This is a genomic window from Ferrovibrio sp. (assembly GCF_017994015.1).
In the GTDB taxonomy this organism is placed as follows: domain Bacteria; phylum Pseudomonadota; class Alphaproteobacteria; order Ferrovibrionales; family Ferrovibrionaceae; genus Ferrovibrio.
Map to the genome: position 1 here is coordinate 56,944 of NZ_JAGOLP010000006.1, position 53,636 is coordinate 110,579.

54 protein-coding genes (1 of these 54 running past the window's edge) are annotated in these 53,636 nt (G+C 62.2%); 34 read left to right on the plus strand and 20 right to left on the minus strand.

Translation table 11 applies throughout. The annotated features are described in order from the left end of the window. The 5 genes in view from KBB36_RS05770 to KBB36_RS05790 are tightly spaced (at most 58 nt apart) and all read left to right on the plus strand, a layout consistent with a single transcriptional unit that may run on beyond the window. A protein-coding gene (locus tag KBB36_RS05770) for a branched-chain amino acid ABC transporter permease (RefSeq protein WP_290977905.1) crosses the window boundary here: on the plus strand, window positions 1-734 show its 3' portion. It extends 259 nt beyond the left edge of the window; the window shows 734 of its 993 coding nt (coding positions 260-993); its start codon lies off the left edge, out of view; it ends in the stop codon at window positions 732-734. Continuing rightward, window positions 721-1,575 (plus strand): phosphoenolpyruvate hydrolase family protein, encoded by an 855-nt coding sequence (locus KBB36_RS05775; protein ID WP_290977907.1) that lies wholly within the window; start codon window positions 721-723, stop codon window positions 1,573-1,575. Before KBB36_RS05770 ends, KBB36_RS05775 begins: the two co-directional genes overlap by 14 nt. A 2-nt stretch (window positions 1,576-1,577) precedes the next feature. Further along, window positions 1,578-2,018 carry an SRPBCC family protein gene (locus KBB36_RS05780; protein ID WP_290977909.1) on the plus strand — a complete coding sequence of 147 codons (441 nt, stop codon included), beginning with the start codon at window positions 1,578-1,580 and terminating at the stop codon, window positions 2,016-2,018. Between the two features lie 13 nt (window positions 2,019-2,031). Beyond that, window positions 2,032-3,234: a Tm-1-like ATP-binding domain-containing protein gene (locus KBB36_RS05785; RefSeq protein ID WP_290977911.1), complete on the plus strand. Its 1,203-nt coding sequence runs from the start codon at window positions 2,032-2,034 to the stop codon at window positions 3,232-3,234. A gap of 58 nt (window positions 3,235-3,292) precedes the next feature. Further along, window positions 3,293-4,507: a TIGR03862 family flavoprotein gene (locus KBB36_RS05790; RefSeq protein WP_290977913.1), complete on the plus strand. Its 1,215-nt coding sequence runs from the start codon at window positions 3,293-3,295 to the stop codon at window positions 4,505-4,507. A gap of 11 nt (window positions 4,508-4,518) precedes the next feature. Here the strand turns inward: KBB36_RS05790 and cysW are convergent, their stop codons facing one another. Genes cysW through KBB36_RS05810 form a run of 4 tightly spaced genes read right to left on the minus strand, consistent with a single transcriptional unit; the run spans window position 4,519 to window position 8,339 of the window. Next, a complete protein-coding gene (gene cysW, locus KBB36_RS05795; RefSeq protein WP_290977915.1) occupies window positions 4,519-5,337 on the minus strand; it encodes a sulfate ABC transporter permease subunit CysW in 819 nt (272 codons plus the stop codon). Window positions 5,338-5,340: 3 nt separating this feature from the next. Beyond that, entirely contained in the window at window positions 5,341-6,189 is an 849-nt protein-coding gene (gene cysT / locus KBB36_RS05800) for a sulfate ABC transporter permease subunit CysT (RefSeq protein ID WP_290977917.1), read from the minus strand. Window positions 6,190-6,192: 3 nt separating this feature from the next. Further along, on the minus strand, window positions 6,193-7,209 hold the full coding sequence (locus KBB36_RS05805; RefSeq protein ID WP_290977919.1) for a sulfate ABC transporter substrate-binding protein: 1,017 nt from the start codon (window positions 7,207-7,209) through the stop codon (window positions 6,193-6,195). Window positions 7,210-7,232: 23 nt separating this feature from the next. Continuing rightward, window positions 7,233-8,339, minus strand: a complete 1,107-nt coding sequence (locus KBB36_RS05810) for a TOBE-like domain-containing protein (protein WP_290977921.1) — start codon at window positions 8,337-8,339, stop codon at window positions 7,233-7,235. A gap of 240 nt (window positions 8,340-8,579) precedes the next feature. Here KBB36_RS05810 and KBB36_RS05815 point away from each other — a divergent pair, with 240 nt between their 5' ends. The 3 genes from KBB36_RS05815 to KBB36_RS05825 are packed head-to-tail and all read left to right on the plus strand — an operon-like array spanning window position 8,580 to window position 12,578. Next, window positions 8,580-10,739 (plus strand): type I secretion system permease/ATPase, encoded by a 2,160-nt coding sequence (locus KBB36_RS05815; protein WP_290977923.1) that lies wholly within the window; start codon window positions 8,580-8,582, stop codon window positions 10,737-10,739. Next, on the plus strand, window positions 10,729-12,129 hold the full coding sequence (locus KBB36_RS05820; RefSeq protein ID WP_290977925.1) for an HlyD family type I secretion periplasmic adaptor subunit: 1,401 nt from the start codon (window positions 10,729-10,731) through the stop codon (window positions 12,127-12,129). Before KBB36_RS05815 ends, KBB36_RS05820 begins: the two co-directional genes overlap by 11 nt. Before the next feature lie 11 nt (window positions 12,130-12,140). Continuing rightward, window positions 12,141-12,578, plus strand: coding sequence for a lasso peptide biosynthesis B2 protein (locus KBB36_RS05825; RefSeq protein ID WP_290977927.1), 438 nt, complete (start codon window positions 12,141-12,143; stop codon window positions 12,576-12,578). Here the strand turns inward: KBB36_RS05825 and KBB36_RS05830 are convergent. Continuing rightward, complete coding sequence (locus KBB36_RS05830; protein WP_290977929.1) at window positions 12,570-14,276, minus strand: ABC transporter ATP-binding protein; 1,707 nt, start codon at window positions 14,274-14,276, stop codon at window positions 12,570-12,572. The genes KBB36_RS05825 and KBB36_RS05830 overlap by 9 nt on opposite strands. 9 nt (window positions 14,277-14,285) lie before the next feature. Then, window positions 14,286-15,149 carry a LysR family transcriptional regulator gene (locus KBB36_RS05835; RefSeq protein WP_290977931.1) on the minus strand — a complete coding sequence of 288 codons (864 nt, stop codon included), beginning with the start codon at window positions 15,147-15,149 and terminating at the stop codon, window positions 14,286-14,288. Window positions 15,150-15,259: 110 nt separating this feature from the next. On the opposite strand from KBB36_RS05835, the gene KBB36_RS05840 reads away from it, so the two are divergent. Both KBB36_RS05840 and KBB36_RS05845 read left to right on the plus strand, forming a co-directional pair. Then, window positions 15,260-16,426: a mandelate racemase/muconate lactonizing enzyme family protein gene (locus KBB36_RS05840; protein WP_290977933.1), complete on the plus strand. Its 1,167-nt coding sequence runs from the start codon at window positions 15,260-15,262 to the stop codon at window positions 16,424-16,426. Between the two features lie 89 nt (window positions 16,427-16,515). After that, on the plus strand, window positions 16,516-17,469 hold the full coding sequence (locus KBB36_RS05845) for a nitronate monooxygenase family protein (protein ID WP_290977935.1): 954 nt from the start codon (window positions 16,516-16,518) through the stop codon (window positions 17,467-17,469). A gap of 43 nt (window positions 17,470-17,512) precedes the next feature. On the opposite strand, the gene KBB36_RS05850 is transcribed toward KBB36_RS05845, so the two are convergent. The 9 genes from KBB36_RS05850 to ccoN are packed head-to-tail and all read right to left on the minus strand — an operon-like array spanning window position 17,513 to window position 25,606. Beyond that, window positions 17,513-17,713 carry a hypothetical protein gene (locus tag KBB36_RS05850; protein ID WP_290977937.1) on the minus strand — a complete coding sequence of 67 codons (201 nt, stop codon included), beginning with the start codon at window positions 17,711-17,713 and terminating at the stop codon, window positions 17,513-17,515. Next, on the minus strand, window positions 17,710-17,880 hold the full coding sequence (gene ccoS / locus KBB36_RS05855) for a cbb3-type cytochrome oxidase assembly protein CcoS (protein WP_290977939.1): 171 nt from the start codon (window positions 17,878-17,880) through the stop codon (window positions 17,710-17,712). Before ccoS ends, KBB36_RS05850 begins: the two co-directional genes overlap by 4 nt. Beyond that, the gene (locus KBB36_RS05860) at window positions 17,877-20,282 is read right to left on the minus strand and encodes a heavy metal translocating P-type ATPase metal-binding domain-containing protein (RefSeq protein ID WP_290977940.1); all 2,406 of its coding nucleotides are present in this window, start codon (window positions 20,280-20,282) and stop codon (window positions 17,877-17,879) included. Before KBB36_RS05860 ends, ccoS begins: the two co-directional genes overlap by 4 nt. After that, window positions 20,282-20,776, minus strand: coding sequence for a FixH family protein (locus KBB36_RS05865; protein WP_290977942.1), 495 nt, complete (start codon window positions 20,774-20,776; stop codon window positions 20,282-20,284). Before KBB36_RS05865 ends, KBB36_RS05860 begins: the two co-directional genes overlap by 1 nt. A 19-nt stretch (window positions 20,777-20,795) precedes the next feature. Continuing rightward, the gene (ccoG, locus tag KBB36_RS05870) at window positions 20,796-22,289 is read right to left on the minus strand and encodes a cytochrome c oxidase accessory protein CcoG (RefSeq protein ID WP_290977943.1); all 1,494 of its coding nucleotides are present in this window, start codon (window positions 22,287-22,289) and stop codon (window positions 20,796-20,798) included. A gap of 12 nt (window positions 22,290-22,301) precedes the next feature. Continuing rightward, on the minus strand, window positions 22,302-23,183 hold the full coding sequence (gene ccoP, locus KBB36_RS05875; RefSeq protein WP_290977946.1) for a cytochrome-c oxidase, cbb3-type subunit III: 882 nt from the start codon (window positions 23,181-23,183) through the stop codon (window positions 22,302-22,304). After that, entirely contained in the window at window positions 23,176-23,355 is a 180-nt protein-coding gene (locus tag KBB36_RS05880; protein ID WP_290977948.1) for a cbb3-type cytochrome c oxidase subunit 3, read from the minus strand. Before KBB36_RS05880 ends, ccoP begins: the two co-directional genes overlap by 8 nt. Window positions 23,356-23,370: 15 nt before the next feature. Further along, window positions 23,371-24,096: a cytochrome-c oxidase, cbb3-type subunit II gene (gene ccoO, locus KBB36_RS05885; RefSeq protein WP_290977950.1), complete on the minus strand. Its 726-nt coding sequence runs from the start codon at window positions 24,094-24,096 to the stop codon at window positions 23,371-23,373. Between the two features lie 16 nt (window positions 24,097-24,112). Further along, entirely contained in the window at window positions 24,113-25,606 is a 1,494-nt protein-coding gene (gene ccoN / locus KBB36_RS05890) for a cytochrome-c oxidase, cbb3-type subunit I (protein WP_290977952.1), read from the minus strand. A gap of 158 nt (window positions 25,607-25,764) precedes the next feature. Here ccoN and KBB36_RS05895 point away from each other — a divergent pair, with 158 nt between their 5' ends. Further along, window positions 25,765-26,529: a DUF2189 domain-containing protein gene (locus KBB36_RS05895; protein WP_290977954.1), complete on the plus strand. Its 765-nt coding sequence runs from the start codon at window positions 25,765-25,767 to the stop codon at window positions 26,527-26,529. A gap of 13 nt (window positions 26,530-26,542) precedes the next feature. On the opposite strand, the gene KBB36_RS05900 is transcribed toward KBB36_RS05895, so the two are convergent. Further along, entirely contained in the window at window positions 26,543-27,304 is a 762-nt protein-coding gene (locus tag KBB36_RS05900; RefSeq protein ID WP_290977956.1) for a sulfite exporter TauE/SafE family protein, read from the minus strand. An 81-nt stretch (window positions 27,305-27,385) separates the two neighbouring features. Between KBB36_RS05900 and KBB36_RS05905 the strand changes: the two genes are divergently transcribed. Together KBB36_RS05905 and KBB36_RS05910 are read left to right on the plus strand one after the other, a co-directional pair. Next, window positions 27,386-27,973, plus strand: coding sequence for a hemerythrin domain-containing protein (locus KBB36_RS05905; RefSeq protein ID WP_290977958.1), 588 nt, complete (start codon window positions 27,386-27,388; stop codon window positions 27,971-27,973). A 47-nt stretch (window positions 27,974-28,020) separates the two neighbouring features. Next, window positions 28,021-28,776 (plus strand): cyclic nucleotide-binding domain-containing protein, encoded by a 756-nt coding sequence (locus KBB36_RS05910; RefSeq protein WP_290977960.1) that lies wholly within the window; start codon window positions 28,021-28,023, stop codon window positions 28,774-28,776. Between the two features lie 60 nt (window positions 28,777-28,836). On the opposite strand, the gene KBB36_RS05915 is transcribed toward KBB36_RS05910, so the two are convergent. Further along, window positions 28,837-29,673, minus strand: coding sequence for a universal stress protein (locus KBB36_RS05915; RefSeq protein ID WP_290977962.1), 837 nt, complete (start codon window positions 29,671-29,673; stop codon window positions 28,837-28,839). 119 nt (window positions 29,674-29,792) lie between these two features. Between KBB36_RS05915 and KBB36_RS05920 the strand changes: the two genes are divergently transcribed. Then, complete coding sequence (locus KBB36_RS05920) at window positions 29,793-30,164, plus strand: hypothetical protein (RefSeq protein WP_290977964.1); 372 nt, start codon at window positions 29,793-29,795, stop codon at window positions 30,162-30,164. Window positions 30,165-30,200: 36 nt separating this feature from the next. After that, window positions 30,201-31,034, plus strand: a complete 834-nt coding sequence (locus tag KBB36_RS05925) for a universal stress protein (protein WP_290977966.1) — start codon at window positions 30,201-30,203, stop codon at window positions 31,032-31,034. Window positions 31,035-31,305: 271 nt separating this feature from the next. On the opposite strand, the gene KBB36_RS05930 is transcribed toward KBB36_RS05925, so the two are convergent. Together KBB36_RS05930 and KBB36_RS05935 are read right to left on the minus strand one after the other, a co-directional pair. Further along, window positions 31,306-32,388, minus strand: a complete 1,083-nt coding sequence (locus tag KBB36_RS05930; protein WP_290977968.1) for a GAF domain-containing protein — start codon at window positions 32,386-32,388, stop codon at window positions 31,306-31,308. A 128-nt stretch (window positions 32,389-32,516) separates the two neighbouring features. Beyond that, window positions 32,517-33,767, minus strand: coding sequence for a D-amino acid dehydrogenase (locus KBB36_RS05935; protein WP_290977970.1), 1,251 nt, complete (start codon window positions 33,765-33,767; stop codon window positions 32,517-32,519). A 144-nt stretch (window positions 33,768-33,911) separates the two neighbouring features. Between KBB36_RS05935 and KBB36_RS05940 the strand changes: the two genes are divergently transcribed. From KBB36_RS05940 to cofC, 8 genes are all read left to right on the plus strand, one after another. After that, complete coding sequence (locus KBB36_RS05940) at window positions 33,912-34,682, plus strand: IclR family transcriptional regulator C-terminal domain-containing protein (protein ID WP_290977972.1); 771 nt, start codon at window positions 33,912-33,914, stop codon at window positions 34,680-34,682. A gap of 62 nt (window positions 34,683-34,744) precedes the next feature. Further along, window positions 34,745-35,800 (plus strand): maleylacetate reductase, encoded by a 1,056-nt coding sequence (locus KBB36_RS05945; RefSeq protein WP_366933172.1) that lies wholly within the window; start codon window positions 34,745-34,747, stop codon window positions 35,798-35,800. A 22-nt stretch (window positions 35,801-35,822) separates the two neighbouring features. Next, on the plus strand, window positions 35,823-36,686 hold the full coding sequence (locus KBB36_RS05950) for an intradiol ring-cleavage dioxygenase (protein WP_290977977.1): 864 nt from the start codon (window positions 35,823-35,825) through the stop codon (window positions 36,684-36,686). Window positions 36,687-36,689: 3 nt separating this feature from the next. Beyond that, entirely contained in the window at window positions 36,690-36,992 is a 303-nt protein-coding gene (locus KBB36_RS05955; RefSeq protein ID WP_290977979.1) for a YciI family protein, read from the plus strand. Window positions 36,993-37,049: 57 nt separating this feature from the next. Further along, on the plus strand, window positions 37,050-37,949 hold the full coding sequence (locus KBB36_RS05960) for an IclR family transcriptional regulator (protein ID WP_290977981.1): 900 nt from the start codon (window positions 37,050-37,052) through the stop codon (window positions 37,947-37,949). A 33-nt stretch (window positions 37,950-37,982) separates the two neighbouring features. Beyond that, window positions 37,983-38,654 carry an NADPH-dependent F420 reductase gene (gene npdG / locus KBB36_RS05965; protein WP_290977983.1) on the plus strand — a complete coding sequence of 224 codons (672 nt, stop codon included), beginning with the start codon at window positions 37,983-37,985 and terminating at the stop codon, window positions 38,652-38,654. Between the two features lie 7 nt (window positions 38,655-38,661). Continuing rightward, a complete protein-coding gene (gene cofD / locus KBB36_RS05970) occupies window positions 38,662-39,621 on the plus strand; it encodes a 2-phospho-L-lactate transferase (RefSeq protein WP_290977985.1) in 960 nt (319 codons plus the stop codon). Continuing rightward, a complete protein-coding gene (cofC, locus tag KBB36_RS05975; protein ID WP_290977987.1) occupies window positions 39,621-40,250 on the plus strand; it encodes a 2-phospho-L-lactate guanylyltransferase in 630 nt (209 codons plus the stop codon). Before cofD ends, cofC begins: the two co-directional genes overlap by 1 nt. Before the next feature lie 51 nt (window positions 40,251-40,301). On the opposite strand, the gene KBB36_RS05980 is transcribed toward cofC, so the two are convergent. Then, window positions 40,302-41,480, minus strand: coding sequence for an ABC transporter substrate-binding protein (locus KBB36_RS05980; protein ID WP_290977989.1), 1,179 nt, complete (start codon window positions 41,478-41,480; stop codon window positions 40,302-40,304). A 175-nt stretch (window positions 41,481-41,655) separates the two neighbouring features. Here KBB36_RS05980 and KBB36_RS05985 point away from each other — a divergent pair, with 175 nt between their 5' ends. From KBB36_RS05985 to KBB36_RS06035, 11 genes are all read left to right on the plus strand, one after another. Then, a complete protein-coding gene (locus KBB36_RS05985) occupies window positions 41,656-42,540 on the plus strand; it encodes a branched-chain amino acid ABC transporter permease (protein WP_290977991.1) in 885 nt (294 codons plus the stop codon). After that, window positions 42,540-43,499, plus strand: coding sequence for a branched-chain amino acid ABC transporter permease (locus KBB36_RS05990; protein WP_290977993.1), 960 nt, complete (start codon window positions 42,540-42,542; stop codon window positions 43,497-43,499). The genes KBB36_RS05985 and KBB36_RS05990 overlap by 1 nt, the downstream gene beginning before the upstream one ends. Then, complete coding sequence (locus KBB36_RS05995; protein WP_290977995.1) at window positions 43,496-44,278, plus strand: ABC transporter ATP-binding protein; 783 nt, start codon at window positions 43,496-43,498, stop codon at window positions 44,276-44,278. Before KBB36_RS05990 ends, KBB36_RS05995 begins: the two co-directional genes overlap by 4 nt. Continuing rightward, complete coding sequence (locus KBB36_RS06000; RefSeq protein ID WP_290978009.1) at window positions 44,271-44,993, plus strand: ABC transporter ATP-binding protein; 723 nt, start codon at window positions 44,271-44,273, stop codon at window positions 44,991-44,993. The genes KBB36_RS05995 and KBB36_RS06000 overlap by 8 nt, the downstream gene beginning before the upstream one ends. After that, window positions 44,990-47,074, plus strand: a complete 2,085-nt coding sequence (locus KBB36_RS06005) for a hydantoinase/oxoprolinase family protein (RefSeq protein ID WP_290977997.1) — start codon at window positions 44,990-44,992, stop codon at window positions 47,072-47,074. The genes KBB36_RS06000 and KBB36_RS06005 overlap by 4 nt, the downstream gene beginning before the upstream one ends. After that, complete coding sequence (locus tag KBB36_RS06010; RefSeq protein ID WP_290977999.1) at window positions 47,071-48,801, plus strand: hydantoinase B/oxoprolinase family protein; 1,731 nt, start codon at window positions 47,071-47,073, stop codon at window positions 48,799-48,801. The genes KBB36_RS06005 and KBB36_RS06010 overlap by 4 nt, the downstream gene beginning before the upstream one ends. A gap of 29 nt (window positions 48,802-48,830) precedes the next feature. After that, window positions 48,831-49,844, plus strand: coding sequence for an LLM class flavin-dependent oxidoreductase (locus KBB36_RS06015; protein ID WP_290978001.1), 1,014 nt, complete (start codon window positions 48,831-48,833; stop codon window positions 49,842-49,844). Between the two features lie 27 nt (window positions 49,845-49,871). Then, complete coding sequence (locus KBB36_RS06020) at window positions 49,872-51,131, plus strand: pyridoxal-phosphate dependent enzyme (RefSeq protein WP_290978003.1); 1,260 nt, start codon at window positions 49,872-49,874, stop codon at window positions 51,129-51,131. 4 nt (window positions 51,132-51,135) lie between these two features. After that, complete coding sequence (locus KBB36_RS06025) at window positions 51,136-52,110, plus strand: LLM class flavin-dependent oxidoreductase (protein WP_290978005.1); 975 nt, start codon at window positions 51,136-51,138, stop codon at window positions 52,108-52,110. 201 nt (window positions 52,111-52,311) lie between these two features. Continuing rightward, the gene (locus tag KBB36_RS06030; protein ID WP_290978007.1) at window positions 52,312-53,148 is read left to right on the plus strand and encodes an IclR family transcriptional regulator; all 837 of its coding nucleotides are present in this window, start codon (window positions 52,312-52,314) and stop codon (window positions 53,146-53,148) included. A 48-nt stretch (window positions 53,149-53,196) separates the two neighbouring features. Beyond that, window positions 53,197-53,636, plus strand: a 440-nt coding sequence (locus tag KBB36_RS06035) for a radical SAM protein (RefSeq protein WP_366933171.1), incomplete at its 3' end; no start/stop codon positions are given.

Genomic DNA, 53,636 nt, shown 5'->3' on the forward strand with positions numbered 1-53,636 from the left:
AATTGGCGATTTTTGCCGGTGTGGCTTTTTCGGCGGCGCTGGGTGCGGTTTTTGGTGCCTTGGCGATCCGCCGCCAGGGCATCTACCTGGCGATGATCACTCTGGCGCTGGCGCAGATGGTGTATTTCACTTTCCTGCAAGCGCCGTTCACCGGCGCCGAGGATGGCATGCAGCCGATCCCGCGTGGCCGGCTGTTTGGTCTGCTTGATCTCAACAATGATACCAATCTGTATTTTGTGGTGCTGGCCTGCACGCTTGGCGGCTTCTGGCTGGTGCACCGCATTGTGCATTCGCCCTTTGGCCAGGTGCTGCGCGCCATCCGCGAGCATGAGCCGCGCACCATATCGCTGGGTTATGCGGTGGAGCGTTACAAGATCATGGCTTTTGCACTCTCAGCCGGGATATCCGGGCTGGCGGGTTCGCTGAAATGTATCGTGTTCCGGCTGGCCTCGCTGACCGATGCACATTGGCATATGTCGGGCGACGTGATCCTGATGACATTGCTGGGCGGCATGAATTCGGTATTCGGCCCGGCCATTGGCGCGGTGATGATCTCCGCGCTGCGGCATTATTTTGATGCGCTTGGCGCCTGGGTCACGGTTGCCGTTGGCCTGATCTTCATTGCCTGTGTGCTGATGTTCCGGCGCGGCGTACTCGGCGAAATCAATCATCTGTTGTCGTTGCGGCCGGTCGATGGCCGCTCTACCAAGGAAAAAAACAATGCCCAGATTTGAACGCGCCGCCATCGTCGAAAAATTTCACGGCATGATCCGCCGTGGCGAGCCGATCATCGGCGGCGGTGCCGGCACCGGCATATCGGCAAAATGCGAAGAAGCCGGCGGCATTGATCTGATTATCGTTTACAATTCCGGCCGCTATCGCATGGCCGGGCGGGCTTCCTCCGCCGGCCTGCTCGCTTACGGCAATGCCAACGAGATTGTGGTGGAGATGGCGGGCGAGATTCTGCCGGTCTGCAAAAAAACCCCGGTGATTGCCGGCGTTAATGGCACCGACCCCTTCATCATCATGCCGGTCTTCCTCAAGCAGCTTAAGGAACTTGGCTTCTCGGGGGTGCAGAATTTCCCCACCGTGGGCATCATCGACGGCACTTTCCGCGTCAGCCTGGAGGAAACCGGCATCAACTTTGCCAGCGAGATCGACATGATCCGCCAGGCGCATGAACTCGACCTGCTGACCACGCCTTATGTGTTTTCCGCCGATGAAGCGGTGGAGATGGCCAAGGCCGGGGCCGATATCATTGTGCCGCATATGGGCGTCACCACCGGCGGCAGCATCGGCGCCACCACGTCAAAAAGCCTGGAGCAATCGGTGAAGCTGATTGATGAATGGGCCGAGGCGGCGCGCCGCGTGCGCCAGGACATCATCATCATCGCTCATGGCGGCCCGATTTCCTCGCCCGAGGATGTCGACTTCGTGCTCAGAAACAGCCAGCATTGCAACGGCTTCTACGGCGCCAGCAGCGTTGAGCGCTTGCCGGTGGAAACCGCGATCACCAATCATATCAAGGGCTTCAAAAGCCTCACGGCGTTGCAGCAGAAAAACGGGGGGAAGTGACCATGGCGCGGGTTTATATCAGTGCGGTGATGGATATTCCGCTGGAGCAGGCCTGGGGCGTGCTGCGCGATTTCAATGCGCTGCCGGTCTATCATCCCTTTTTCTCCAAGAGCGATATCGAGGATGGCAAACCTTCCGATCAGATCGGTTGTGTGCGCAATTTCTTCACCCATGAAGGCGGCCATATCCGCGAGGAATTGCTCACCCTGTCAGACCGCGAACATGTCTGCTGCTACCGGATCCTGGAAGCCACCCTGCCGGTGCAGAATTATGTTGCCGAGATGCGGCTGAAGCCAATCACCGAAGGCAACAAGACCTTTGGCGAATGGTGGGCTGAATATGATGTGGCGCCGGCCGATGCCGAGCAGGTGCATCAGACCGTGAGCGACACATTCCGCTTCGCTTTCGAAGGCGCGGTGAAGGTGGCGCGGCAGCAGAAATAGCCCGGTATCGACCATGACCGCCAGCGCCTATATCGTCGGCACCTTCGATACCAAAGCCGAAGAGCTGCGTTATGTTGCCGGCCTGCTGCGCCAGGCCGGCCTGCATGCCATCACCGTGGATGTTGGCACCAGGCTATCGGCTGAGGATGCCGATGTGCCGGCTGAAATGGTGGCGGACCAGCATCCGGCGGGCCGCGCTGCCGTGTTCAAGGCCGGCGATCGCGGCGCAGCGGTTACTGCCATGACCGAGGCGCTCAAGCGCTTCATCGCGGCGCAGTCGGATATTGGCGGCATCATCGGCTTGGGCGGCTCGGGCGGCACCTCGATCATTGCGCCGGCGATGCGCGCGCTGCCGATTGGCCTGCCGAAACTGATGGTCTCAACGCTGGCTGCCGGCGATGTTGCGCCTTTTGTTGGCGTGCATGACATCACCATGATGTATCCGGTCACCGATATTGCCGGGCTGAACCGGCTGTCGCGGGTGATCCTGGCCAATGCCGCGCATGCGCTGGCCGGCATGATGCGCCATGCGGTGCCGCAAGCCACGGATCATCGCCCGGCGCTTGGCTTCAGCATGTTCGGCGTCACCACGCCCTGCATCCAGCAGCTTACCGCGCGGCTGGGCCAGGATTATGAATGCCAGGTATTCCATGCCAATGGCCCGGGCGGGCGGGCGCTGGAAGCCATTGCCCAGGCCGGTTTGTTGCAGGGCATGGTGGATATCACCACCACGGAAGCCGCCGATCATCTGCTCGGCGGGGTTTGCACCGCCGGGCCGGAGCGGTTTGATGTGGTGGCAAAAACCGGCATCCCCTGGATCGGCTCCTGCGGCGCGCTCGATATGGTGAATTTCTGGGCGCCGGACACGATTCCAGCGCGCTATCATGGCCGTCTGTTCCATGCCCATAATGCCAATGTCACGCTGATGCGCACCACGGGCGATGAACTGGAGCAGATTGCAGCCTGGATCGCCGCCAAGCTGAATGCTTCGCCCGGCCCGGTGCGCCTGCTGCTGCCGGAAGGCGGCACCTCCGCACTGGATGCGCCAGGGCAGAAATTCCATGACCCGGCGGCGAATGCCGCCTTGTTTGCGGCTTTTGAGCGGTTTTTCCTCCAGACTGATAGCCATCGGCTGCTGCGGCTGCCGCATCATGTCAATGATCCGGACTTTGTGCGGATTGCCGAAACCCAGGTGCGCGAATTGGTCCCGCTATAGCTGACCCAGCCATTTCAGGCTAAACCTGCCGCTCTGGTTTTCCTGAATACCGAGCGTTATGACTGATCCTGTTGCAGAAGCACCGCGCCGTGTCGCCGTTATCGGCGGCGGGCCCGCCGGCCTGATCGCTGCCGAAATCATGGCTGGCGCCGGCCTGAGCGTTACCGTGTTTGATCGCATGCCCAGCTTTGGCCGCAAGCTGCTGATGGCCGGGCGCGGCGGCCTCAATATCACCCATTCCGAGCCGCTGGCGCCGTTCTGCGCCCGCTATGGTGCGGCGGCCGATTGGATGCAGCGCTATCTCGTGGCCTTTCCGCCCAGTGCCTTGATCAACTGGTGCAGCGGTTTGCAGATACCCACCTTTGTTGGCAGCAGCGGCCGGGTATTTCCGCAAAGCATGAAGGCCAGCCCGTTATTGCGCGCCTGGCTGGCACGACTTGGCGCCTTGAATGTGCGGCTGGTGCCGCGCGCGCAGTGGACCGGCTGGAATGCGGCCGGCGCGTTGAGTTTTGCCGATGGCAGCAGCTATGCGGCCGACGCGGTGGTGTTGGCGCTGGGCGGCGCTTCCTGGCCGCGCCTGGGTGCCGATGGCAGTTGGGCCAGTTTGCTGCCGAATATTGCCATCACACCACTACAGGCGGCCAATTGCGGTTTTGCGGTGCATTGGTCGGCGCCTTTTATTGCACGCCATGCCGGGGCGCCCTTGAAACGTGTGGCGCTCAGTTGCGATGGGCAGATGGTGCGCGGCGAAGCCATGATCACACAGAACGGGATTGAAGGCGGCGCGGTCTACGCCCTGTCAGCCCGGCTGCGTGCAGCCATCGCCCGCGATGGCTTTGCCGATCTGCATATCGATCTGCGCCCCGATCTCAGTATGGCTGAACTGACCAAGCAGTTGAACCAGCCGCGGCGCGGCGCCTCGCTGGCCAATTTCCTGCGCAAGCGTATCGCCTTGCCGCCGGTAGCCATCGGTCTGGTGCAGGAAGCATTGCATGGCGCCCATGCCGCAACGCCGCTGGCGCAATTGGTGCGCGCCTTGCCGCTGCGGCTATTGGCACCATTTGGTCTGGAGCGGGCGATCTCCACCGCCGGCGGCATTGCGTTGGAAGAGCTGACCCCCAGCCTGATGCTGCACCGCCGCCCGGGCGTGTTCGTGGCCGGCGAAATGCTGGATTGGGAAGCGCCTACCGGCGGCTACCTGCTGCAAGGCTGCTTCGCCACCGGCTTTGCCGCCGGCCATGGCGTAGTGGATTGGCTGCGCGGTCAGCAATGATCCGGGCGGCTTCAGCGCCGCTCGATCTTGCTTTCCAGCACCGCCTTGACCAGCAGGGTGACCAGCGCCAGCACGGTCAGCGTGGTGGCGGCGGCAAAGGCGCCCACGGCGTTATAATCGTGATACAGCAATTCAACATGCAGCGGCAGCGTGTTGGTTTCGCCGCGTACATTGCCGGATACCACTGACACGGCGCCGAATTCGCCGATGGCGCGCGCGGTGCACAGCACGGCGCCATAAAGCAGCGCCCAGCGGATGCTGGGCAGGGTGACACGGCGGAAAATCTGCCAGCCGCTGGCGCCCAATGTGGCAGCGGCTTCCTCCGGCTCGGTGCCTTGCGCCTGCATCAGCGGGATCAGCTCGCGGGCCACAAATGGGCTGGTGACAAACAGGGTCACCAGGAAAATCGCCGGCAGGGCAAACATCAGCCGGATGCCGTGATCCTCCAGAAAGCCGCCGAACAGGCCCTGGGCACCATACAGCAGGATATAGGTGACACCGGCCACGATCGGCGAAATCGAGAACGGAATCTCCAGCAGGGTGAGCAGCAGTTTCTTGCCCACGAAGTCAAATTTGGCGATGGCCCAGGCGGCGGCGATGCCGAACAGGATATTCACCGGCACCACCACGATGGCGGTGAGGATGGTGAGGCCCATGGCATGCAGCGTGTCAGGCTCCAGTACATTGGTGAGATAAAAATCCACGCCCTTGGAAAAGGCCTGGCTGAAGATCACCAGGATCGGCGCCAGCACAAAGCCGGCGCTGAGCAGCAGGCCAAGCGCGATCAGCGCCAGAGGCAGCGGGCCGAGATTACGGCGTGTTGTGCTCATGGCTCAGGTCTTTCGCTTGATCTGCCAGGCTTGCAGCAGGTTGGTCAGCAGCAGCATGACAAAGGCGGTGAGCAGCAAAGTGGCAGCAATGGCAGCGGCGCCGGGATAGTCAAATTCCTCCAGCCGGATAAACACTAACAGCGCAGCGATTTCGGTTTTCATCGGCAGGTTGCCGGCAATGAAGATGATGGCGCCAAATTCGCCCAAAGAGCGGGCGAAGGCCAACATGCAGCCGGTGAGATAGGCCGGGAAGATGGCGGGGAAGATCACCTTGCGGAAAATGGTGAAGGGATAGGCACCCAGGGTGCGCGCCGCTTCCTCCACTTCGGGCTGGATTTCCTCCAGCACCGGCTGCACGGTGCGGATCACAAAGGGTGCGCTGGTGAAGGCCATGGCGATGGCGACACCCAGCATGGTGTACACCACGTTGATGCCGGCCGGTTCCAGCACGGCGCCAAACCAGCCATTTTTGGCATAAAGCGCGGTCAGCGCCAGGCCGGCCACGGCGGTGGGCAGCGCGAAGGGCAGGTCCATCAGCGCATCCAGCAGGCGGCGGCCGGGAAAATCGTAGCGCACCAATATCCAGGCCATCAGCAGGCCGTAAAGCGCATTGAAAGCGGTGGCAATGGCGGCGGCGCCAAGTGTCAGTTGAAACGAGGCGATGGCGCGCGGGCTGGTGATGATCTGCCAGAAACGCGCCGGGCCGATCTCAGCCGATTTCAGCAGCAACGCCACCAATGGCAGCAGCACGATGACGGCGAGATACAGCAATGTGGCGCCGAGCGTCAGCCCGAAGCCTGGAAGCACATGCCGGGCCACTTTGGGCCCGGCATGCTTGAAGGATATGGACATGATTTACCGGTTGACAAAAACCTGATCGAGAATGCCGCCTTCGGCGAAATGCACCTTGGTGGCCTGCTCCCAGCCGCCGAACACCTTTTCCACCGTAACCAGGCGCAAGGCGGGGAATTGCGCCTTGTAGGCTTCCAGCACTTTGGGGTGATGCACGCGGTTGTAATTCTTGGCCAGGATTTGCTGGCCGGCCTCGCTGTAAAGGAAATCCAGATAGGCCTTGGCCACCACCTGGCTCTTTTTACGCTCGGCTACCTTGTCCACCACCGCCACCGGGAATTCGGCCAGCAGGCTCAGTGATGGTGTCACCAGTTCAAAACCCTTGTCGCCATATTCGCGTTTGATGCCGTTGGTCTCGGCCTCGAAGGTGATCAGCACATCGCCGATTTCGCGCTCCACAAAAGTGGTGGTTGAGCCGCGCCCGCCAGTATCGAATACCGGCACATTGGCCAGCAGCGCCTTCACAAAGGCATTGGCCTTGGCGGCATCGTTGTTGTTCTGCTCCAGCGCATAGGCATAGGCGGCCAGATAGGTGTAGCGCGCATTGCCGGAGGTTTTCGGATTGGGGAAGACCGATTTCACATCCGGCCGCACCAGGTCGGACCAGTCCTTCACATTTTTCGGGTTGCCCTTGCGCACCAGGAAAGCCGGCAGCGAATAATACGGCGAGGCATTGTTGGGCAGGCGCTGCTGCCAGTCGGCCGCCACCAGCTTGCCGCGATCATGCAGGATCTGCACATCGATCACCTGGTTGAAGGTGACCACATCGGCCTGCAAGCCTTCCAGGATGGCGCGAGCCTGGCGCGAGGTGCCGGCATGGCTCTGCTTGATCTCGACGCTTTGGCCGGTCTTGGCCTTCCACTCGGCGGCGAAAACCGGATTGATCTGGGCAAACAGCTCGCGCGCGATGTCGTAGGACACATTGAGCAGTTCCACCGGCTTGTCCTGCGCCTGGGCTGGCAGATGCGCCGTGCCGAGCAACAGGCCGAGCGCGGCCGCGAGGGTGACGATACGCTTCATGATGACAACTCCTTGCAGAAAAATCAGATGCCGGCGCGGGCCTGTGTCGGTTGCGGGCCGGCAGACTGGTTGGCCGGATGCAAAGCCGGGGCGAAAACGCGGCCCTGGCGGATGCGCACATGCACTGCATCGCCCTGGCGCAGGTTGCTGCGCCGTGCCACTTCGCGCGTCAATTCAACTTCAATCGCCTTGTCGCTGTCAGGCAGGGTCACGTCATAGCGCAGCACCGGGCCGCTGGAGGTGATGCTGCGGATCCGCGCCAGAGCCTGCGGCGCGGCTTCCAGGTCGATCTCCTGCGGCCGCACAAACAGTTCCACGGCACCATCGCCCACCGCTATCCGCGCCAGCGTCTCGGTTTCGGCGCCGGCAACCCGGATATGGCCGTTCGCCACTTCGGCGGCAATCTCGTTCACGCCGCCCAGGAAACGGGCCACAAACGGGCTGGCCGGATGCTCGTAAATCTCGTCCGGCGTGCCGACCTGCTCGATGCGGCCTTCACCCATCAGCACGATACGGTCAGCCAGTTCAAAGGCCTCTTCCTGATCGTGGGTGACAAAGATCGTGGTCATGCCAAGCTGCTCGTGCAATTCGCGCAGCCAGCGGCGCAAATCCTTGCGCACCTTGGCATCCAGCGCGCCAAAGGGTTCATCAAGCAGCAGCAGCTTGGGATGGATTGCCAGGGCACGGGCCAGGGCAACGCGCTGGCGCTGGCCGCCGGAAAGCTGTGCCGGGAAGCGGTCGCCCAATGCCTTGATCTGCACCAGGTTGAGCAATTCCTCAACCCGGGCCGTGATCTCGGCCTGAGCCGGCCTGGTGGCACGCGGCCGCACATTCAGGCCGAAAGCGATGTTGTCACGCACCCGCATATGCTGGAACAGGGCGTAATGCTGGAACACGAAGCCGACATGGCGCGCCTGGGTTTCCAGCGCCAGCCAGTCCTGGCCATCCAGCGTCACACTACCGGCATCGGGCCAGTCCAGGCCGGCCAGAATGCGCAAAAGTGTGGTCTTGCCCGAGCCTGAAGCGCCCAGCAAGGCGATCAATTCGCCATCGGCGACCTCAAGATTGATGCCGCGCAGCACCTGGGTGGCGCCGAAGCTCTTGGTGATGCCTTGAATGCTGATGGCCATGGCGGCCTCTCGTTACCTGGAAGCGGGAAGGGAAGGTGAGCGTTATTCCACATCACAGCTATGGCAACAATTGAATTTTACAATTCAATTAACAAAAAAATATTTATATATCATTTTTTATATGTGAATTTATCTATGTCCACCTTCGCCTAACTACTTGAAATTATAATAACTGCTGCAACTACATGCCTCGATATATATACTTACCGCATTGTCCACGCATTGAACCGGACGAAGGTCTTGAGCGAAAAACTGGATGCCCTGCCTGGGGTGGATAGCGGCTTGTTTGCTCTTGCAGCGATCCTCCGCCTGCTGGAGCAGCCGGCCGATCTGGGGCAGCTCCAGCATCGCTTTGGCCGCCCTGATGCCGCGCTCAGCGCTGCCGAGCTAGTGCGCAGTGGTCGCCAACTCGGCCTCAAGATGCGGCTGCTTCAGAGCGATGCCGGCCGTCTGGGTGAAACTGCGCTGCCTGCTATAGCTGAAATGAAGGATGGCCGTTTTGTGTTGCTGGCCGGCTATCGCGCCGAGCCGGAGCGCCGTGCCGTCTTGCTGCTGGATCAGGCCAGCGGCCGGCCGCGTTCAGTGCCTTGGGCGGAGTTTGAAGTGCAATGGAGCGGACGGCTGATCCTGGTGACCAGCCGTGCTGCCTTGGCCGGTGTGGCGCGGCGTTTCGACATCACCTGGTTCATTCCCGCCATTGTGCGCTATCGCCGGCTGTTCGGCGAAGTGCTGTTCGGCTCGTTTCTGCTGCAAACCCTGGCGCTGGTCTCGCCGTTGGTATTCCAGATCGTGATCGACAAGGTGATGGTGCATCGCTCGCTCACCACGCTGGACGTGCTGATCTTCGCCTTGGTGGCGATTTCGGCATTCGAGGCGGTGTTCGGCGGCCTGCGCAGCTATCTGTTCTCGCACACCACCAACCGCGTTGACATGGAACTGGGCGCCCGCCTGTTTGGGCATCTGGTGGCGCTGCCGCTGTCGTATTTCGAGGCGCGTCGGGTCGGCGATAGTGTGGCGCGTGTGCGCGAGTTGGAGAATATCCGCAATTTCCTCACCAGTTCGGCGCTCACCGTTGCTGTGGATGCGGTTTTCACCGTGGTGTTCATTGCGGTTATGTTCCTCTACAGCCCGCTGCTCACCGGCATCGTGCTGATCGCGGTGCCGTTTTATGTCGGGCTATCGCTGCTGGTGACGCCGGTGCTACGCCAGCGGCTGGATGAGAAATTTGCCCGTGGTGCCGAAAACCAGGCCTTCCTGGTGGAGCGCGTCGGCGGGATCGAGACGGTCAAGGCGATGGCGGTGGAGCCGCAGATGCAGCGGCGCTGGGAGGAATTGCTGGCCGCCTATGTCGGTGCCGCTTTCCGTGTCACCCATCTCGGCAATATCGCCGGCCAGGCAGCGCAGCTTATCAACAAGCTGGTGATTGCCGCCACATTGTGGTTTGGCGCCAAGTTGGTGATTGAGGGTGGCCTCAGCGTGGGCGAACTGGTGGCGTTCAATATGCTGTCCAGCCGCGTCTCCGGGCCGATCCTGCGGCTGGGCCAACTCTGGCAGGATTTCCAGCAGGCGCGGCTTTCGATTGACCGTCTGGGCGACATCCTCAATACCGCGCCGGAAAACGGCCTCAGGCCGGGTAAGGCATCGCTGCCGCCACTAAAGGGCGAGCTGGTTTTTGACCATGTCGGCTTTCGCTACAGGCCGGAATTGCCCGAAGTGCTGCGTCAGGTTTCGCTGCGGGTGCCAGCCGGCCAGGTTCTCGGCATCGTTGGCCCCTCCGGTTCGGGCAAGAGCACGCTGGCCAAGCTGGTGCAGCGACTCTATGTGCCTGAATCCGGCAAGATACAGATCGATGGCCTCGACCTTGCCGGCATTGATGCCATGGCACTGCGGCGCCAGATCGGCGTAGTCCTGCAAGAGAATGTGCTGTTCAGTGGCAGTGTGCGCGACAATATCGCACTGGCGGCACCGGGGATGGAATTGCAGCGTGTGATGCGCGCCGCCAAACTGGCCGGCGCACATGATTTCATCATGGCTTTGCCGCAGGGGTATGACACCATGATCGGTGAACGTGGCGCCACGCTGTCGGGCGGCCAGCGCCAACGCATCGCCATCGCCCGCGCGCTGGTGAACGATCCGCGTATCCTGATTTTCGACGAGGCAACCAGCGCGCTGGATGTGGAATCGGAAACTGCGATCCAGAACAACATGCGGCAGATTTGCCAGGGCCGCACTGTCATCATTATTGCGCACCGGCTTTCTGCGGTGCGCGGCGCCGACCGCGTGATAACCATCGAGCAGGGTGCTGTGGTGGAGGATGGCAAGCCGGAAGACCTGCTGCGCGCCGGCGGTCGTTTCGCCGCCATGTATCGCCAGCAGGCGGGAGGCAAGCATGCGGTTTGATGGGCTGCGCCGCAGCTTCGCAGTGGCCAATGCTGCACTGGCACTGGAAAAGTCTGTACCAAAGCCGCGTCAGCGCCGCCGTGCCGAAACCGAATTCCTGCCTGCAGCGCTGGAAGTGCTGGAAACCCCGCCTTCGCCTACGGTGCGACTGCTATTCTGGGGCATTGCCGCCTTGTGCGCTCTTGCGCTGGCCTGGTCGTTTGTCGGCAGGCTGGATGTGGTGGCACTGGCCGATGGCAAACTGGTGCCAGCCGGCAAGGTGAAGACCGTGCAGCCGCTGGAAGCCGGCATCGTGCGCGCTATCCATGTGCAGGATGGCCAGACAGTGAGGGCCGGCGATCTGCTGGTGGAACTGGATGCTACCGCCACTGGCGCCGATACACGCCGGCTGATGAACGATCTGGTCGCCGCCGAGGCCGAGGCGGCACGGCTGCGCGCCGCGCAGGCGCCGCAAACCGCCCTGGCACAGTATCGCCCGCCGGCTTTGGTGCCAGCGGAACTGCGCGCCATGCACTTGGCTTTGCTGCAAAGCCAGCTCGATGAACTGCGCGCCCGGCTGGCCGGGCTGGACGAAGAGACGGCGCGGCGTCGCGCCGAGCGCCGCACGCTGGAAACCGGCATCGAACGGATCAATGCCGCCCTGCCGCTGCTGCGCCAGCGCCGCGATGCACGCCAGGAACTGGCCGAGAAGGGCTTTGGTTCCAAACTGGTGGCGCTGGAATTGCAACAGCAACTGGTGGAGCAGGAGCATGAATTGCTGGCTCTGCGTTCGCGCCGCGAGGAAAGTAATGCCGCCTTGGCCGGTATCGAAAAGCAGCGCCGCCAGGTCGAGTCGGAATATCTCAAGGGCGTGCTGACCCAACTGGCTGAGACCGAACGCAAGATCGCGGCGCTGACCGAGGAATTGCTCAAGGCCGAACAGCGCCAGGAACAGCAGCGGCTGCTGGCGCCGGTTGATGGCGTGGTGCAGCAATTGATGGTGCATACCATTGGCGGCGTGGTGACGCCAGCGCAGCCGCTCATGGTGCTGGTGCCGGCCGACATGCCGCTGGAAGTGGAGGCGATGCTGCCCAACCGGGATATCGGTTTTGTGCAGCCGGGCCAGGCCGCCGAGGTGAAGCTGGAGGCTTTTCTGTTCACCAAATACGGCACGGTGCCGGCGCAGGTGGTGTCGGTATCGCGCGATGCGGTGCAGGATGAGCGGCGCGGCCTGATTTATCCGGTGCGCCTGGCGCTGGAACGGTCCTGGGTCGAGGTTGAAGGGCGCCGCGTACCACTTGCCGCCGGCATGGCAATGGTAGCAGAAATCAAGACTGATCAGCGCCGGGTTATTGACTACCTGCTGTCGCCGATCATGCGCTATCGGCAGGAAAGCCTGCGTGAGCGGTAAGGTTTGTAGTCATGCGTAATATTTTACTGAAACTTGAAACCGCTCTGGCGCTCGGCCTGGCCTGGCTGCTGGTATTTGCGCTGCCATTGCGCCACACCCATCGGCTGTTTGGCCAAGCCCTCGCACCGGCTGAGGCGGCCGGGGCAGTGGCGCCTGAGCCGCACCAGATGGGGCGCGCCATGGCGATGGCGCGCCGATTGCGCTTTGTGGCTGGGCGGCTGCCCTGGGACAGCACCTGTCTGGTGCGGGCGGTGGCCGGGGCGCTGTTGCTGGCGCGGCGCCGCATCCATGGCGCGCGCATCCGCTTCGGCGTGCGCAAGCAGGATGGTGCCCTGGCCGCTCATGCCTGGCTGATGCTAGGTGAAACCACACTGATCGGCGGCGAGGAGGCGGCCGGTTATGTGCCGATAGCCGATCTTGGGCAGTTGGCGCGGCAGGATTTACACTGAGGCTTTGAGCCGGCCATCGGCCAGTTCGATATGCTGGTCGGCCAGCGGCAGCAGGGCAGGTCGATGGCTGACGATCAGCATGGTGCAGCGGCCATGCAGGGCGTGGAGGGTGTGTACCAGTTGCTGCTCGCTGGCGGCATCCAGCGCGCTGGAAGGCTCGTCCAGCACCAGCAGGGTGGCATTGCGCAGCAGGGCCCGGGCCAGGGTCAGGCGCTGGCGCTCGCCGCCGGAAAGATTGGCGCCATTCTCGCCCACCGGGCTGTCCAACCCGCCCGGCAGCCGCCGCACAAAATCGGCAATCCCGGCATCGCCCAGGGCGGCCCATAGCTTGGCGTCATCCGCATCCGGTGCTGCCAATAGCAGGTTGGCGCGGATGCTCTCGTTGAACAGGAAAGTGTCCTGCGGCATGTAGGCGACATGGCGCCGCCAGGCGCGCCGGCTGGCGGCATCCAGTGCCTTGTCATCCAGCAGAACGGCACCGCTATCGGGCACTGCCAGTCCGGTCAGCATGTCGACCAGGGTGGATTTTCCAGCCCCGGATGCACCGCTGAGCAGGGTTGTGCTGCCCACCGGCAGGCTCACGCTCACGTCATGAAGGGCAGCGGCGCCGGCTTCGACATAGCGCAAGGAGACATCGGCGCAGCGTATCGTGCGGCGCGGAGGCGCAAAATCCGTCGCCGCCGCAGGCTCACGCGCGGCATCAGCTTCCTGCAGGGCGCGGCTGATCGTTTGCTGCGCCGGCACAGCCTGCAATACCATCTGCAAGGCGCTGCGGATACCCAGCACCGATTGCCCCAGCCGCCCCAGCGCCAGTACCAGCACCAGCGCATCGGCCAGGCCAAGGCCAAAATGCTGCGTGGCAAGCCACAAGCCAACAGCCGCCGAAATCCCTAGAATAATCTGGATCATGGCGCTATGCGTGCTGCTTTGGCGCACATGCTGCATCTGCAAGCTGGTGATGGCTTCGGCTTGCGCGGCAAAGCGGCTGGCAGCCTGGTTTTCCAGCGCCATGCTTTTGATCAGCCGGCGGCCGCGCAAAGCATCCGCCACCAGGGCATTCAGCAGCCGGTGGGCAAAGATCTGTGCCGTGCCGGCGGCATGCAGCTGTCGTTCGGCCAGCAGCACGGCCAGCATGGCCAGGGCGGCCAGCAGGATGGTGATGCCGGCCAGCAATGGCGACAGGTTGAGCGCCACGGCCCCCACCATGACAATCTGCAAAGACAGGCCAATGATGCTCAGGGCGAATTCGGTGCCGATGCCAACGCGGCCGGTTTCCTGCATCAGCAACTGGTTGATATCGGGGCCATGCAGGCGGTTCAGCGGCTGCCAGGCCATCGCAATCAATGCTTCGTAGATGCGCTGGCGCAGGCGCTTGATGTAGTCCTGGCGGTGCTGCTGCACGACAAGGTTGCGCTGCCGCACTACCAGGGCAGCAAAGATCACAATGACGCCGTAGATCAGCAACAGGCTGCCGAGATCGGGCGTCCAGCCCGCCGCCGCATTGCCGCCCTGGATATTCAGCCGGTTGACCAGCAGGCCAAGCAGCAGCAGGCCGCCACCTTCCGCCAGCGCCGCCAGCAGGCCAAGGCCGAGCAGCAACGGCAGGCGTGGGCCACGCGGCAGGCTGGCGAGGATCAGCCTGCCGGCATTGTGCAATTGCTCGGTCAGGCTGGCATTGGATGAAGCGGAATCGGTCATGGTGATAATCTATGGAGTATCCGTTGCTGCCGCCAGCGCAGCCCAGAAGGCTTCGGCAAGATGGCTTTGCCGGGCGCGTGGCCGGTATAGCCGGATATCCAATGATAAAGCCGCATCGGGCAAGGCCCGCAACGCGCCGGTTTGCAAATCCTCATAGATCAGGCTGTGCGGCAGCCAGGCCAGGCCGCGCCCATCGCGCGCCATCATGCGCAGCACGGCCGCCGAATGCGAAGTGAAAACCGGCTTTGCTTGCTTCTGGCCCTGCGGCGCGGCAGCCAGAATACGGGCAAAAGCCGATTCCGCACCGTAACCCAGCAGTGGCGCATGCTGCGCATCCAAATTGGGCGCCATAACCGGCAGCAGCCGGTCATGATCAATTACTTTTGAGATGAAATGTGTTTCGACCAGTCGTGGCGGCGCGGCGGCATGGCAATGGCACAGCATGAATTGCGCATCGCCTTCCAGCATCGCCCGCTCGCAGGCGAGCATACTTTCCGACAGCAGATGGATCGGCCCCAGTTCAAGCCGGGTGCCGACAGCCTGAATCCAGGCCGGAAAGAAAGTCAGGGATAGCGAATGCGTGGCGGCGAAATGCAGGGCGGTGGCCCCGGCGCCGGCGGCCTGGCGCATTTCCTCACGGGCCTGGGCCAGTTGGCGCAACATGGCTTCGGCGGTTGGTTGCAGCCGCTGGCCGGCCTCGGTCAGGGCGATGGGCTGGCCGCTGCGGTCAAACAATACTGCGCCAGCCCAGTCCTCCAGCAGCCGGATGCGGCGGCTGAAGGCCGGCTGGGTCATGTGGCGGCGTTCGGCGGCCCGCGAAAAATTGCGGCTTTCCGCCAAAGCCAGAAAGTCCTCAAGCCAGGAAAGCTCCATGCCGCCCTAATCCTAGAAAGAAGCCGCATAGCTATATCGGAAATCGGCATTGGTCAAAGCCGCACGGCCCGACCTATGGTGCCGGCGTCATTATTCAGCCGGAGCCTGTCATGCGGATCGTCGAAGTTCGTGAAAAAACCGTCTCGATCGCCTCGCCGATCGCCAATGCCTATATCGATTTCTCCAAGATGACCTGCTCGGTGGTGGCGGTGATCACCGATGTGATGCGCAATGGCAAGCCGGTGGTTGGCTTCGGCTTCAATTCCAATGGGCGTTATGGCCAGGGCGCGCTGATGCGCGAGCGGTTCCTGCCGCGCCTGCTGGCCGCCGATCCAGCCAGCCTGGTGGATGCCGAACATGACAATCTCGACCCGTTCAAAATCTGGTCGGTGCTGATGAGCAATGAGAAGCCGGGCGGCCATGGCGAACGCTCGGTGGCGGTTGGCACGCTCGACATGGCGGTGTGGGATGCGGTGGCCAAGATCGAAGGCAAGCCGCTGTGGCGCCTGTTGGCAGATCGTTATCGCGGCGGCGTGGCGGATGAGCGGGTCTGGGTTTATGCCGCCGGTGGCTACTATTATCCCGGCAAGGGCCTGGCTGCGCTGCAAGACGAGATGAAGGGCTATCTGGACCGTGGCTACAGCACGGTGAAGATGAAAATCGGCGGCGCTGACCTGGCCGAGGATATCAAGCGCATCGAGGCGGTGATCAAGGTGGTTGGTTCGGGCCGCAATCTCTGCGTTGACGTGAATGGCCGCTTCGATATCGCCACCGCCATCGAATACGGCAAGGCGCTGCTGCCCTATGACCTGTTCTGGTATGAAGAAGTGGGCGATCCGCTGGATTACGCCCTACAGGCCGAACTGGCGCAGCATTACGGCAAGCCGATGGCCACCGGCGAAAACCTGTTTTCGATGCAGGATGCCCGCAACCTGATCCGCTTCGGTGGTATGCGGCCGGATATCGACTGGCTGCAATTTGATTGTGCGCTGTCCTATGGCCTGGTGGAGTATCTGCGCATTCTCGACATGATGGCGGCGCATGGCTGGTCGTCGCGCCGCGTGGTGCCGCATGGCGGCCACCAGATGTCGCTGAATATCGCCGCCGGCCTGCATCTCGGCGGCAATGAAAGCTATCCGGATGTATTCCAGCCCTTTGGCGGCTTCGCCGATGGCATCGCGGTGGAAAACAGTTATGTCGGCCTGCCGCAGATACCCGGCGTCGGCTTTGAGGCCAAGGCGGCGCTTTATCAGGTGATGCGCGGCCTGCTCGACTGAGACGGGTGGGCTTTCCCTGGCGGAAGCTTGCGCAGGCGGGCGCCCGGCGGCACCATGGGCTGACCAAAAAATCATGCTAGAGGGGAATCGTGTCCAATCTGCCCGCCGCGCTCCGCCAAACCCGCCTGCCGGTCATCGGCTCGCCGCTATTTATCATCAGCAATCCCAAGCTGGTCATTGCCCAATGCAAGGCCGGCATCATCGGCTCGATGCCGGCGCTGAATGCGCGTCCGGCAGCGCAGCTTGATGAATGGCTGGCCGAGATCACAGAGGAACTGGCGGCTTATAATCGCGCCAATCCCGATCAGCCGGCAGCGCCGTTTGCCATCAACCAGATCGTGCACAAGAGCAACGACCGGCTCGATTACGACATGGAAATGGTAGTGAAATACAAGGTGCCGGTGATCATCACCTCGCTCGGCGCCCGGCCGGAAGTGAATGAAGCGATCCACAGCTATGGCGGCGTGGTGCTGCATGATGTGATCGACAACCGTTTTGCCCGCAAAGCCATTGAGAAAGGCGCCGATGGCCTGATCGCGGTGGCGGCTGGTGCCGGCGGCCATGCCGGCGTGAAAAGCCCGTTTGCGCTGATCCAGGAAATCCGCGAATGGTTCAACGGCCCGCTGGCGCTCAGCGGCTCGATTGCCACCGGCGGCGCCATTGCCGCGGCCCGCGCCATGGGGGCTGATTTTGCCTATATCGGCTCGGCCTTCATCGCCACGCATGAGGCGCGCGCCGCCGATGGCTACAAGCAGATGATCGTCGATTCCACGTCAGACGATATCGTCTATTCCAACCTGTTCACCGGCGTGCATGGCAATTACCTCAAGCCGTCGATCAGTGCTGCCGGGCTTGATCCGGACAAGCTGCCTGAATCCGATCCGAGCAAGATGAATTTCGGCGGTGCCGCCACCAAGGCGTGGAAGGATATCTGGGGCTGCGGCCAGGGTATCGGCGCGGTGAAGGAAATTGTCGGGGCGGCTGAACTGGTGGCCCGGCTGGAACGCGAATACGCTGCGGCCCGCCAGCGCCTGGCGGCCTGATCCAGGACCACCCCTGCCCGGTCCCCGGGCAGGGGTGAAGCCGTCAGTGGCCGTCCTTGCCCAGGCTATGGGTACGGTCGATGGAAAAATAGCAGAACAGCACGGCAAAGCCGGCCAGTACCAGGCCAAAGACCTGCATCGCGGTATCCACCGCATTGGCCGCCACCACAATGCCGAGCATGCCCAGCACCACCAGCAAGGCCGATATCACCCAATAGCCGAGCGATTCATCAAGGTCATTCATGGCTGTTTCCTTTCGCGCAGGGCGGCATCGGCATCATCGAACAGGATGCGCGAGGCCGCAGTTTCGGGATCATCGAACTGGCCGCTATTCAGCGCCCAGATAAAGCAGGCCATGCCCAGCAGGCCAAGCAGCAGGGCGGCGGGGATCAGCAGCAGCAGGATGCTCATGGTGTTTCTCCCTTGCGCCTGGCGGCACGGCCAAAATCCAGCCGCAGCGCATTCGCCACCACCAGCAGCGATGAGCTGGACATCGCGATGGCAGCCACCAGCGGTGTAACCAGGCCGGCAATCGCCAGCGGCACGGCAAACAGATTATACACCAGCGCCAGGCCCAGATTCTGCACCGACAGGCGCTGGTTATGCCGCGCCACGGCCAGGAATTCCAGCACCGCGCCCAGCTTCTCGCCCTGGAATACTGCATCGGCTGCATTCTGCGCGATATCCAGCCCGGAAGCCGGCGATAGCGAGGCATTGGCCAAAGCCAGCGCCACGGCGTCATTCAGCCCGTCACCCACCATCAGCACAGAATGGCCGGCGGTTTTCAGCGCTGCAATTTTTTCCGCCTTGCCGCGCGGATCGATGCCGGCAAACCATTCAGCGATGCCAAGCTGCTCTGCCACGCGGCGCACCGCGCCGGCATGATCGCCAGAGAGGATCACCAGCCGTTTGCCCTGGCGCTGCAAATTCGCCACCACGGCGGCAGCATCGGGGCGCAGGTCGTCGTCGAAGTGGAAACGGCAAGGCGCGCCATCAGGCCGCGCCAGCCACAATTCGCTGCGGCCATCCTGCTCGGCTGAAGCGATGCCGGCGAAGCGGGCATGGCCCAGGCGGTATTCACCTTCGGGGCGGCGCAGCTTCAGCCCCTGGCCAGGGATTTCCTCCACACCCTCGAAACTTGCCGAGCTGGCGCAAGCGGCCAGCAGGGCGCGGCAAAGCGGATGCCGGCTGCGCGCCGCCAGGCCGGCGGCCACAGCCAGCAAAGCGGCACCGTCAGCATCGGGCGGCACCAGCCGCGGCCGGCCCAGGGTCAGGGTGCCGGTCTTGTCAAACACGATTGTGTCGATGGCGGCGGCGCGTTCCAGCGCGGTGGCGGATTTCATCAGGATGCCGCTGCGCATCAGCCGGCCGCTGGCCACCACCTGCACCACCGGCACTGCCAGGGCCAGGGCGCAGGGGCAGGTGATGATCAGCACGGTGGCGGCAATCAGCAAGGCATCGCGCCACACCATGTCGCCCAGCAGCATCCAGCCGATGAAGCTGAGCAACGCCGTGAGATGCACCACCGGGGCATACCAGCGCGCCACGGTTTCGGCCAGACGCACAAAACGGCCACGGCCCTGCTCGGCGGCTTCCAGCAGCCGGGTCATTTCGCCCACCAGCGTGGCGCTGCCGGTGGCGGTGACACGCAGGCTAAGCGGCGCATCGATATTCACCGCGCCGGCATGCAGTTGCGCACCGGGCGCCACCGGCTGCGGCAGGCTCTCGCCGGTCAGCAGGCTGGCATCAATGGCGGAATGGCCTTCCAGCACAATGCCATCCACACCGATACGTTCGCCGGCCGCCACCAGCACGGTTTCACCCAGCGCCACGCGCTGGGCCGGGCGCTGCACCAGGCCGGAAGCGGTTTGCACCATCACCGGGCGGTTGGTCCAGGCCAGCAATTGCTGCGCCGTGCGGCGGGCAAAGCCGCGCGCGCGCAAATCCAGATAACGGCCCACCAGCAGGAAAAACAGCAAGGTGATGGCAGCATCAAAATAGGCATGCGGGCCGGAGCGCATGAATTCCGCCAGGCTGACCAGCACCGCCAGCACCACGCCGATGGAAATCGGCACATCCATATTGCTGCGGCCATGGCGCAGGGCGGTGGCCGCCGAGCGGAAGAAGGGCAGCCCGGCATAGGCGATGGCCGGGATGGCGATCAGCGCCGAAACGCCATGGAACAGGTCGCGGGTCGCCGGCTCCATCTCGCCGACATGGCCGGACCACACCGACACCGACAGCAGCATGATATTGGCGGCAGCAAAACCGGCCACGCCCATGGCGCGCAGCAGGCCGCGTTCCTCGGCATTATCGGCCAGATCGGTATTGGCCTCATCCACCGGCAGGCAGCGATAGCCCAGCCGGGCCACGATGCCGGCCAGATGATCGGCTTCTGCCGCCTCACCCTGCCACTCGATGGTCAGGCGGCGGGTGGCGCTGGAAAGCTGTGCCCGGGTCACCTGGGCTTGGGCGCGCAGGGCGCGTTCGATCAGCCACAGGCAGGCGGCGCAATGCAGGTCGCCCACCATCAGGCTCAGCCGGTATTTGCCTGGGCCGAGGGTTTCAACAAAGTCACGCCAGTTGGTGGCGGCAGCATCCTCGGTGTTTGCCGGCGCCGCCTTGTCGCGCAGGCGATAATACTGTTCCAGCCCCAGCCCCTGGATCAGAGCGAAAGCCCCGGCGCAGCCGGTGCAGCAGAAACGCTCGCCCTTGGCTGTTGGCGCACCACAATGGGCGCAGAGCATCGCCGCCTGCGGCTCAGGCTTTGCCGCTGCTGCGATTGCCGCTTGCAGGATGGCCTGGCTGGTCATCAGCGCGCCTGCACCGTGAACCGCTCGGCGATGCTGAAACTATGCCCGTCGCGGCTGGCTTGGGCGCGCAGATCCCACTGGCCGGGGCGGGTCTGTGCTAGCCTTGCCTCGTAGCGACCGCCGCCAAGGGCGTGAAATTGCAGCGCCAGCGGCGCCAGATTCTCCACCGGGCGGCTCAGTTCAGCCTGCAATGTCAGGCCGCTCAGCGCGCGGCCTTCGGCATCGCGCCAATCCAGCACCAGGCGCAAGCCGCCGTCAGGCAGGGTTTCACTGCCCAGGCTATACTGCCAATGCAGGGTCTTCTGCTCGGTCAGGTCCTGTTGCAGGCGGTTGAATTCGGCGCTTTTCTTGTAGGGATGCGCCACCACCAGGCCACTGAACGTGCCGGTGGCGGTCACAATCAGCACCGCGTTCACCGCCACCACCACCAGGAAACCCAGCACAAATATCCCGGGTATCCAGCGCTGCTTCAGGGTTGCTTTGATCCGGTCCATGGCCACCCGCCTATCCGTTTCAGTTCGGTTGCGCAAACTGGCTTTGCAGCCGGCCCGCTTCGCGGCCCGCGCGGTCGCGCAACACGAAATCAAAATTTATCAGGCCGCCGGCCTTGCTGCGTGCGGCCTTCACGAAGACATGATATTCGCCCACGCTATCGGCTGCGATGGAAACATCCAGCATGTTGCTGCGCTCGGTGCTGCCGGCCAGAAACAGTTCGGCGCCGTCAAGCCGGGCAGTGCCAAGCCGCAAATCCATCGGCGCGCGCGTCTTGTTGGATATCTTCACCACATAGCCGTTGCGCAGGCTGCCATCGGAAAGTGCCACATAGAGCGGGTTGCGCACCTGCTGCACGGTGAATTCCATTTCGCTGCGCAGCAGCAAAGCCACCGTCATCACAATGGCCACGATCAGCAGCATCGAGGCATAAAGCATGGTGCGGGTGCGCAGCAGCTTCAGCTTGGTGGGTTGCTGCTTGGCGCGGCGTTCCAGATTATCCAGTGAGATGAAATCGATCAGGCGCGGCGGGCGTTCCACCTTGGCCATCACCTCGTCGCAGGCATCGATGCACAAGGCGCAGCCGATACATTCAAGCTGAGGTCCGTTGCGGATGTCGATCCCGGTGGGGCAGACATGCACACAGGCCTTGCAGTCGATGCAATCGCCGCGGCCGTCCCAGCTTTCGCCGGCCTTGTGCTTGCCGCGCTGCTCGCCGCGCCAGCCCTGGTAGGTCACAATCAGCGAATGCTCGTCCTGCATCGCGGCCTGGAAACGCGGCCAGGGGCACATATAGGTGCAAACCTGCTCGCGCGCCCAGCCGGCCAGGCCATAGGTGGTGAGGGTGAACAGGCCGAAGAAGAAATAGGTGGCGCCGCTGGATTGGCCGGTGAGGATTTCCCGCGTCACCGTGGGCGCATCCTGGAAATACATGATCCAGGCGCCGCCAGTGGCCGCCGCGATCAGCAGCCAGACCATATGCTTGGCGGTCTTGCGCAGGAATTTCTCGGTGGTCAGCTTCTGGCTGTCCAGCTTGATGCGGGCATTGCGGTCGCCCTCAATCCAGCGTTCCACCAGCAGGAACAGGTCGGTCCACACCGTCTGCGGGCAGGTATAGCCACACCAGACGCGGCCGAACAGGGCGGTGGCGAGAAACAGCGCCACGGCGCCCAGGATCAGCAGGCCGGTGATGTAATAGACTTCCTGCGGCCAGATTTCGATATTGAAGAAATAGCCGCGCGGGCCGGACATATCGAGCAGCAAGGCCTGGCTTGGCGCATCCGGGCCACGATCCCAGCGCAGCCAGGGCAGCATGTAATAGATCCCCAGGCAGAGGATCAGCACCAGCCATTTGATATTGCGGAAGGCGCCACGCACGGCGCGTGGATATACCTTGATGTGATCCGCATACAGCGAGGGCGCAAAAACCCCCAGCAGCGCTTCGTCTGCTGCTGGTGGTGCGCTGTTGCTTGGCTGTGGCCTGGAGGCCGCGCCTAGGCCCGGTTCGGCTGGCATGGCATCACCCGCCTATTCGCCGCCGCCGAGCGAGTGGACATACACCGCCAGCATCTTGATGGTGGCGTCGTCGAGCCGCCCGGTCCAGGCCGGCATCACGCCGTTGCGTGATTGTGCGATGCTCTGGATCACGCTGGCGCGGTCGCCGCCATAAAGCCATACCTGATCGGTCAGGTTGGGTGCGCCAACCTCGCGGTTGCCCTTGCCGGTTTCGCCATGGCAGGCGGCGCAGTTATCGGCAAAAAGCTGCTTGCCCTGGGCATCGCTCGGCTTCGGCGCCTGCTTGCCGGCCAGGGCCAGCACATGATCGGCCACGGCTTCCACTTCCTTGGCGGCCAGAATGCCATCGGCCTGGAAACGCGGCATCTGCGACAGGCGTGCCTCATCACGGCCGGAGCGGATGCCATGGCGCAAGGTGGTCTCGATCTCGGCCAGCTTGCCGCCCCAGAGCCATTCGTCATCGGCCAGATTGGGATAACCCTTGGTGCCAACACCGCCGGATTGGTGGCAGCCGGCACAATTCTCGGCAAACAGCACGCGGCCGCCGGCAATGGCAAAGCGGTAAAGCTCGTCATCCGCCTTCACGGCGGCAACATCAAGCTGCGTGATGCGGTCGCGATAGCCGGCCTGGGCGCCGGCTGCCTGCCTGATATCGGCGGCTACTTCATCGCGCTGCGAATAGCCCAGCGTGCCGCCGAAATAGCTGCGCAGGCCCGGCACGCTCGGATACAGCACCGACCATACCACGGCAAAAAGCACCGAGGCATAGAAGGTGTAGAGCCACCATTTCGGCAGCGGGTTGTTCAGTTCCTGGATGCCGTCCCATTCATGCCCGGTGGTGTTGTCGGCTGGGGGATTGGCCGGCGCCGGCTTGCTGTTGCTGGTCTTAGTCATGGTCTTTCCTCGCCGGGTTGGCGGTGTCGCGCAGCGGAATCTGGCCCAGTTCTGCCCAGCGGGTGCGCCGTGAGGGCCACAGGGTCCAGATGATCAGGCCGACGAACAGCAGGAAGAACCAGACTGTCCACAATGCCTTGAGCCAGGGGTAATGCTCGATCAGAGAAGTCATGCCACGATCCTCGCCTTACTGCCTGAGGCCGCCGGGCTGGGTGCGGTCGAATTCGACCAGCCGGCCCAGCATTTGCAGATAGGCGATCACGGCATCCATTTCGGTGATGCGCTTCTGGTCGCCGTCAAAATCACCCACGGCTGCCTTGGGATAGCGCGTCAGCAGCGCTTCGGTATCGGCATCCGGCGTTGCCTGGGCTTCCAGGTCGCTGCGCGCCTGGGCAATCATCTCATCGCTGTAGGGCACGCCCACCACACGCAACGCTTTCAGATGCTCGGCGATATCCTTGCCATCCAGCGGCTTCTCGGCCAGGAAGGCATAGGCCGGCATGATTGATTGCGGCACCACCGCGCGCGGGTCGATCATATGCGCGGCGTGCCATTCGTTGGAATATTTGCCGCCGATGCGGGCCAGGTCCGGCCCGGTGCGCTTCGAGCCCCACTGGAACGGATGATCATACATGCTCTCGGCCGCCAGGCTGTAATGGCCGTAGCGCTCCACCTCGTCGCGCAGCGGGCGGATCTGCTGACTGTGGCAGACATAGCAGCCCTCGCGGATATAGATGTTGCGTCCGGCCAGTTCCAGCGGTGAATAGGGCCGCATGCCCTGCACCCGCTCGATGGTGGTTTCGATGGTGAAGAGCGGCACAATTTCGACCAGGCCGCCGATGGCCACGGTGAGCAGGGTGAGCACCGACAGCAGGATGGTGTTGCGCTCGATGGTGGCGTGTTTGATGAACATGATTCTGCTCTCCCGCTCAGGCAGCAACGGCCGGCTGCGGATAGCCGGATTGTACGGTTTCTTCGCGCAGGTCGCCGCGTGCGGTGCGCCACAGGTTGTAGGCCATCAGCAGGCCGCCAGCGAGGAACAGGATGCCGCCCAGCGCACGGATGACATAGAAGGGATGCATCGCCTGCACGGTTTCCACGAAGGAATATTGCAGGAAGCCGAGATGGTCATAGGCGCGCCACATCAGGCCCTGCATGATGCCGGATACCCACATCGCGGTGATGTAAAGCAGGATGCCGATGGTGGCGATCCAGAAATGCAGCGACACCAGGCGCAGCGAATAGAGCCGCTCGCGCTTCCACAGCACTGGCACGATGTAATACAGCATGCCGAAGGTGATGAAGGCATTCCAGCCCAGCGCACCGGAATGCACATGGCCGATGGTCCAGTCGGTGTAATGGCTCAGGGCATTGACCTGGCGGATCGACATTACCGGGCCTTCAAACGTGGCCATGCCGTAGAAGGCCACGGCGGTGACCGAGAAGCGCAAGGCCGGATCGGTGCGCAGCTTGTCCCAGGCGCCGGACAGCGTCATCAGACCGTTGATCATGCCACCCCAGCTCGGCATCCACAGCATGATCGAGAACACCATGCCCAACGTGGCGGCCCAATCAGGCAGCGAGGTGTAATGCAGATGGTGCGGGCCGGCCCAGATGTAGAGGAAGATCAGCGACCAGAAATGCACGATCGACAGGCGGTAGGAATAGATCGGGCGGTTGGCCTGCTTGGGGATGAAATAATACATCATCGCCAGGAAGCCGGCGGTGAGGAAAAAGCCGACCGCGTTATGGCCATACCACCATTGCGTCAGCGCATCCTGCACGCCGGAGAACAGCGAATAGCTCTTGGCGCCGAAGAAAGACACCGGCACCGCCAGGTTATTGACGATATGCAGCATCGCCACGGTGATGATGAAGGCGAGGTAGAACCAGTTCGCCACGTAGATATGCGGCTCCTCGCGCTTCAGCAGCGTGCCGGCAAAGGCGATCAGGTAGATCACCCAGACCAGGGTGAGCCAGAGATCCACATACCATTCCGGCTCGGCATATTCTTTGCTCTGGGTGATGCCGAAAACATAGCCCAAAGCCGCCAGCACGATGAAAAGCTGATAACCGAAGAACAGGAACCAGCCCGTGGCCGAGCCGCCGAACAACCGGGCGCGGCAGGTGCGCTGCACCACATAGATTGACGAGCCGAGCAGGGCATTGCCGCCGAAGGCGAAAATCGCTGCCGAGGTATGCAGCGGTCGCAGCCGGCCGAAGGTGGTCCATTCCAGGCCCAGATTGAGCACCGGGAAGGCCAGTTGCAGCGCGATGAACACACCGGCGGCAAAAGCGGCGATGCCCCAGAATACGGTGGCGATCATAAAGGCGCGCACCACATCCTCGACATAAGGCGGCGGCGGATTGGTCGTTGCCGCATGAAGCGGGGTGGGGGTCGGGCTGGCTGCAACGGCCGTCATGGTCTTCCCTCAATGCTGGTCGCGGCTTGAGCGGCCGCGTATGGCAGACTATGTGCGGGCGAAGGCGACAAAACATTGACCCAGGTCAATTCCGGATGCTGCGAAGCATGCAATATCCGGTTTAAACTGTGGCGGATTGCCGCAGAGGAGACGCCCCAATGAACGATAATGCGCTTTCGTCCGCGAGTGTACCCGGAATCCGTATCATAGCTGATGACCGCCCGTGGTCCTGGTTGCAGGCTGGCTGGCAGGATCTGACCCGGATTCCCGGGGTCAGCCTGGCTTATGGCGCCGGCTTTGTGGCTGCCGGCTATCTGCTGTCATTTCTGCTCTGGCGCGCTGATGGTTTCTATCTGGTACTGCCGCTGGCCGGTGGTTTCCTGCTTGTGGCGCCATTCGCCGCCGTGGGGCTTTACGATGCCAGTCGCAGGTTGCAGAGCGGCGAGCCGGTGAGCCTCACCGGTGCCTTGCTGGCCTGGCGGCGGCCGTTGCAGGTGGCCAGTTTTGGCCTGATCCTGCTGCTGCTGCATTTTGCCTGGATGCGCGTCGCCTTGCTCTGGTTCGTGCTGTATTTCCATGGCGGCACGCCGGCGCTGGACAAACTGCCGCTCTTCCTGATCGAGGCGCAGAATCTGCCCTTCCTGGTGATCGGCACCCTGATCGGCGGGGTTTTTGCCGCCATTACCTTTGCCATTTCGGTGATTTCGCTGCCACTGCTGCTGGATCGCGACATTGATGTGATCTCCGCCATCCTGCTCAGCCTGCGGGCGGTGTTCAACAATCCCAAGGCGATGCTGCTCTGGGCCGGGCTGATCACGCTGTTCACGGCGGTGGGGCTGGCCACGTTCTTCTTTGGCCTTGGCCTGCTGTTTCCGCTGGTGGCGCATGCCAGCTGGCATGCCTATCGCGATGTGGTGGAATAAGCTCTGGGGGGCGTCAGCGCGCCAGCCAGCGTAAGGCCAGCAAGGCCAGTAGCCCGGCATTGAGCAGCAGAACCGGCACCATCAGCCGGTTGAGCAGGTTGCGCCAGCGCGCCCCGGCGGCAGCGCCCAGGAAGCCCACCACCAGCAGCCCGGGCATGGTGCCAAGGGCAAAGGCCGCCATCATCAGCATGCCGTCGCGCCAGTTGCCCGCAGCGCCCGCCAGCAGCAAGGCGCCATAGATCAGCCCGCAGGGCAGGAAGCCAAGCGCCAGACCAAGCAGATAGCCGCGCCAGCCGCTGGGTTGGCGGAATAACCGGCCAAGATGGTTTTGCCACCCGGCGCTGCCGGACAGGCCGAAGCTGCCGGCCGGCAGCAGGCGATTGGCCGCCACCAGGGCAAAGCCGGATGCTGCCAACAGCAAAGCCAGGGCGGGCAAATAGCCATGAGCCAGCAGCGGCTCGATGCCGCCCGCCAAGCCTCCGGCCACACCGCCCAGCAAGCTGTAAGTGGTTATTCTGCCTGCATGATACGGCAGCAGCGCGATGCCGCGCAGGCGTTCCAGGCGGCCGGCCTGTTGCAGCGGTATTGTCGCCAGCCGGCTACCCACCTGGCTCAGCACAAAGGGTCCGCACATGCCGGCGCAATGCGTGGCGCCGCCGACCAGGCCAAACAGCAGCATGCCTACTGGCCGGCCATAATCGATCCAGTCCGCCAGCGGCTGGCCATGCGCCAGCGCTGCACAAGCGGCCAGGAATGCCTGCCAATCCAGTGTCATGCCGAAGATAATACGGCAAAAAGCCGGTGGCGGCTTGACGTGGATCAATGTGTTGCAGGCAAGGCGGCCTAGACTGCTGCCATGACCCACACGCCCATCCCGCAAAACACGATTTTTCCGGTTTCGGCCATGCTGCAAATCGAAATGGCGCTGGCCGGTGCCGGTAGTGACCTGTCGGCGCTAGACCGGCTGGTTGGGCATCGGCTGAACCTGTTGGCCTTTTGTGCCATCCTGAAAGCCCAGCCCAGCGCCGGCCCGGCCTTGACCCGGGCGCTGGCGCCCAGTTTTGCCACCTTTCTTAAACGGGATTTCCTCAGCCTGATCACCGAGGAGGAAGAGGGCCTGCTGCACCATCTGGAGCGCCGCCTGCTGCTCGGCGACGATCTGGACGATGTGATCCGCCAGTTGAGCGACGAACATCGCCAGGATTGCCAGGAAGCGCGCCAGCTGGCCGCTGCCTGCCTGGAATTTGCCAATGGCATCGATGCCGATTGGAGCGACCTGTGTGACGCCATGGCGCATTTTGCCGAACGTCAGCGACGCCATCTGGTCTGGGAGGATGCGACGATTTTACCAGTGGCGCGCGAACGCCTAACCGCCGATGATCTGACGGCCTGGGGCGAGGCCATGGAACGGCGTTATCGTTTCATAACTTGCCAGGCGCGTTGATTGGGGTTGTACTGTGCGTACCCGGACGAACCGGAGGGAGAATAAGCATGGCTCAGATTCACGCGTTGCCGCTACGCAAGCCTTCGCCTGCATCGGCGGCGGTTTTGCATCGCGCCAGTGATCCCTGTGCCAATTGCACGGCGCGCAGCCTCACCATCTGCGCATCGCTGAACAGTGAAGAGCAGGCGCGGCTTGCCGATCACGCCACCACGGTATGCCTGCAACCGCATCAGATGCTGTTTCAGGAAGGCGACAATGCCGAGCACGTCTATAATGTCACCTGTGGCAGCCTGTCGGTGTCGAAATCGCTGGCCGATGGCCGGCGCCAGATCACCGGCTTTCTAGGCCCGGGCGATTTCCTTGGCCTGAATACGCGCAGCACCTACACGCTCAGTGCCGAAGCGCTGACCGATACAAGGGTGTGCCGCTTCCCGCGCCAGCAATTCCAGCGCCTGATTGCCGAAACGCCGCCGCTGGAACATCGCCTGCTGGCTCTGGCGGAAGGCGAATTGGCCACCGCACAGGAACAGATTCTGCTGCTTGGCCGCAAGACCGCGATGGAACGCATCGCCTCTTTCCTGCTGCTGCAATCCGAGCGTTGCCAGGCGCGCGGCATGCCGGCCAATCCGATTTCGCTGCCGATGACCCGCGCCGAAGTGGCGGATTATCTCGGCCTCACCATCGAGACGGTAAGCCGCTGCTTCACCAAGCTGCGCAAGCTGGATGTGATCGGCCTGCTGGCGGCCGACCGGGTGCAGATCAAGCAGCCAGAAAAGCTCAAGGCGCTGTCCGAGGCGGCCTGATTTTTCTTGCAAAGTAAAAGCGGGGGCAGCCAGCCAGGCCGCCCCCGCTTTTTTTGTGGCTCAGTTGGCCAGCAGCACCGGCACGGTCATGCTGTCCAGCACGGTTTCGGTCACACCGCCCAGCACCATCTCGCGTAGCCGGCTATGGCCATAGGCGCCCATCACCAGCAGGTCGGCGCCATTGTCGGCCAGCGCTGAAAGCAGCGCATCGCCGGCCGGCAGATCGCCGGTCACGGTATGGCGGCTTTCCACCGCAACGCCATGGCGTTGCAGATGCGCCACCAGGGCGTTGGCCGAAACAGTGGCGGCTGCATCAGGATTGATGCCGAACACAATCACCTTATGGGCGCGGGTCAGCAGCGGCAGCGCATCATGCACGGCGCGGGCGGCTTCGCGGCTGGCGTTCCAGGCCACCATCACGATTTTACCCGGTGCCGGATACGCACCGGCATAGGGCACCACCAACACCGGTCGGCCAAGTGTCAGCGCCAGATCGGCCGGCAGCCCGGCAATGCCGAGGATGCCGGGCGCGGCGCCGGGGCTTTCCAGATCAGGCTGGCCGATCACCGCCAGATCGGCATGGCGGCCCTCTTCCAGCATGGCTTCCAGCGGCGGCAATTCGGTTTCGATCCAGGTATAGGCAACTTCCGCTTGCTGGGCAGCAGCCTCGAAAGTCTGGCGCACAACGGCAGCGGCTTTTTTCGCTTCATCGGCCTGCTGCTGGTAATATTCCACCGGCACATATTCGCCCATATAATAAAGCTGCTGCGGTCGCGGCAGGGTGTAGAGTGCTGTCAGCCTTGCGCCGAATTGTTTCGCCAGGGCCAGGGCGGTGCGCGCCTTCTCGGCGCTGCGCTGGTCATCGGTCAGGTGAAGCAGGATGTCTTGATAGCGCATGATTCCCTCCTATTGGGTTCCGGCATCCTCTTCTGCTTGCCGACGCGCTGCATTGCGCTGGATCAATGCGCGCTTTACTACCCCCAGCGATAGTAACGCCACAGCAACGGAGTACGATCATGACACTTCATGTCATTCGCCTTGAACTTGCGCGCGAAAAGGACTTTCCCCAGGGCAGCAGCGAACATGGCTATGAGTTTGTTGCGCCGCTGGATGCGACCGGGCAGTTCGATGCCGATGAATGGAAAAGCCAGCGCAAATTCTGCACCGTGCGGCGTTTCTGGCCTGGTCAGGAAGATGAAACCGGGCATCTGATTCATGGGCGCGGCGGGCGCTGGGCGTTTTCCTATGATCCCACCACCGATGCCGATGACGAACCGATTTTCCGCTTTGACCGCCATGTCATGCGCCTGGGCGAATATGTCTCGGTCACCGAGCATGATGGCCGCCAGCATACTTTCCGCATTGTCGGCCTGCGCCTCGCCGCCTGATTCAGCGCAATCAAGATTCAACAGGAGAAACGTATCATGGGTTTCAAGGATATCCTGGTTCATGTTGATGCCACGCCGGCAAGTCAGGCGCGGCTGGATTTTGCCGCACATTTTGCCAAAGAACATGAGGCGCATCTGGTCGCGCTGCATGTCGAGGCGGCGCCCTATGTGCCAGCCGATATCATGGCCACCGGCATGGCAGCTTCGGTGCTGCAATGGCAGCGTGAGTTGCGGCGCCATCGCGAGGCTGAGGTCGGCGGTAAGGTTGAAGCGGCGCGGCAGCGCCACGGTATCGAGATTGAGTGGCGTGCCATTGAAGGCGATGTTGATGACACGCTGGCGCTGCATGGCCGTTATGTTGATCTGGTGATTATCGGCCCCGGCAGCGACTCGCTCGACCTGGAGCAGCCGGAGCTACCGTCGCCGGGTCATGTGGTGATCGCCACCGGCCGTCCGGTGCTGGTGCTGCCCAAGGATTACAAGGCGAAAAGTTTTGGCCAGCGTATCCTGCTGGGCTGGAAATCCACGCCGGAAGCGGCCCGCGCGGTGCATGATGCTCTGCCGCTGCTGGCAAAGGCACGCAATGTCACCGTCACCGAGGTTAATCCCGATCTGGCCGGCGCTCGCCGTATTGCCGGTGGCGACATTGCCAAATATCTGGCGCGCCATGGTGTGGCCGTCACCGTCTCGCCGGTGGTGGCGCCCGATATGGATGCCGGCAGTCTGCTATTGGCACGGGCGGCGGATATCGAGGCCGATCTGATCGTGATGGGGGCCTATGGCCATTCGCGGCTGCGTGAGGCCGTCCTGGGCGGCGCCACGCGCTATATCCTGGATCATCTCGACATACCGGTGCTGATGGCGAGCTGAGCTAGAGCACGCTGCGATTAGATTGACGCGCTGCGTTGCGTCTGGAGGCGGTAGCCGATAGGAGAAGCGCGCAGCAGGTACCTTGCGGTACCTGCAAGCGTTTCGACGACGCGGATGCCGCCTCCAGGCGCAACCCCAAAGGGGCCGGGCGATTTTGCGTTTTGCGCGCGTCGCCCGGCTTGTCCGTAGCCCCACTACGCCCGGCGCCGGGCTCCTCCGCAAAAACGCAAAATCGCCGCGGCGCAGTGCATCAATCTAATCGCAGCGTGCTCTACAACTCGCGCCGCAGGGCTGGCAAGGTCAGGCTGGCGATGGTGCAATTGTCGATCAGGTCTGGCCGCAAGGTCATGCGGCTGGGGAAACTGATGCTGCGGCGCGCATCGTCGGGCCAGACTTGCACGGCCATCACCCTGTCCACCCGGCATCGCCCGGCTTCACCGCCCTGCTGCGATAGCGGCAGCAACAGGCGATGGGTGCGGCTGCTGCCGCCATCATCCCATTTGAACGTGCTTTCGGAATAGACCGGCTGTGCGCTATCAAAAACGCTGCGATAAAGACTGAGCAGATAGGTGCAATAATCGCCGCTCATAATGTCTTCCACAGTGTAGCCGATCAGATCACGGCCTAGGCGGGCACGGATTTCACTGCCGGCGGCGCTATAGCGCACCCGGAACGGCGTGGCTTCGATATCCACCAGCAGCAGGTTGGGCAAAAGCGGGCGCGGCAAATCCAGCGCCGAGATATCATCCACCAGCGGCATCTGGCGGGATGACCGTTTGGCCGACCAATACAGCGCCGCTTCCATTAACAATGGCTGATCGGCAAAGGGCAGGCTGGGGGTGAGCAGGGCGCGCTGAGCAGCGCTGCCGCCTTGATAGCGCAAGGTGCTGCCGATCAGTGCGGTCAGGCCATGCAGGGCCGAAATATCGCGCTCGCTCCAGGGCCGTGGCGCCACGCATTGCTCGCAGCATAATACAGCCGCCGGCCGGCCATAGGCATCCAGGATCAGGATATCAAGCAGGGCATGGATGTCGTTGGGGATGAAATATTCGTCGATGAAACAAACCGTCGCCGGATGATTGCGGGCGTTTTCGGCAGCCACGATGCCGTCATTCACCAATGTATCGAGATACTCGGCATGGTGTTCGCGCCCGATCGTGGCGCCGCGTTCAAAGCCGGATTTGCGCCGGTCATACATATACTGGCAGACAATGCTGCCATTGGCCTCGAAATACCAGATGCTGGTGCGGGTTGCCCTGGTTGCTTCAATCGCATCATGGCAAACGCATTCAAACAATGCCTGAAGCCCGGCAAGATTGACGGCACGTCTTGCCGCCTCGCGACTGCGCTGCATCTACTCCACCTAGTTCCGCCTTATACCGAACCTGGGTAGAATTTAGCTGCGCTTAAACCGCTTTCAAATCAATTAGTGATTATGGCGATCAATACACCTGATTTGATACATGGCAATTAAACCACTGATTAGTAACGCGCCAGGCCGAGATCGCTGGTATCAATGGCAGGGCTGTGGCCGGAGATGATATCCGCCAGCACCTGGCCCGAGCCGGCCGCCATGGTCCAGCCCAATGTGCCATGCCCGGTATTGAGGAACAGGTTGGCATAGGGTGTGGCGCCAATGATCGGCGTGCCATCTGGCGTCATCGGCCGCAGCCCGGTCCAGTAGGTGGCGCGGGCAAGATCGCCGCCGCGTGGAAACAGGTCGGAGACAACAAAATCCAGCGGCCGGCGACGGGCCGGATAGAGTGTCAGGTCATAGCCGCCCAGTTCCGCCGTACCGCCAACCCGGATACGGTCGCCCAGCCGCGTCACCGCCACTTTGTAGGTTTCGTCCATCACGGTGGATTCAGGGGCGCCGGCAACATCCACAATCGGCAAGGTGATGGAATAGCCCTTCACCGGATAGACCGGCAGGCGCAGGCCGAGCGGTGCGGCCAATATGGGTGAATAACTGCCCAGCGCTAGCAGATAGGCATCGGCATAGTGCATTTCACCATTCACCAGCACACCACCGATACGGCTGCCATCGCGCAGGATCGCCTCGATGCGGCTGTTGAAGCGGAAATCCACGCCGAGGGCGCGGGCCTGTTCCGCCAGCGCATTGGTGAATTTGAAACAATCGCCGGTTTCGTCTCCAGGCAGGCGCAGGCCGCCGAGGAATTTCTCCGCCACCCCGGCCAGGGCCGGCTCGGCGGCGATGCAGCCGGCGCGGTCGAGCAATTCAAAGCCGACGCCGAAATCATCCAGCACCTTCATATCGGCGGCGGCGCCATCAAGCTGCTGCTGCTTGCGGAACAGTTGCAGCGTCCCCTGCATGCGCTGGTCATAATGCAGCCCGGTTGTTTGACGCAATTCGCCCAGGCAGTCGCGGCTATACTCGGCCAGGCGCAGCATGCGGCCCTTGTTCAGCGCATAGCGCCGGTCGCTGCAATTTGCCAGCAATTGCAGGCCCCAGCGGATCATCTCCGGGCTGATGCGGTGGCGCAGCACCAGTGGCCGATAGGTCATCGCCAGCCATTTCACGGCTTTCCACAACAGGCCGGGCGAGGCCCAGGGCGCGGAATAGCCGGGCGAAACCTCGCCGGCATTGGCGAAGCTGGTTTCCAATGCCGGGCCAGCCTGGCGGTCGAGCACGGTCACTTCGTGGCCGGCGCGGGCCAGGTAATAGGCGCTTGTGGTGCCGATCACGCCGCTGCCCAGAACCAGAATTTTCATGCCGCCGCTTCCTTTCAACAAACAACGCCGAAAGCTTTTACAATTTTCGGCCAATGCCAAAGGTCCAGGCTTTCCCAAGCGGTTGGACCAGGCAGGTTGGAATAGGATAGGCTTGCCGGCAACAGCCGGCAATATGAGTAGCCTGTGAACGCCATCGATAACACCGACAAGGATTTTATCCATTCGCTGGCCAAGGGCTTGGCGGTATTGCGTGTCTTCAGCCGCGAGCATCCGGCACTGACCCTGAGCGAAGTGGCGCGGGAGACGCAACTGACCCGCGCCGGCGCGCGCCGCGTGCTGCGCACGCTGGAGGCGCTGGGTTATGTCGCCTGTGATGGCCGTCGCTTCAGCCTCACGCCGCGTATTCTTGAACTCGGTTATTCCTATGTCAGTTCGCGGCACTGGCTCGGCATCGCCAGGCCCTATCTACAGGATTTGCGCGACCAGATTGGCGAACATGTTTCTGTGGCGGTGCTGGATGGCACCGATGTGGTTTATGTGGCGCAATACCCGATTGACCGCGTGGTTTCGGTGCGGCTGGAAATCGGCATGCGTCGGCCGGCTTATTGCACCGCCATGGGCCGCGTGCTGCTGGCGCAATTGCCGCCTGACGCGGCGCGCCTGCGGCTGGAACAGAGCGATCTGCGTAAACTGAACAGCCGCACCGAAACCGATATTGATCTGCTGCTGGCGGAAATCGCCAAGGCCGGCACGGCGGGCCATGCGGTGATCGACCAGGAAATCGAGGATGGCCTGATCGCGGTGGCCGTGCCACTGGCTGACCGCAATGGCGGCATCCTGGCCGCAATCAATGTATGCGGCCATGCCAGCCAGGTGAGCTTGCAGCATTTGCAGCAGGTTTGCCTGCCGGCGATGCGCGTTGCTGCCGCGCGTATTGCTCAGGCCCTGCCATAGCGCTAGGCTGTTCGCATAACGAATATGTGTTCGATATGCGAACAAATGGGGCGGATATGCTGTTGAATTTCACCTACGATCAGCTACCCGGCCGGGTGGTTTTTGGCCCGGGCAAGCTGGATCAGCTTGGGGCGGAAGTGCAGCGGCTGGGGGCCGAGCGCGCTCTGGTATTGTGTACCCCGGAGCAGGTGGGGCAGGCCGAGGCCGCAGCGGCGCAATTGGGCCAACGTTGCGCCGGGCTGTTTCCCGGTGCGGTGATGCATGTGCCGGTGGAAGTGGCTCGTGCAGCCCGCGACGAAGCTCGCCGGCTGGGTGCCGATTGCGCGGTTGCGATCGGCGGCGGCTCCACCATCGGCCTGGGCAAGGCCATCGCGCTGGAATCCGGCCTGCCGATCATCGCCGTACCCACCACCTATGCCGGATCGGAGATGACACCGATCTATGGCCTGACCGAAGCCGGCATCAAAAAGACCGGCCGCGATGCCCGCGTGCTGCCACGTGTTGTGATCTATGATCCGCTGCTCACACTGAGCCTGCCGGGACGCATCGGCGGCCCCAGCGGAATCAATGCGATTGCGCATTGTGTTGAGGCGCTCTATGCCCAGGATGCCAATCCGATCATCTCGCTGCTGGCCGAAGATGGCATTCGTGCATTGGCTGGCAGTCTGCCGCAGGTGATCCGGCAGCCGGATGATGTGGCGGCGCGCAGCCAGGCCCTATATGGCGCGTGGCTGGCTGGCGCCTCACTCGGCGCTGTTGGCATGGCCTTGCATCATAAGCTTTGCCACACATTGGGCGGCAGCTTCAATCTGCCGCATGCAGAAACCCATACCATTCTGCTGCCGCATGCGGCGGCTTATAACAATGCTGCCGCGCCCGAGGCGATGGCGCGGGTGGCACGTGCGCTGGGATGTGAACATGCGGCCCAGGGCCTCTATGATCTTGCCGCCAGCATCGGCGCGCCGCTGGCGCTGAAGGATATCGGCATGCCGGAAAGTGGCCTGGACCGTGCTGCCGAACTGGCAGTGCAGAATCCTTATTACAATCCCTGTCCGGTAACACGCGAGGGCGTGCGGCTTTTGCTAGACAATGCCTATCATGGCCGCCGGCCAGCCTGAATGAAGCGGGAGTGAAGCAAACATGCGCAATCTGAGCGAAGACAATCTCACCGAAGCCGTGCTGGCCAAGCTGGAAGGTGCCAGCGATGCCCGGTTCAAATTTGTCATGACCGCGCTGATCCGGCATCTGCATGATTTTGTGCGTGATGTGGAATTGACTGAAGCGGAATGGAAAACCGCCATCGACTTCCTCACGGCCACTGGCCATACCTGCGACGACAAGCGCCAGGAATTCATCCTGCTGTCCGATACGCTGGGCGTTTCCATGCTGGTGGATGCGATTAACCATCGTATGCCGGCAGGCACCACGGAAACCACCGTGCTGGGGCCATTCCATGTTGCCGGCGCGCCGGAATTGCCTTTGGGCAGTGATATTGCGGTTGGCCATCCCGGTATCGCCACCTATTGCCATGGCCGCATCTGCGACGCTGCCGGCAAGCCGCTGGCGGGTGTGCAACTGGATGTGTGGCAGACCGATCACGAAGGCTTCTACGATGTGCAGCGGCCCGAACAGGGCCTGATGCGGCTGCGCGGTCGTTTTCGCAGCGATGCCGAGGGCCGCTACCTTTTCCGCACCATCAAGCCGGTTTCCTATCCGATCCCGACTGACGGCCCGGTGGGCAAAATGCTGTTGCTGATGGGGCGGCACCCTTATCGCCCGGCACATATCCATTTCATTCTCAGCGCACCAGGCTACCAGCCGGTGGTGACGCATCTGTTCGCAGAGGGCGATACGTATCTTGATTCCGATGCCGTGTTCGGCGTGAAGAATTCGCTGGTGGTGGATTTTGTCGAACAGGTGGCGGGCAGCCTGGCGCCGGATGGCACCAGGCCCGATCAAGCCTTCTGCGTTGTGCAATACGATTTCGGTTTGCTGGAGGCCTGAGCCATGCTGTTTTGTTTTCACAATATCGATCAGCCCGATGCCGCCGCTTTGCGGCAACAATGGCGCCCGGCGCATAAGGAATACCTTGCCCGCGTGGCGGGCCAGATCGCCTTTGCCGGGCCGTTGCTGGCCGATGATGGCGTGACCATGCAGGGCAGCCTGCTGGTGATCGACTTTCCGGATCGCGCCGCTGCCGAAGCCTGGCTGCATGACGAACCGTTCACCCGCAACGGTGTTTATGCCAGCATTTCGATCCGCGCCTATCAGAATCTGTGGCCGCAACGCACTGGATTTGTAGCGCCATAAAACCGCCGCCGATTTTGTTGCGCTTGACGGGTTTCATCGGATTGACTAGCCTCAACCATGAAACAAAAACACCGTTCCTCTATACGGAACACCACTAAAGCCGCGCCGAAACAAGCGGTGGCCGGCAAGGCGGCGCCAGTGGTGAAGCAGGCGGCGGCAAAGCCGGCGGCGCGGCCGGCGATCGAGCGCAATGCCAACCAGTCGGTATCGCGGGCGCTGGCGATCCTTGATCTGCTGGCCGGCAATCAGGCCGATATGGGGGTGCGCGATATCGCCCGCCGCCTTGGCCTCGCGGCCAGTATTGCCCAGCGCCTGATCCGCACCCTGGCCGAAGCCGGCTATGTTGAGCAATCAGCAGAAACCCAGCGCTATCGCATCGGCTTCATGGCCTATCGTATCGGCCAGGTTTATGTTGCCGCCAATGATCTGCTCAATCTTGCGCTTTCCGAGATGCGGCAGCTTTCCGACCGCCATGGCCTAAACGCTTTCCTGGGCGTGTTGCGTGATGACCGCGTGGTTTATCTGGCAGCAACGCAGAGTAACGGCCCGATCACCATTCGCAACCTGCCAGGTTCAACCACACATCTGCATACCACGGCCTTGGGCAAGGCCCTGCTGTTTGATCTGTCGGAAGCCGAGATACTGCAACGATTAGGCAAGCCGCCCTATGCACGGCTGACCCGCCACAGCATCACCACACAGCAGGAATTCCTGGCCAATCTGGCGGCGGCCCGCAGCCAGGGCCATGCGCTTTGTGATGAAGAGAATCTCGACAATGTTTATGCCTTCGGCGCACCGATCCGCGATAGCAGCGGGCAATGCGTGGCGGCGATGAGTGCCGCCTTGCCGCGTAATCTGGTTGATCCAGCCAAACTGCCGGGCCAGATCGAATTGATGACCCAGGCGACAAGGCGGATTTCGCAGAAGCTGGGCGCCCCGGCCTGGGCGTTGAAGTGATGATGTTCAAACAGAAGTGGACGAGGATGCGTGATGACGAATGAGCGTTTTACCCTGGCCGTGATCGGCGGTACTGGTGCCGAAGGCGGCGGACTGGCTTTGCGCTGGGCCCATGCCGGCCACAAGGTGATTATCGGGTCACGCCAGCCGGAAAAGGCCGAGGAAGCCGCCAAGCAGCTTAATGTGTTGCTGGGCAGTGACGCCATCCAGGGTATGGAAAGCCGCGCCGCGGTTGCCGCCGCCGATATCGCCGTACTGGCAGTGCCGTTCGCGGCGCAGCAGGCCACGGCTCTGGGTTTGGCTGAAGTGCTGGCCGGCAAGATTCTGGTGGATGTGACCGTGCCGCTGATGCCGCCCAAGGTGAGCCAGGTGCAATTGCCGGCTTCGGGTTCCTGCGTCGTTGATCTGCAACAGGCTTTGGGCGATGGCGTGCGCGTGGTATCGGCTTTCCAGAATGTTTCGGCGCACAAGCTGAAGGATCTGAATTACCAGATCGCCTGCGATGTGCTGGTTTGCGCCAATGACAAGGCGGCGCGGCAGAGTGTGATCCAGCTTGCCGGCGATGCCGGTCTGCGTGGCGTGGATGCTGGTGTGCTGGCAAATTCCACTGTGGCGGAAAGCCTCACCTCGGTGCTGATCTGGATCAACCGCACCTACAAGATTCCGGATGCCGGCATCAGCATCACCGGCCTGCCGGCAGTGTGAGACTCTTATGCAGCAGCATGTCATAGCCCTGGCTGGCGGCGTTGGCGGCGCCAAGCTGGCGCATGGCCTGGCCGTGCTGCTGCCGCCGGAAGAACTGACCGTGGTGGTGAATGTCGGCGACGACTTCAGCCATCTCGGTTTTCCGGTCTGCCCTGATCTTGATACCGTGCTCTACACCCTGGCCGGCATTGCCAATCCGGAAACCGGCTGGGGCATAGCCGGCGAAAGCTGGAATTTTATGGCGGCGATGCAGGCGCTGGGTGGAGAAACCTGGTTCCGGCTGGGTGACAAGGATATTGCCACGCATACCCGGCGGCGCCAGTTGCTTGCCGAGGGGCAGACACTGGCCCAGGCGATTGATGCCCTGCGGCGCGCGCATGGCATTGGTTGCGCTATTCTGCCGGCCAGTGATGATGCATTGCGCACGCGGGTATTGACCGAACAGGGCGAGCTCGATTTCCAGGTCTATTTTGTGCGCGAGCAATGCCGACCTGTGGTGCGTGGTTTGCGCTATGAAGGCGCCGAGGCGGCGCAGCCAGCCAAAATGCAGGGCCGTGCCTGGACCGAAACGGATTGCGCCGGCATTGTGATCTGCCCATCCAATCCTTATCTCAGCATTGCGCCGATCCTGGCGATGCCGGCGGCGCGGCGCTGTCTGGCCGAGCGCAAATGCCCGGCCCTTGCGGTATCACCGATCATCGGTGGTGCGGCGGTGAAAGGCCCGGCGGCCAAGCTGATGCGTGAATTCGGCATTGAACCTTCGGCGCGTGCCGTGGCCGAATATTATCGCGGTCTGATCGATTATCTGCTGATCGACCAGGCAGATGCTGATCAGGCCGAGGCAATCGCCGCGCTTGGCATCCGGCCGGTATTGGCGGATATCCTGATGCGTGATGCAGCAGATCGGCGTAGGCTGGGGCAGCTTTGTCTTGATATCCTGGGGCGCCATGGCGCCATGGTGTCGTGATGCAGGATGTGTATGCCGTCATTCCGGTCAAACCGCTTGCCATCGGCAAGTCGCGGCTTGGCGGCTGGCTGCCACCGAGCGAGCGCGTGGCCTTGAATGCCTGCCTGTTGCAGCACACGCTGGCGGTGGCGGCGGAATTTCCCGGCCCGGCCCGCTGCATCGTGGTGAGTGCTTCGGCCGACGTGCGCCATCTGGCGCAGCGGCGCGGCATGATCGCACTGGCTGATCCGCCAGGGGGCGAAACGCTGAATGATGCTGTGGCGGCAGCGAGCCAGGTGGCGCTGGCGCATGGTGCCGAGGCGCTGTTTGTACTGCCGGTGGATTTGCCGATGCTGAGTGCTGCCAAGCTGCGCCACACGATTGCAGCGGCGCCGCCGTCGCCGACCTGCCTGCTGATTGCCGACCAGCATGGCGAAGGCACCAATTTTCTGTATCAGGCGCCGGTGCGGCTGCTGCATTACCGTTATGGCGCCAATAGCTGTGCCTTGCATGCCGAAGCGGCTTGGCGCGCCGGCCTGGTGCCGCAGATTTGCCGCGCCGATACGGCCTGGTTTGATCTGGATCGGGTGCCGGATTACCGGCGCTGGAGCGCGGCCACCGCCGCTGCGCCGGCCCTGCTGCCGGCCTGACGCTGAAACAACACCGCGCCGGAACCAACTGGCTCCGGCGCGGCGCTTTACTCACTTCATGTTGAGCAGTTCGGCAATGCTGATGGCGCGGTTTTTCACCTGCTGCACCAGCACAATCTTGCCGGCCTGATTACGCTCGTCGAAGCTGACCACCGGACCCATCACGGTCTGGAATTTCACCTTGCTCAGGGCATCGCGCACCTTCACCGGATCGGCACTGGCGGCTTCGGTGATGGCCTGGGCGATAACCCGCACATTGTCATAGCCGGCCCAGGTCTGCAGCACCGGGGCCAGCTTGTGGCGCTCGGTGATCTTGGCGATGAAGGCCTTGTTGGTCGGGCTGTCGATGGCGGTGGAATAGCTCCAGGTGCTGATCGAATTCTCCATGCCGCCGGCCTGGATGATCTGCATGTTTTCGCCACCCAGCTCAGCACGGCCGGTATAGGGAATGCGCAGGCCCATCTGCATGGCATTCCGCAACAGGTTAAGCTGGTCGCCACCAAGCTGGAACAGCGCCACCGCATCCGGCTTGCTGCGGCTGATGCGGGTCAGCAGGCTGGTGAAATCCGGCGTGTTCTGCGGCGGGAAATCCACCGAGATGATTTCCAAGCCCGCCTTCTTGGCCAGTTCAACAAAGCTGTTGGCGCCGCCACGGCCAAAATCGGTATCCTCGGCGATGACCGCCACCTTCTTGAAAATCTTCTTGTCGGCCAGATAGCCGACCAGGGCTTCCATCATCGCCGCATCGGAAGGATTGGTGCGGAAGGTCCATTCATTGCCGCCGATGCCGGACAGATCGGTTATGCGCGGGCTGGAGGCAACGCCGCCCACCAGTGGGATCTTGGCATCCTTGATCAGCGGCATCATCGCCAGCGAAGCGGAAGAACAATGGGCGCCGATAATCGCCACCGGTTTGGCTTCGATCAGCTTGTTGGCGGCATTCACGGCTTCAGAAGGATTGCAGCGATTATCCACCACCATGGTCTTGAGCTTCCGGCCGCCGAGCAGGCCACCGGCAGCGTTGATCTCGTCCACTGCCAGGTTGACGCCCCACATCTCGCGTTCGGAGGCAATGGCAGCCGGCCCGCTGGCCGGCGTGCTGACGCCGATCAGGATATCCTGGGCCTGGGCATTGCTCGGCACGGTACCGGCCAGCAAACCAAGTGTACCGAATAGCGCAACAGCGCCTAAGAAAAATTGGTTAACTCCCATGTAATACTTTGCCTTCATCTGGCTCTCCTCTGCTGGAATGAAGTGTTCCGCCATAAGGAACACAGTTAATACAACGACTTATCTTTATGCTAACAGAGATTTTCTATTACGACATCATGAATTTTTACTAGAAATAATTTTTGTAAGCTCGTATGTATTTGGCTGTGAATTGAAGCGTGAGAAAAGCCCCGGCATGCCTGATTCCCTGTATCTGCTGCAATTGCTGCTGAATGGCCTGGTGCTCGGCCTGATCTACGCGCTGATCGCTGCCGGCCTGTCGCTGCTGTTTGGCGTGCTGGAGATGATCAATTTCGCCCATGGCGAATTCCTCATGCTCGGCGCCTATGCGATGTGCTTCACATTGCCGCTTTTCGGCCTGAGCTATCTGCCATCGCTGGCGCTTTCGGTGCTGCTTTGCGGCGGCATCGGTCTGTTGCTGTTTGAGGGTTTTCTGTCGCGTGTGCAGCGCGGCGAATTTGAACGCGGCATCCTGATCACCATGGGCCTGTCGATGATCCTGCTTTACGGCATGCAATATGCTGTCTCGGCCACGCCGCGTATGGTGGATACCCAATTCGGCTTCAGCGGTGTTGCCATCGGCGATATCCAGATCACCTGGGCGCGTATCGCCGCTGCCGGCTTTGCCCTGCTGGCCTTTGGCCTGCTCTACTGGTGCCTTAATGCCACCGAATTCGGCCGCTGCATGCGCGCCATTGCCCAAAGCCGCGAGGCGGCGCTGATGGTGGGTATTCAGCCAAAGAAAGTGGCCCGTAACGCCGTGATGCTGGCCACGGCTCTGTGTGGCCTGGCTGGCGCCTGCATTGCCCCGGTGCAATTGGTGCAGCCGCAGATGGGGCAGTTCCTTGTGTTCAAGGCTTTTGCGCTGGTGCTGATCGGCGGCCTGGGCAGTATTCCCGGTGCCATCACTGCCGCCGTGTTGCTGGGCGTGGTGGAAAATTTTGTCGGCGGTTTCTTCTCCATCGTGTGGCAGGAAGCGGTTGGGTTCATCGCCATGATCCTGGTGTTGATATTGCGTCCCGAGGGCCTGTTTGCCCGCGGCAATGTGCGGGTGGGCTGATGCAACACGCCATGCTCAAGCCGCCATTTCTCGCCCTGGTCGCTCTGCTGCTGCTGGCCATGCTGCCCAGCCTGGGCCTGCCGGATTATGCCACGGGTGTATTGGTCAGCGCCTTTGTGTTCACCGTGGCGGCTTTGTCGCTCAACCTGATCTACGGTTATCTCGGCCTGCTTTCGATTGCCCAGGTGGCATTCTGGGGTATCGGCGGTTATGCCACGGCGATCCTGGTGGTGGATGCCGGCATCAATTTCTGGCTGGCGCTGCCGCTGGCCGGCCTGATCAACATGGTGGTGGCTTTGCTGGTTGGTTATCCAGCCTTGCGGCTCAACCGCCATTCCTTTGTGGTGGTGACGCTTTCCTTCAGTCTGCTGGTGATGCTGATTTCGCGTGACTGGGTGGAATTGACGCGTGGCCCCTTGGGGATACCCGGTCTGCCGGCGCCCGAATTTCTTGGCCAGCCGATCCGCAGCCAGACGGCCTATTATTATCTCTGCCTGGTCTATGCCGCGCTTGCCATCGGCGCGCTCTACCTGCTCTGCACCTCGCGTATCGGCCTCACCCTGCGCAGCCTGAAACAGAGCGAGGCGCTGGCGCGTTCGCAGGGCATCTCGCCAACGCCCTACAAGCTGCTGGCCTTTGCTGTCTCGGCTCTGTTCACCAGCATGGCCGGTGGCATCTTTGTGTTCAAGCTCACCCTGGTCGACCCGCTGATCTTTGATTTCTATTACATGCAGGCCTTTCTCATCATCGTGATCGTAGGCGGTGCCGGCAGTTTCTGGCCGGTGGTGATTGCCGGTCTGGTGATGACCTTCGTGCCGGAATTGCTGCGCATCTCGAATGAATTGCGCATGGTGTTCTTCGGCGTGCTGCTGGTGGCGGCGATGCTGTTTGCGCCGCGTGGTGTCGGCGGCTGGCTGCGCGAACGCAGCCTGCGCAAGCTGCGGAGTACCCTGCGATGACGGCGACGCCCAACCCTCAGCCCCTGCTCAGCATTCGGGGCCTGCGCAAATCCTTCTACGGCATTCATGCCGTGGATGGCCTTGATCTTGATGTGATGCCAAACACCATCACTGGCATCATCGGGCCGAATGGCTCCGGCAAGAGCACCACCATTGACTGCCTCTCCGGCTTTCAGGCCATTGATGCCGGCCAGGTGCTGTTTGATGGACGCGATATCGGCAATCTGCCGCCGCATGCCATCGCACGCGCCGGCCTGATCCGCACCTTCCAGACCGTGAATGTGTATGACGACATGTCGCTGCTACAGAATCTGATGCAGGCCATGGTGCCGTTTGATAGGGCCGGCTGGCTTGACGACCTGCTGCGCACCCGCCGGCTGCGCCAGGCAGAAGCCCAGGCGCGGGCGCGGGCCGAGCATCTGGTGGCGCTGATCGGCCTGCAACGTTATGCCGAGGCACCGGCAGCGATTCTTTCCTATGGTCAGAAGAAGCTGCTGGCCTTGGCCGCCGCACTGATGCCGAAGCCGCGTCTGGTGATCCTGGATGAGCCGGTGGCCGGGGTTAATCCCAGCCGCATTCTCGAAGTGGAAGAAGTGATCCGGCAATTGCATGCCGCCGGCGAAACCTTTGCCATTGTTGAGCATAATGTCGATTTCATCATGCGGCTGTGTTCGCATGTCATTGTGCTGGTGGGCGGCCGCAAGCTGACCGAAGGTGATCCCAAAACGGTGCGGTCTGACCCGCGTGTGCTGGAGGCGTATCTTGGCATCCGTGCTTGAGGTCGAAGCCGTTACGGCCGGTTATGCCGGCGTGCCGATCATCCATGATTTCAGCTTTGCGCTGGCGCCGGGCTCGATCACCACGCTGATCGGCGGCAATGGTGCCGGCAAATCCACCCTGATGCGTGCCATCTATGGCGCGTGCCAGCAATTTTCCGGCAGCGTAAAATTGCTTGGTCAGGCTATCGACCCATTGCCGCCCTGGGAGCGCTACAAGCGCGGCATCGGCTTTGTGCCGCAGGGGCGCTGCAATTTCCCGCGCATGACGGTGTGGGAGAATCTCAAGCTGGGTTGCTACATCCTGGAAGCCAGGCGACATGATGCGGCGTTGCAGCGCGTGCTGGCGATGTTTCCCATGTTGCAGCGCAAGCTGAAGGAAAAGGCCGGCAATCTTTCGGGCGGCGAGCAGCAGATCCTGGAAACCGCCATGGTGCTGCTCACAGAGCCCAAATTGTTGTTGCTGGATGAGCCATCGCTTGGCCTGTCGCCAAAAACCCAGGCTGAGGTATTCGCCATTGCCCGCAGCATTGCCGCCAGCGGGGTCACCATCCTGGTGGTTGAGCAGAATGTGCATGGCGCCCTGCTGATCTCCGACACAGCCATTGTGCTGGAGATGGGGCGCAAGTTCCTGGAAGGCCCTGCTGCTGCGGTGATGAACGATCCGCGCATCCAGAATGCCTATCTGGGCGGTAATATCAGTGAGGAAACAGTATGACCGCGCAAGCGAAGATGGCCGTGGATATTGGCGGCACCTTCACCGATCTGGCGCTTGATATCGCCGGCAAGCGTTTCACTGCCAAGGTGCTCACCACACCCAGCGCGCCGGAACTGGGCGTGCTGAATGGCATCGATGTGATCCTGGCGCGTGCCGCATTGGCGCCGGCTGATATCGGCCTGCTGATCCATGGCACGACGCTTGCCACCAATGCGATCATCGAACGCAAAGGCGCCCGCACCGCCCTGCTGGTGACCGATGGTTTCCGCGATTCCATCGAAATGGCCTATGAAAATCGTTTCGAGCAATATGATGTGATGATGGACAAGCCGCCGCCGCTGGTGCCGCGCCATCTGCGCCTGGCAGTGCCGGAGCGTATGAATGCGCAGGGTAAGGTGGTGAAGCCGTTGGATGAAGAGGCGGTGCGTGCTCTGGTGCCGATGTTGCGCGCCGAAGCCGTGGCCAGCGTGGCTATCGGCTATCTGCACTCCTATGCCAATGACGCACATGAGCGCCGCACCCGCGATATCCTGCTTTCGGAACTGCCCGAACTGGCGGTGACGTTATCCAGCGAAGTCTGCCCGGAAATCCGTGAATACGAGCGCTGGTCCACCGCTTGCGGCAATGCCTATGTACAGCCGGTGATGGCGTCCTATCTCAAGCGGCTGGCAGATGAATTGCGCCGCCGTGGTTTTGCCTGCCCGGTTTTCCTCATCACCTCGGCCGGTGGCCTGACCACATTGGAAACCGCGCGACGCTTTCCGATCCGGCTGGTGGAATCCGGCCCGGCCGGCGGCGCCATCCTGGCGGCGCGGATTGCCCAGGAATGCGGCTACGACAAGATTGTGTCTTTCGACATGGGCGGCACCACGGCAAAAATCTGCCTGATCGATGATGGCCAGCCGCATTACTCGCGCAGTTTCGAAGTGGCGCGGCAATATCGTTTCCTCAAGGGCAGCGGCCTGCCGGTGCGTATCCCGGTGATCGAGATGGTGGAGATTGGCGCCGGTGGTGGCTCGATTGCCAGCGTGGATGCACTGAAACGTATCCAGGTTGGCCCGGAAAGCGCTGCTTCAGAGCCCGGCCCGGCCTGTTATGGCCGTGGCGGCATCGAGGCCACGGTCACCGATGCCGATGTGGTGCTAGGCCGCATTGATCCGGATCGGTTTGCCGGTGGCAGCATGAAACTGGATGCGGCTGCGTCGCGCGCTGCCACCCAGCGCATGCCAGGGGATCGCCTCGGCATTGATGCCACCACAGCCGCGCTCGGCATTGTCGAGGTGGTGGAAGAGAATATGGCCAATGCCGCCCGCGTGCATGCAGTGGAGCGCGGCAAGGAACTGACTGACCGCACCATGGTGGCTTTTGGCGGCGCTGCGCCGCTGCATGCCGCCCGGCTGGCGGAAAAGCTCGGGGTGCGCCGCATGGTGGTGCCGACCGGGGCTGGCGTTGGCTCAGCGGTGGGGTTCCTGATGGCGCCTGTGGCCTATGAGGTGGTGCGCAGCCTGTATGTGCTGTTTGATGCCGCTTTTGATCCGGCGCAATTGAATCTCACCCGCCAGGCGATGCGCGAAGAAGCCGAGGCCATCGTGCGCCAAGGCGCGCCGCAAGCGCGGCTGGTGGAACAATGGAGCGCCGAAATGCGCTATCGCGGCCAGGGCCATGAAGTCACCGTGGCGCTGCCCAGTGGCGACCTGACCCACGCCGACCGCGAGCAGCTGATTGCGCTATTTGTCGGTCAGTATGAACAGCAATTCGGGCGCTCGATTCCGGGCTTGGAAGTGGAAGTGCTGAACTGGTCATTGCGGCTGGCCACCGAAGAGCCACCAGCGCGAACCTGCCCGCCAGTGCTGGGGCAGCAGCCGGCAGTCCCGGCCGGTTTCACCCGCATGATCAATCCGCTCAACGGCGAAAGCCAGGAAGTGCCGGTATATCTACGTGCCGGCCTGCCGCCCGGGGCACGACTCAGTGGTCCGGCGGTGATCTCGGAAGACGAGACCACTACCATCATTACCGAAGCTTTTGAGGCGCATATCAATGCGTTCAACTATATCGTGCTGGAAATGAAGGTGGCGTCATGAGCGGCAACCAGGCACTTTCCTTCCTGCATCAGCAGATCATGTGGGATCGGCTGATTTCCGTGGTGGAGGAGCAGGCGCAAACCCTGATCCGCACCGGTTTCAGCACGTCCACCCGCGAAGCCGGCGATGTTTCCGCCGGCATGTTCGATGTGCGCGGCAACATGCTTGCCCAGGCGGTTACCGGCACGCCAGGCCATGTCAATTCCATGGCCCGCGCCGTGGGGCATTTCCTGAATGCGTTTCCGCTGGCAACGATGCAGCCCGGCGATGTGTTCATCACCAACGATCCCTGGAAAGGCACCGGGCATCTGCACGATTTCACCGTGGTGACGCCAACTTTCCGCCATGGCCGCGCCGTGGCTTTGTTTGCCTGCACCTGCCATGTGGTGGATATCGGCGGCCGCGGCATCGGCCCGGATGGCCGTCAGGTTTATGAGGAAGGCCTCTATGTGCCGCTGATGCGCTTTGCCGACCAGGGCAAGGTGAATGAAACATTGCTGGATATCGTGCGCGCCAATGTACGCGAGCCGGTGCAGGTGGTGGGCGATCTTTATTCGCTGATGGCCTGCAACGATGTGGGTGCGCGCCGCCTATTGGCGATGATGGATGAATTCCGCATCGAGGATTTTGACCAGCTGGGTGAGCATATCCTGGCGCGTTCACGCGAAGCCATGCTGGAAGCGGTGCGCCGCATTCCGGCCGGCACCTACCGCAATGCCATGCGGGTGGATGGTTATGACAAGCCGATTGATCTCAATGCGGCCATGATTATCGACGATACCGGCATCAGCGTCGATTTCACCGGCACTTCGGCGCCCTCGGCCTTCGGTATCAACGTGCCGTTCTGCTATACTGAAGCCTATTCCAGCTTCGGCATCAAATGCGTGGTGGCGCCCAAGGTGCCGAATAATGCCGGTTCGCTTTCGGTGATCCGCATCAGCGCGCCGGAAAACACCATCGTCAACGCCTTGCATCCAATGCCGGTGGCCACGCGCCATGTCACCGGCCAGATGCTGCCCGATCTGATGTTCGGCTGCCTCGCTCAGGCCATCAGCAATGAGGTGCCGGCTGAGGGTGCTTCCTGCCTGTGGAACCTGTTTGCCATGGGCGGCCAGGGCCGTGTGGATGGCGATCCGGCCGAACTGGCTAATGCCCAGGTGTTCAACGTGCTGTGTTTCCATTCCGGCGGCACCGGTGCGCGGCCGGGCAAGGACGGGCTATCCGCCACCGCCTTCCCCTCGGGGGTGAAGAATACGCCGGTGGAAATCACCGAGGCGATGTCGCCGCTGCTGATCTGGCGCAAGGAATACCGGGTCGATTCCGGCGGTGCCGGCCTGTGCCGTGGTGGCTTGGGTCAGGTGATGGAAGTGGAAAGCCAGGACGACGCGCCTTTTGCCATCAGCGCCAATTACGACCGTATCGATTTCCCGCCGCGTGGCCGTGATGGCGGGCGCGATGGGATGGCCGGCCGGCTGTTGCTGCGTTCCGGCGGCCAGTTGCGCGGCAAGGGCCAGCAGACCATCGCACGCGGCGACCGCCTGGTGATCGAAATGCCCGGCGGCGGCGGCATCGGCGATCCCAAAAGCCGAGATCCGGCCCTGGTGCTGGAGGATGTGCGCATCGGCATGGTGTCGCGGACGGCGGCACAGCAGGAATACGGCGTGGTCATCACACCGGACCTGGCCATCGACCAATCGGCCACCAGCGCGCTGCGCGGCCAAGCCTGAACCAATAATAAACCCTGAAAGGACAGCAAATGCTTGTTAGCGCTGGCTTGCCCACCGGCATGGAAGGCCTCACCTATCCGATCCCGTTTTCCTCGCCGGAAAGTGTGATCAAGATTGCCCAGCAGGCCGAAAAGCTCGGTTATCATTCGGTCTGGGGCAACGACCACATGACCACGCAGCATTATGTGCGCGATGAATTCCCGGTGCCGCCGCGTTTCTGGGAGCCGCTGATCACTTATGCCTTTGTTGCCGCTGCCACCAAGACGCTGCGTTTCGGCACCGGCATCCTGGTGCTGCCGATGCGGCGCGATATTGTAGTGCTGGCCAAGCAGATCGCCACGCTGGATCATTTCAGCGGCGGCCGGCTGGAAATCGGCGTCGGCGTGGGCGCCTATCGCGAGGAATTCGAGGCTTTGTGGCCGGACAGCAAGGCGCATCGTGGCGACATGGTGGAAGAAGGCGTCGATGCGTTGAACAAGATGTTCACCGAGCGCGTCGCCTCGTTTGACGGCAAGTATTACAAATACCGCGACGTGGAATTGTTCCCCAAGCCGTTGCAGGCCAAGCTGCCGATCTATTTCGGTGGCAACAATGCCAATCATATCCGCCGCGTGGCTGAATCGGATGCCGCTGTGGGCTGGATTCCGGCCGGTATGGAAACCGAGCGGCTGGCGGAGAATGTCAAGCAACTGCATGACATGGCCGCTGCCAAGGGCCGCGATCCGAGCAAGATTGAAATTGCGCCGCAATATATTGTGCATGTCGGCAAAACCCGCGAACAGGCAGTGGCGCGGTTCCATCAGAGCCAGATGTATCAGCATCTGGTTTCCTTGAGCAAATCCACGCTCAAGGAGCAGGCCAACAAGAAGATGGAAGATATCAATCTGGTTGGCAGTGTGGACGATGTGGTTGAAAAGGCGCTCAAGCTGCGCGCGGCTGGTGTCACGCATCTGCTCGGGCTGTATTTCGCCGCCAATGATGTGCAGGAACTGCTTGACCAGATGCAGCTTTTCGCCGAAAGCGTAATGCCGAAAATCGTTTGACCGTATGTTGCCGAGGGTGCGTTTGCCATGACCGTTTCTGCCGCTTCCCAAAAAGCCTCGTTGGCCATCGGCCAGCGCTCCCTCGGCGATCCATCACAGCTTTTTCCCTTGCAGCCTGCCTTGCTGATGGGCTGCCCGGTTTCCAGCACGGCGGAGATGCAGTATCCGCTGGATATTGATTATGCCTACGACAAGCTGGATCTCAGCCTGTTTGACCAGGGTGCTTTGGCCGGGCTGGATCGCTGGGCGCCGCTGCTGCCGCCACTGGCACCGGGCATTTCGCTCGGTGAAGGCGGCACGCCGCTGATCCAGGCCGACAAGCTGGCGCGTGAGATCGGCTTTGACGGCGAATTGCTGCTCAAGGATGAAAGCCGCAATCCGACCTGGAGCCATAAGGATCGCCTCAATCTCTGCACCGTCAGTGCGGCCAAGCTAGGCGGTGCGCGCGGCATTGCGGCGGCATCGTCAGGCAATCATGGCGCCGCCGCTGCCGCCTATGCCGCCCGCGTCGGCCTGCCCTGTGTGGTGGTGACCAGCCCGGGCGCGCAGCCTGCCTTCCGCCAGTTTCTGCATAATCTCGGTGCTCATCTGGTGATCGTGCCGACCGAGCGGCGCTGGCCGGTGCTCAACCGCCTGATCGAGCAGACCGGCTTTTTCCCGGTCAGCAACCTGACCCGCTATCACACCGGCAATCCCTTCGGGCCGGAAGGCTACAAGACCATTGCCTATGAGTTGTTCCTGCAACTCGGCCGTCGCGTACCGGGTACGGTGATGATCCCCACCGGCTATGGTGAATTGCTCTATGGCGTGGCCAAGGGATTCGCTGAATTGAAGCGCCTCGGCCTCACCGACCGCATGCCGCGTATTGCCTCGGCCGAGCCGGAAGCGCGTGGCCCGCTGGCGCGCGCCTTGCGCAGCAATGCCGCTGCTATGGAAGTGGAGGCGGCGCCCACCATCGCTGCCGGCATTGCCTGCACGGTCAGCAGTTTCCGCGGCGTTGAAGCGATCCGGCTCAGCAATGGCCGTGCCATGACCTGTAGCGACGATGGCCTGATCGATCTACGCAGCAAACTGGCTCATATGGGGCTGTATCAGGAATTGTCCGGTTCCGCCGGGCTGGCCGCCTTGCAGGCCGGCTTGCGGCGCGGCGAACGGTTTGAAGGCCCGGTGGTGGCAATCCTGACATCTTCCGGCCTCAAGGATCTGCGGGCCGAAACCGATGGGGTGCCGTTTGCCGATGAAGCCGGCCTGGAAGCCCTGATCGATCAGCTTGGGCGCAAGGCATAACATCATGAGCGCAGCATTCGGCCTGTCTTTTGAAGGCAAGGAAACCCCGGCGCAGGTGCGCGAATTGGTGGCGGTGGCTGAAGCCAATGGTGTTGAGACGCTGTGGTTTGCCAGTCATTTGTTTCAGCGCGAGCCGATTGCCATGGCGTCGATGGCATTGCAGAGCAGCCGGCATGTGCGGATCGCTCTGATGGCGATGAGCCCGTATAGCGTGCATCCGGTCTACTCGGCGATGGCGGCGGCAACCTTGGATGAATTGTATCCAGGTCGCGTCACCCTTTGTTTTGGCGTTGGTGCGCCGCGTGATTTGCAGGCTGCCGGTATCGAGGCGCCGCAACCGCTGCAAACTTTGCGCGAATCGCTTGCTATTGCGGCTGAATTGCTCAGCGGCGAAGTGATCCAGTTCGATGGCAAAAAATACCAGGTGCATGACCGCCGCCTGGCAATGGGCGGGCGCAAGGTGCCGCTGGTGCTGGCAGCATCCGGGCCGCAGATGCTGGAACTGGCCGGGCGCATTGCCGATGGCGTGTTGATCAGTGCCGCCACTTCGGTGGAATTTGTCAATTGGTGCCTTGATCTGGTGGCCAAGGGCGAGGCCGAAGCCGGCCGTCGCATCCGCCGCATCGGGCTGCTTTATGCCGCGCTTGGCGGCAGTGAAAGCCAGGCGCATGACAAGCTGCGCCGCACCTTGGCCTTCATCCTGCGTGGCGCGCATCACGCGCGCAATCTTGAACTCGCCGGCTCGGTGCTGGATCAGGAAGCATTGGCAGCAGCCTTTCTGACTGAGAACTGGGTCGAAGTGGAGCGGTTGGTGACCGATGATGTGGTGCGCCGCCATGCCGCCAGCGGCACCATTGCCCAGGTTCAGGCGCGTTTCTCAGCTTATAACCAAGTCGGCCTGGATGAACTGGTGCTGGCCGGCCAGGGTGATGCGGCGGTGCTGGCCGATGTGCTGCGCGTGACCCGCCCGGCTGGCTGAGGCTGGCTGCCAAGCATGCGCGGGAAAAACTTCCGCGCATGCGCGCACTGCGCGTTGCCGTGTATTTCTTGCGATAAATAATTTGGCATCTGCTGCTGAAATGCGCATTTCATGCGGGTTTTCTTGCATGTTTCGCATTGGCCTTACGACGTGACAAAGATTTCCTTGACGCTCCCGGAGGGCGCTTATAATCTTTTTGTCATGTCAGAACGTCGTTCCGATAATAGGTACAAAGCTGATCCCAACCAGTCGCTGGCCAAGGGCCTCGCGGTGTTGGAACAGCTTGAACTGGCGGAAAGCGAAGTTGGTGTGCGCGAATTGGCGCGCCGCGTCGGGGTTTCCACCACGGCGGCGCACCGCTTGCTGGCGACATTGCGCACACATGGCTTCATTGAACAGAATCCCTATAACCTGCGCTATCGGATCGGCCATCGTGCGTTTCAGGTTGGGCAATCCTATCTGGCGCAGCAGACCTTGCAGCAGATCGCCTTTGGCCGCATGCATGAATTATCGCTGCATGGCGGCGTTGCCGCCTATCTCGGCGTGCTGCGCAACAACACGGTGGTTTATCTGCTGTCGCTGATGAACGGGCCCACGCCGGTCAATGTGCAGCCTGGCTCCAGCGCCTTTGTGCATTCCACAGCTTTGGGCAAGGCCATGTTGGCTGGTCTGGAACTGGATGCGCGCGAACATGCCATCGCTGAACTGGAGCTGCCGGCCCTGACCCCCACCACCATCGTGGATCGTGGCCGTTTGCGCGAGGAAGTCGGCCGTGTGGCGGAAGACGGCTTTGCTATCTGCAACACCGAGAATATTCCCAGCGTCTACGCCATCGGGGCGCCGATCCGTGATTATACCGGGCAGACCGTGGCGGCGGTAAGTTTTGCCGTGATGCAGCCGGATGATCAGCGGCGCTATGCTGCCGAACATGAACGGCTGCGCAGCATGGCATTGTGTGCTGCGGCGGATATTTCCAGTCAGTTGGGCGCCGTGCCGCGCCATGCCGGCTTGCGTGCGCCATCGCCCGCGATGATGTAATGGGCTTGATCTAAGCTAGATTTGTCGAGTTGAGGAGCGTAGTGCGTTATGGAGCTTGGGCAGGTATGGGAAGAGGCAGCCGTGCTGACGCGGCGCCTCGCGGAAACGCCATTGGCCGACCTGCTGATGCAGGCCACCGCCTTGCGGCGCCAGGGCCATGGTGATCGTATCTCCTACTCGCGCAAGGTGTTCATTCCGCTGACCCAGCTTTGCCGCGATACCTGTCGCTACTGTACCTTCGCCGATACGCCAAAAAACCTGCCGGCGGCTTTTCTCACACCAGAACAGGTGCTTGATATTGCCCGCAGGGGGCGCGAAGCCGGCTGCCATGAGGCTTTGTTCACGCTCGGCGACAAGCCGGAACTGCGCTACCGCGAGGCAGCGGATTTCCTGCGCCAGCAGGGTTATGCCAGCACGGTGGAGTATCTATATGCCATGTGTGCGCTGGTGCAGCGCGAAACCGGGCTGCTGCCGCATGTCAATGCCGG

Coding starts and splice junctions, on each gene's coding strand:
- KBB36_RS05775 (WP_290977907.1), top strand. CDS start 721: ATGCCCAGATTTGAACGCGCCGCCATCGTCGAAAAATTTCACGGCATG.
- KBB36_RS05780 (WP_290977909.1), top strand. CDS start 1,578: ATGGCGCGGGTTTATATCAGTGCGGTGATGGATATTCCGCTGGAGCAG.
- KBB36_RS05785 (WP_290977911.1), top strand. CDS start 2,032: ATGACCGCCAGCGCCTATATCGTCGGCACCTTCGATACCAAAGCCGAA.
- KBB36_RS05790 (WP_290977913.1), top strand. CDS start 3,293: ATGACTGATCCTGTTGCAGAAGCACCGCGCCGTGTCGCCGTTATCGGC.
- cysW (WP_290977915.1), bottom strand. CDS start 5,337: ATGAGCACAACACGCCGTAATCTCGGCCCGCTGCCTCTGGCGCTGATC.
- cysT (WP_290977917.1), bottom strand. CDS start 6,189: ATGTCCATATCCTTCAAGCATGCCGGGCCCAAAGTGGCCCGGCATGTG.
- KBB36_RS05805 (WP_290977919.1), bottom strand. CDS start 7,209: ATGAAGCGTATCGTCACCCTCGCGGCCGCGCTCGGCCTGTTGCTCGGC.
- KBB36_RS05810 (WP_290977921.1), bottom strand. CDS start 8,339: ATGGCCATCAGCATTCAAGGCATCACCAAGAGCTTCGGCGCCACCCAG.
- KBB36_RS05820 (WP_290977925.1), top strand. CDS start 10,729: ATGCGGTTTGATGGGCTGCGCCGCAGCTTCGCAGTGGCCAATGCTGCA.
- KBB36_RS05825 (WP_290977927.1), top strand. CDS start 12,141: ATGCGTAATATTTTACTGAAACTTGAAACCGCTCTGGCGCTCGGCCTG.
- KBB36_RS05830 (WP_290977929.1), bottom strand. CDS start 14,276: ATGACCGATTCCGCTTCATCCAATGCCAGCCTGACCGAGCAATTGCAC.
- KBB36_RS05835 (WP_290977931.1), bottom strand. CDS start 15,149: ATGGAGCTTTCCTGGCTTGAGGACTTTCTGGCTTTGGCGGAAAGCCGC.
- KBB36_RS05840 (WP_290977933.1), top strand. CDS start 15,260: ATGCGGATCGTCGAAGTTCGTGAAAAAACCGTCTCGATCGCCTCGCCG.
- KBB36_RS05850 (WP_290977937.1), bottom strand. CDS start 17,713: ATGAATGACCTTGATGAATCGCTCGGCTATTGGGTGATATCGGCCTTG.
- ccoS (WP_290977939.1), bottom strand. CDS start 17,880: ATGAGCATCCTGCTGCTGCTGATCCCCGCCGCCCTGCTGCTTGGCCTG.
- KBB36_RS05860 (WP_290977940.1), bottom strand. CDS start 20,282: ATGACCAGCCAGGCCATCCTGCAAGCGGCAATCGCAGCAGCGGCAAAG.
- KBB36_RS05865 (WP_290977942.1), bottom strand. CDS start 20,776: ATGGACCGGATCAAAGCAACCCTGAAGCAGCGCTGGATACCCGGGATA.
- ccoG (WP_290977943.1), bottom strand. CDS start 22,289: ATGCCAGCCGAACCGGGCCTAGGCGCGGCCTCCAGGCCACAGCCAAGC.
- ccoP (WP_290977946.1), bottom strand. CDS start 23,183: ATGACTAAGACCAGCAACAGCAAGCCGGCGCCGGCCAATCCCCCAGCC.
- KBB36_RS05880 (WP_290977948.1), bottom strand. CDS start 23,355: ATGACTTCTCTGATCGAGCATTACCCCTGGCTCAAGGCATTGTGGACA.
- ccoO (WP_290977950.1), bottom strand. CDS start 24,096: ATGTTCATCAAACACGCCACCATCGAGCGCAACACCATCCTGCTGTCG.
- ccoN (WP_290977952.1), bottom strand. CDS start 25,606: ATGACGGCCGTTGCAGCCAGCCCGACCCCCACCCCGCTTCATGCGGCA.
- KBB36_RS05895 (WP_290977954.1), top strand. CDS start 25,765: ATGAACGATAATGCGCTTTCGTCCGCGAGTGTACCCGGAATCCGTATC.
- KBB36_RS05900 (WP_290977956.1), bottom strand. CDS start 27,304: ATGACACTGGATTGGCAGGCATTCCTGGCCGCTTGTGCAGCGCTGGCG.
- KBB36_RS05905 (WP_290977958.1), top strand. CDS start 27,386: ATGACCCACACGCCCATCCCGCAAAACACGATTTTTCCGGTTTCGGCC.
- KBB36_RS05910 (WP_290977960.1), top strand. CDS start 28,021: ATGGCTCAGATTCACGCGTTGCCGCTACGCAAGCCTTCGCCTGCATCG.
- KBB36_RS05915 (WP_290977962.1), bottom strand. CDS start 29,673: ATGCGCTATCAAGACATCCTGCTTCACCTGACCGATGACCAGCGCAGC.
- KBB36_RS05920 (WP_290977964.1), top strand. CDS start 29,793: ATGACACTTCATGTCATTCGCCTTGAACTTGCGCGCGAAAAGGACTTT.
- KBB36_RS05925 (WP_290977966.1), top strand. CDS start 30,201: ATGGGTTTCAAGGATATCCTGGTTCATGTTGATGCCACGCCGGCAAGT.
- KBB36_RS05930 (WP_290977968.1), bottom strand. CDS start 32,388: ATGCAGCGCAGTCGCGAGGCGGCAAGACGTGCCGTCAATCTTGCCGGG.
- KBB36_RS05935 (WP_290977970.1), bottom strand. CDS start 33,767: ATGAAAATTCTGGTTCTGGGCAGCGGCGTGATCGGCACCACAAGCGCC.
- KBB36_RS05950 (WP_290977977.1), top strand. CDS start 35,823: ATGCGCAATCTGAGCGAAGACAATCTCACCGAAGCCGTGCTGGCCAAG.
- KBB36_RS05955 (WP_290977979.1), top strand. CDS start 36,690: ATGCTGTTTTGTTTTCACAATATCGATCAGCCCGATGCCGCCGCTTTG.
- KBB36_RS05960 (WP_290977981.1), top strand. CDS start 37,050: ATGAAACAAAAACACCGTTCCTCTATACGGAACACCACTAAAGCCGCG.
- npdG (WP_290977983.1), top strand. CDS start 37,983: ATGACGAATGAGCGTTTTACCCTGGCCGTGATCGGCGGTACTGGTGCC.
- cofD (WP_290977985.1), top strand. CDS start 38,662: ATGCAGCAGCATGTCATAGCCCTGGCTGGCGGCGTTGGCGGCGCCAAG.
- cofC (WP_290977987.1), top strand. CDS start 39,621: ATGCAGGATGTGTATGCCGTCATTCCGGTCAAACCGCTTGCCATCGGC.
- KBB36_RS05980 (WP_290977989.1), bottom strand. CDS start 41,480: ATGAAGGCAAAGTATTACATGGGAGTTAACCAATTTTTCTTAGGCGCT.
- KBB36_RS05985 (WP_290977991.1), top strand. CDS start 41,656: ATGCCTGATTCCCTGTATCTGCTGCAATTGCTGCTGAATGGCCTGGTG.
- KBB36_RS05990 (WP_290977993.1), top strand. CDS start 42,540: ATGCAACACGCCATGCTCAAGCCGCCATTTCTCGCCCTGGTCGCTCTG.
- KBB36_RS05995 (WP_290977995.1), top strand. CDS start 43,496: ATGACGGCGACGCCCAACCCTCAGCCCCTGCTCAGCATTCGGGGCCTG.
- KBB36_RS06005 (WP_290977997.1), top strand. CDS start 44,990: ATGACCGCGCAAGCGAAGATGGCCGTGGATATTGGCGGCACCTTCACC.
- KBB36_RS06010 (WP_290977999.1), top strand. CDS start 47,071: ATGAGCGGCAACCAGGCACTTTCCTTCCTGCATCAGCAGATCATGTGG.
- KBB36_RS06015 (WP_290978001.1), top strand. CDS start 48,831: ATGCTTGTTAGCGCTGGCTTGCCCACCGGCATGGAAGGCCTCACCTAT.
- KBB36_RS06020 (WP_290978003.1), top strand. CDS start 49,872: ATGACCGTTTCTGCCGCTTCCCAAAAAGCCTCGTTGGCCATCGGCCAG.
- KBB36_RS06025 (WP_290978005.1), top strand. CDS start 51,136: ATGAGCGCAGCATTCGGCCTGTCTTTTGAAGGCAAGGAAACCCCGGCG.
- KBB36_RS06030 (WP_290978007.1), top strand. CDS start 52,312: ATGTCAGAACGTCGTTCCGATAATAGGTACAAAGCTGATCCCAACCAG.